This is a genomic window from Flavobacterium sp. 40-81 (assembly GCF_001898245.1).
Taxonomy (GTDB): Bacteria; Bacteroidota; Bacteroidia; order Flavobacteriales; family Flavobacteriaceae; genus Flavobacterium; species Flavobacterium inviolabile.
Map to the genome: position 1 here is coordinate 115,343 of NZ_MKTM01000009.1, position 57,038 is coordinate 172,380.

61 protein-coding genes and 1 other RNA gene (1 of these 62 cut by a window edge) are annotated in these 57,038 nt (G+C 39.4%); 27 read left to right on the forward strand and 35 right to left on the reverse strand.

Annotated features, from left to right (window positions below):
• Together BGO42_RS02640 and BGO42_RS02645 are read left to right on the forward strand one after the other, a co-directional pair.
• Nucleotides 1–817, forward strand: the end of a protein-coding gene (locus tag BGO42_RS02640; protein WP_273245798.1) for an AAA family ATPase. The gene continues 1,031 nt to the left of window position 1, outside the view; 817 of the gene's 1,848 nt are visible here — the last part of the coding sequence; the start codon falls outside the window, past its left edge; the stop codon is at nt 815–817.
• A 2-nt stretch (nt 818–819) separates the two neighbouring features.
• Nucleotides 820–1,644, forward strand: coding sequence for an HNH endonuclease (locus BGO42_RS02645; protein ID WP_273245800.1), 825 nt, complete (start codon nt 820–822; stop codon nt 1,642–1,644).
• Nucleotides 1,645–1,768: 124 nt separating this feature from the next.
• On the opposite strand, the gene BGO42_RS02650 is transcribed toward BGO42_RS02645, so the two are convergent.
• On the reverse strand, nt 1,769–2,206 hold the full coding sequence (locus BGO42_RS02650) for a DUF1801 domain-containing protein (RefSeq protein WP_273245802.1): 438 nt from the start codon (nt 2,204–2,206) through the stop codon (nt 1,769–1,771).
• 222 nt (nt 2,207–2,428) lie between these two features.
• Here BGO42_RS02650 and BGO42_RS02655 point away from each other — a divergent pair, with 222 nt between their 5' ends.
• From BGO42_RS02655 to BGO42_RS02670, 4 genes are all read left to right on the forward strand, one after another.
• A complete protein-coding gene (locus BGO42_RS02655) occupies nt 2,429–3,550 on the forward strand; it encodes a hypothetical protein (RefSeq protein ID WP_273245804.1) in 1,122 nt (373 codons plus the stop codon).
• A gap of 224 nt (nt 3,551–3,774) precedes the next feature.
• Complete coding sequence (locus tag BGO42_RS02660) at nt 3,775–4,146, forward strand: hypothetical protein (protein WP_177734440.1); 372 nt, start codon at nt 3,775–3,777, stop codon at nt 4,144–4,146.
• A gap of 188 nt (nt 4,147–4,334) precedes the next feature.
• Nucleotides 4,335–4,604 carry a DUF3817 domain-containing protein gene (locus BGO42_RS02665; protein WP_177734439.1) on the forward strand — a complete coding sequence of 90 codons (270 nt, stop codon included), beginning with the start codon at nt 4,335–4,337 and terminating at the stop codon, nt 4,602–4,604.
• A 9-nt stretch (nt 4,605–4,613) separates the two neighbouring features.
• Nucleotides 4,614–5,861: a mechanosensitive ion channel family protein gene (locus BGO42_RS02670; protein WP_177734438.1), complete on the forward strand. Its 1,248-nt coding sequence runs from the start codon at nt 4,614–4,616 to the stop codon at nt 5,859–5,861.
• A gap of 3 nt (nt 5,862–5,864) precedes the next feature.
• Here BGO42_RS02670 and BGO42_RS02675 read toward each other — a convergent pair whose 3' ends face one another.
• Nucleotides 5,865–6,236 carry an acyl-CoA thioesterase gene (locus BGO42_RS02675; protein WP_177734437.1) on the reverse strand — a complete coding sequence of 124 codons (372 nt, stop codon included), beginning with the start codon at nt 6,234–6,236 and terminating at the stop codon, nt 5,865–5,867.
• Entirely contained in the window at nt 6,233–6,652 is a 420-nt protein-coding gene (locus tag BGO42_RS02680; RefSeq protein WP_177734436.1) for an NUDIX domain-containing protein, read from the reverse strand. The genes BGO42_RS02675 and BGO42_RS02680 overlap by 4 nt, the downstream gene beginning before the upstream one ends.
• 246 nt (nt 6,653–6,898) lie before the next feature.
• On the opposite strand from BGO42_RS02680, the gene BGO42_RS02685 reads away from it, so the two are divergent.
• Complete coding sequence (locus BGO42_RS02685; RefSeq protein WP_177734435.1) at nt 6,899–8,143, forward strand: OmpA family protein; 1,245 nt, start codon at nt 6,899–6,901, stop codon at nt 8,141–8,143.
• A gap of 77 nt (nt 8,144–8,220) precedes the next feature.
• Nucleotides 8,221–8,616 carry a glyoxalase gene (locus tag BGO42_RS02690; protein WP_273245808.1) on the forward strand — a complete coding sequence of 132 codons (396 nt, stop codon included), beginning with the start codon at nt 8,221–8,223 and terminating at the stop codon, nt 8,614–8,616.
• 175 nt (nt 8,617–8,791) lie between these two features.
• Here BGO42_RS02690 and BGO42_RS02695 read toward each other — a convergent pair whose 3' ends face one another.
• From BGO42_RS02695 to BGO42_RS02770, 16 genes are all read right to left on the reverse strand, one after another.
• Complete coding sequence (locus BGO42_RS02695; protein ID WP_177734433.1) at nt 8,792–9,748, reverse strand: bestrophin family protein; 957 nt, start codon at nt 9,746–9,748, stop codon at nt 8,792–8,794.
• Between the two features lie 26 nt (nt 9,749–9,774).
• Complete coding sequence (locus tag BGO42_RS02700; RefSeq protein WP_177734432.1) at nt 9,775–10,503, reverse strand: universal stress protein; 729 nt, start codon at nt 10,501–10,503, stop codon at nt 9,775–9,777.
• A 113-nt stretch (nt 10,504–10,616) separates the two neighbouring features.
• A complete protein-coding gene (locus BGO42_RS02705; protein WP_273245811.1) occupies nt 10,617–11,975 on the reverse strand; it encodes a HAMP domain-containing sensor histidine kinase in 1,359 nt (452 codons plus the stop codon).
• A gap of 2 nt (nt 11,976–11,977) precedes the next feature.
• A complete protein-coding gene (locus BGO42_RS02710; protein ID WP_177734431.1) occupies nt 11,978–12,652 on the reverse strand; it encodes a response regulator transcription factor in 675 nt (224 codons plus the stop codon).
• A gap of 149 nt (nt 12,653–12,801) precedes the next feature.
• Nucleotides 12,802–13,563: an META domain-containing protein gene (locus BGO42_RS02715; protein ID WP_273245813.1), complete on the reverse strand. Its 762-nt coding sequence runs from the start codon at nt 13,561–13,563 to the stop codon at nt 12,802–12,804.
• 51 nt (nt 13,564–13,614) lie between these two features.
• Entirely contained in the window at nt 13,615–14,280 is a 666-nt protein-coding gene (locus tag BGO42_RS02720) for a DUF2461 domain-containing protein (protein ID WP_273245815.1), read from the reverse strand.
• 44 nt (nt 14,281–14,324) lie between these two features.
• Nucleotides 14,325–14,921 (reverse strand): bifunctional phosphoribosyl-AMP cyclohydrolase/phosphoribosyl-ATP diphosphatase HisIE, encoded by a 597-nt coding sequence (hisIE, locus tag BGO42_RS02725; RefSeq protein WP_273245816.1) that lies wholly within the window; start codon nt 14,919–14,921, stop codon nt 14,325–14,327.
• 18 nt (nt 14,922–14,939) lie between these two features.
• Nucleotides 14,940–15,695, reverse strand: a complete 756-nt coding sequence (gene hisF, locus BGO42_RS02730) for an imidazole glycerol phosphate synthase subunit HisF (RefSeq protein WP_273245818.1) — start codon at nt 15,693–15,695, stop codon at nt 14,940–14,942.
• A gap of 3 nt (nt 15,696–15,698) precedes the next feature.
• Complete coding sequence (gene hisA, locus BGO42_RS02735; RefSeq protein WP_273245820.1) at nt 15,699–16,418, reverse strand: 1-(5-phosphoribosyl)-5-[(5-phosphoribosylamino)methylideneamino]imidazole-4-carboxamide isomerase; 720 nt, start codon at nt 16,416–16,418, stop codon at nt 15,699–15,701.
• Nucleotides 16,419–16,420: 2 nt separating this feature from the next.
• Nucleotides 16,421–17,002 (reverse strand): imidazole glycerol phosphate synthase subunit HisH, encoded by a 582-nt coding sequence (gene hisH / locus BGO42_RS02740; RefSeq protein ID WP_273245822.1) that lies wholly within the window; start codon nt 17,000–17,002, stop codon nt 16,421–16,423.
• Between the two features lies 1 nt (nt 17,003).
• Nucleotides 17,004–18,140: a bifunctional histidinol-phosphatase/imidazoleglycerol-phosphate dehydratase HisB gene (gene hisB / locus BGO42_RS02745; RefSeq protein ID WP_273245824.1), complete on the reverse strand. Its 1,137-nt coding sequence runs from the start codon at nt 18,138–18,140 to the stop codon at nt 17,004–17,006.
• Nucleotides 18,137–19,186, reverse strand: coding sequence for a histidinol-phosphate transaminase (gene hisC / locus BGO42_RS02750; protein ID WP_273245826.1), 1,050 nt, complete (start codon nt 19,184–19,186; stop codon nt 18,137–18,139). The genes hisB and hisC overlap by 4 nt, the downstream gene beginning before the upstream one ends.
• Nucleotides 19,173–20,468: a histidinol dehydrogenase gene (hisD, locus tag BGO42_RS02755; RefSeq protein WP_273245828.1), complete on the reverse strand. Its 1,296-nt coding sequence runs from the start codon at nt 20,466–20,468 to the stop codon at nt 19,173–19,175. Before hisD ends, hisC begins: the two co-directional genes overlap by 14 nt.
• 17 nt (nt 20,469–20,485) lie before the next feature.
• A complete protein-coding gene (gene hisG / locus BGO42_RS02760) occupies nt 20,486–21,343 on the reverse strand; it encodes an ATP phosphoribosyltransferase (RefSeq protein ID WP_273245830.1) in 858 nt (285 codons plus the stop codon).
• Nucleotides 21,344–21,627: 284 nt separating this feature from the next.
• Nucleotides 21,628–22,089: a DUF2231 domain-containing protein gene (locus BGO42_RS02765; RefSeq protein ID WP_177734421.1), complete on the reverse strand. Its 462-nt coding sequence runs from the start codon at nt 22,087–22,089 to the stop codon at nt 21,628–21,630.
• Between the two features lie 2 nt (nt 22,090–22,091).
• Nucleotides 22,092–22,970 carry a diacylglycerol/lipid kinase family protein gene (locus BGO42_RS02770; protein WP_177734420.1) on the reverse strand — a complete coding sequence of 293 codons (879 nt, stop codon included), beginning with the start codon at nt 22,968–22,970 and terminating at the stop codon, nt 22,092–22,094.
• A 128-nt stretch (nt 22,971–23,098) separates the two neighbouring features.
• Here BGO42_RS02770 and BGO42_RS02775 point away from each other — a divergent pair, with 128 nt between their 5' ends.
• Complete coding sequence (locus tag BGO42_RS02775; RefSeq protein WP_273245833.1) at nt 23,099–25,198, forward strand: LTA synthase family protein; 2,100 nt, start codon at nt 23,099–23,101, stop codon at nt 25,196–25,198.
• A 40-nt stretch (nt 25,199–25,238) separates the two neighbouring features.
• On the opposite strand, the gene BGO42_RS02780 is transcribed toward BGO42_RS02775, so the two are convergent.
• The 3 genes from BGO42_RS02780 to BGO42_RS02790 all read right to left on the reverse strand — a co-directional run bounded on the left by BGO42_RS02780 (nt 25,239) and on the right by BGO42_RS02790 (nt 27,570).
• A complete protein-coding gene (locus tag BGO42_RS02780) occupies nt 25,239–25,766 on the reverse strand; it encodes a DinB family protein (RefSeq protein ID WP_273245835.1) in 528 nt (175 codons plus the stop codon).
• Nucleotides 25,767–25,854: 88 nt separating this feature from the next.
• On the reverse strand, nt 25,855–26,334 hold the full coding sequence (locus tag BGO42_RS02785) for an Lrp/AsnC family transcriptional regulator (RefSeq protein ID WP_136401578.1): 480 nt from the start codon (nt 26,332–26,334) through the stop codon (nt 25,855–25,857).
• Nucleotides 26,335–26,415: 81 nt separating this feature from the next.
• Nucleotides 26,416–27,570 (reverse strand): M14 family metallopeptidase, encoded by a 1,155-nt coding sequence (locus BGO42_RS02790; protein WP_273245839.1) that lies wholly within the window; start codon nt 27,568–27,570, stop codon nt 26,416–26,418.
• A 294-nt stretch (nt 27,571–27,864) separates the two neighbouring features.
• Between BGO42_RS02790 and BGO42_RS02795 the strand changes: the two genes are divergently transcribed.
• The gene (locus tag BGO42_RS02795) at nt 27,865–28,296 is read left to right on the forward strand and encodes a helix-turn-helix domain-containing protein (protein WP_177734416.1); all 432 of its coding nucleotides are present in this window, start codon (nt 27,865–27,867) and stop codon (nt 28,294–28,296) included.
• Between the two features lie 154 nt (nt 28,297–28,450).
• Here the strand turns inward: BGO42_RS02795 and BGO42_RS02800 are convergent, their stop codons facing one another.
• Nucleotides 28,451–28,822, reverse strand: a complete 372-nt coding sequence (locus BGO42_RS02800) for a hypothetical protein (protein WP_273245841.1) — start codon at nt 28,820–28,822, stop codon at nt 28,451–28,453.
• A gap of 301 nt (nt 28,823–29,123) precedes the next feature.
• Between BGO42_RS02800 and BGO42_RS02805 the strand changes: the two genes are divergently transcribed.
• Genes BGO42_RS02805 through BGO42_RS02820 form a run of 4 tightly spaced genes read left to right on the forward strand, consistent with a single transcriptional unit; the run spans nt 29,124 to nt 31,760 of the window.
• Nucleotides 29,124–30,074 (forward strand): SPFH domain-containing protein, encoded by a 951-nt coding sequence (locus tag BGO42_RS02805; protein WP_273245843.1) that lies wholly within the window; start codon nt 29,124–29,126, stop codon nt 30,072–30,074.
• A gap of 4 nt (nt 30,075–30,078) precedes the next feature.
• On the forward strand, nt 30,079–30,321 hold the full coding sequence (locus BGO42_RS02810; protein ID WP_177734414.1) for a hypothetical protein: 243 nt from the start codon (nt 30,079–30,081) through the stop codon (nt 30,319–30,321).
• Nucleotides 30,322–30,334: 13 nt separating this feature from the next.
• Nucleotides 30,335–31,204 carry a hypothetical protein gene (locus tag BGO42_RS02815; protein WP_273245845.1) on the forward strand — a complete coding sequence of 290 codons (870 nt, stop codon included), beginning with the start codon at nt 30,335–30,337 and terminating at the stop codon, nt 31,202–31,204.
• Nucleotides 31,197–31,760, forward strand: a complete 564-nt coding sequence (locus BGO42_RS02820; protein WP_273245847.1) for a DUF6620 family protein — start codon at nt 31,197–31,199, stop codon at nt 31,758–31,760. The genes BGO42_RS02815 and BGO42_RS02820 overlap by 8 nt, the downstream gene beginning before the upstream one ends.
• A gap of 180 nt (nt 31,761–31,940) precedes the next feature.
• On the opposite strand, the gene BGO42_RS02825 is transcribed toward BGO42_RS02820, so the two are convergent.
• Complete coding sequence (locus tag BGO42_RS02825) at nt 31,941–32,498, reverse strand: 1-acyl-sn-glycerol-3-phosphate acyltransferase (protein ID WP_177734411.1); 558 nt, start codon at nt 32,496–32,498, stop codon at nt 31,941–31,943.
• A 60-nt stretch (nt 32,499–32,558) separates the two neighbouring features.
• Here BGO42_RS02825 and BGO42_RS02830 point away from each other — a divergent pair, with 60 nt between their 5' ends.
• The 4 genes from BGO42_RS02830 (at nt 32,559) to BGO42_RS02845 (ending at nt 35,670) form a co-directional block, all read left to right on the forward strand.
• The gene (locus BGO42_RS02830; RefSeq protein ID WP_273245932.1) at nt 32,559–33,221 is read left to right on the forward strand and encodes a spermidine synthase; all 663 of its coding nucleotides are present in this window, start codon (nt 32,559–32,561) and stop codon (nt 33,219–33,221) included.
• A 3-nt stretch (nt 33,222–33,224) separates the two neighbouring features.
• Nucleotides 33,225–34,112, forward strand: a complete 888-nt coding sequence (locus BGO42_RS02835) for a helix-turn-helix domain-containing protein (protein WP_273245849.1) — start codon at nt 33,225–33,227, stop codon at nt 34,110–34,112.
• A 69-nt stretch (nt 34,113–34,181) separates the two neighbouring features.
• Nucleotides 34,182–34,751 carry a DUF417 family protein gene (locus BGO42_RS02840; RefSeq protein ID WP_177734409.1) on the forward strand — a complete coding sequence of 190 codons (570 nt, stop codon included), beginning with the start codon at nt 34,182–34,184 and terminating at the stop codon, nt 34,749–34,751.
• Nucleotides 34,752–34,974: 223 nt separating this feature from the next.
• The gene (locus BGO42_RS02845; protein ID WP_177734408.1) at nt 34,975–35,670 is read left to right on the forward strand and encodes a copper resistance protein NlpE; all 696 of its coding nucleotides are present in this window, start codon (nt 34,975–34,977) and stop codon (nt 35,668–35,670) included.
• Nucleotides 35,671–35,713: 43 nt separating this feature from the next.
• Here BGO42_RS02845 and kdsB read toward each other — a convergent pair whose 3' ends face one another.
• Together kdsB and BGO42_RS02855 are read right to left on the reverse strand one after the other, a co-directional pair.
• Nucleotides 35,714–36,445, reverse strand: coding sequence for a 3-deoxy-manno-octulosonate cytidylyltransferase (kdsB, locus tag BGO42_RS02850; RefSeq protein WP_273245852.1), 732 nt, complete (start codon nt 36,443–36,445; stop codon nt 35,714–35,716).
• Nucleotides 36,446–36,480: 35 nt separating this feature from the next.
• The gene (locus tag BGO42_RS02855) at nt 36,481–37,905 is read right to left on the reverse strand and encodes an ATP-dependent DNA helicase (protein WP_273245855.1); all 1,425 of its coding nucleotides are present in this window, start codon (nt 37,903–37,905) and stop codon (nt 36,481–36,483) included.
• A 144-nt stretch (nt 37,906–38,049) separates the two neighbouring features.
• Here BGO42_RS02855 and BGO42_RS02860 point away from each other — a divergent pair, with 144 nt between their 5' ends.
• Together BGO42_RS02860 and rsmD are read left to right on the forward strand one after the other, a co-directional pair.
• Nucleotides 38,050–38,859: a DUF3822 family protein gene (locus BGO42_RS02860; RefSeq protein ID WP_273245857.1), complete on the forward strand. Its 810-nt coding sequence runs from the start codon at nt 38,050–38,052 to the stop codon at nt 38,857–38,859.
• On the forward strand, nt 38,856–39,443 hold the full coding sequence (rsmD, locus tag BGO42_RS02865; RefSeq protein WP_177734404.1) for a 16S rRNA (guanine(966)-N(2))-methyltransferase RsmD: 588 nt from the start codon (nt 38,856–38,858) through the stop codon (nt 39,441–39,443). The genes BGO42_RS02860 and rsmD overlap by 4 nt, the downstream gene beginning before the upstream one ends.
• On the opposite strand, the gene BGO42_RS02870 is transcribed toward rsmD, so the two are convergent.
• Complete coding sequence (locus BGO42_RS02870; protein ID WP_273245859.1) at nt 39,444–41,525, reverse strand: outer membrane beta-barrel protein; 2,082 nt, start codon at nt 41,523–41,525, stop codon at nt 39,444–39,446.
• Nucleotides 41,526–41,656: 131 nt separating this feature from the next.
• On the opposite strand from BGO42_RS02870, the gene BGO42_RS02875 reads away from it, so the two are divergent.
• Together BGO42_RS02875 and BGO42_RS02880 are read left to right on the forward strand one after the other, a co-directional pair.
• Nucleotides 41,657–43,018: a sensor histidine kinase gene (locus BGO42_RS02875; RefSeq protein ID WP_177734402.1), complete on the forward strand. Its 1,362-nt coding sequence runs from the start codon at nt 41,657–41,659 to the stop codon at nt 43,016–43,018.
• Between the two features lie 3 nt (nt 43,019–43,021).
• Complete coding sequence (locus BGO42_RS02880) at nt 43,022–43,717, forward strand: response regulator transcription factor (RefSeq protein WP_273245933.1); 696 nt, start codon at nt 43,022–43,024, stop codon at nt 43,715–43,717.
• Between the two features lie 98 nt (nt 43,718–43,815).
• On the opposite strand, the gene rnpB is transcribed toward BGO42_RS02880, so the two are convergent.
• Nucleotides 43,816–44,131, reverse strand: an RNA gene (gene rnpB, locus BGO42_RS02885) — RNase P RNA component class A.
• A gap of 130 nt (nt 44,132–44,261) precedes the next feature.
• Between rnpB and BGO42_RS02890 the strand changes: the two genes are divergently transcribed.
• The 3 genes from BGO42_RS02890 (at nt 44,262) to BGO42_RS02900 (ending at nt 46,398) form a co-directional block, all read left to right on the forward strand.
• Complete coding sequence (locus tag BGO42_RS02890) at nt 44,262–44,552, forward strand: hypothetical protein (protein WP_414654259.1); 291 nt, start codon at nt 44,262–44,264, stop codon at nt 44,550–44,552.
• A gap of 101 nt (nt 44,553–44,653) precedes the next feature.
• Nucleotides 44,654–45,739, forward strand: a complete 1,086-nt coding sequence (gene dnaX / locus BGO42_RS02895) for a DNA polymerase III subunit gamma/tau (protein WP_177734400.1) — start codon at nt 44,654–44,656, stop codon at nt 45,737–45,739.
• A gap of 152 nt (nt 45,740–45,891) precedes the next feature.
• Complete coding sequence (locus tag BGO42_RS02900; RefSeq protein ID WP_273245863.1) at nt 45,892–46,398, forward strand: DUF8439 domain-containing protein; 507 nt, start codon at nt 45,892–45,894, stop codon at nt 46,396–46,398.
• On the opposite strand, the gene BGO42_RS02905 is transcribed toward BGO42_RS02900, so the two are convergent.
• From BGO42_RS02905 to BGO42_RS02935, 7 genes are all read right to left on the reverse strand, one after another.
• On the reverse strand, nt 46,393–46,971 hold the full coding sequence (locus BGO42_RS02905; RefSeq protein WP_273245865.1) for an NAD(P)H-dependent oxidoreductase: 579 nt from the start codon (nt 46,969–46,971) through the stop codon (nt 46,393–46,395). The genes BGO42_RS02900 and BGO42_RS02905 overlap by 6 nt on opposite strands.
• 20 nt (nt 46,972–46,991) lie before the next feature.
• Complete coding sequence (locus BGO42_RS02910) at nt 46,992–48,014, reverse strand: saccharopine dehydrogenase family protein (protein ID WP_273245867.1); 1,023 nt, start codon at nt 48,012–48,014, stop codon at nt 46,992–46,994.
• A gap of 65 nt (nt 48,015–48,079) precedes the next feature.
• Nucleotides 48,080–48,637, reverse strand: coding sequence for a Crp/Fnr family transcriptional regulator (locus BGO42_RS02915; RefSeq protein ID WP_177734395.1), 558 nt, complete (start codon nt 48,635–48,637; stop codon nt 48,080–48,082).
• Between the two features lie 32 nt (nt 48,638–48,669).
• The gene (locus BGO42_RS02920; RefSeq protein ID WP_273245869.1) at nt 48,670–49,104 is read right to left on the reverse strand and encodes a GNAT family N-acetyltransferase; all 435 of its coding nucleotides are present in this window, start codon (nt 49,102–49,104) and stop codon (nt 48,670–48,672) included.
• A gap of 5 nt (nt 49,105–49,109) precedes the next feature.
• A complete protein-coding gene (locus BGO42_RS02925; protein WP_177734393.1) occupies nt 49,110–50,000 on the reverse strand; it encodes a Ppx/GppA phosphatase family protein in 891 nt (296 codons plus the stop codon).
• Between the two features lie 27 nt (nt 50,001–50,027).
• The gene (gene ppk1 / locus BGO42_RS02930) at nt 50,028–52,139 is read right to left on the reverse strand and encodes a polyphosphate kinase 1 (RefSeq protein WP_273245872.1); all 2,112 of its coding nucleotides are present in this window, start codon (nt 52,137–52,139) and stop codon (nt 50,028–50,030) included.
• Entirely contained in the window at nt 52,136–52,624 is a 489-nt protein-coding gene (locus tag BGO42_RS02935; protein WP_177734391.1) for a SixA phosphatase family protein, read from the reverse strand. Before BGO42_RS02935 ends, ppk1 begins: the two co-directional genes overlap by 4 nt.
• A gap of 478 nt (nt 52,625–53,102) precedes the next feature.
• On the opposite strand from BGO42_RS02935, the gene BGO42_RS02940 reads away from it, so the two are divergent.
• Together BGO42_RS02940 and BGO42_RS02945 are read left to right on the forward strand one after the other, a co-directional pair.
• Nucleotides 53,103–53,591 (forward strand): hypothetical protein, encoded by a 489-nt coding sequence (locus BGO42_RS02940; RefSeq protein ID WP_177734390.1) that lies wholly within the window; start codon nt 53,103–53,105, stop codon nt 53,589–53,591.
• A gap of 25 nt (nt 53,592–53,616) precedes the next feature.
• On the forward strand, nt 53,617–57,038 hold a 3,422-nt coding region (locus tag BGO42_RS02945), incomplete at its 3' end, for an HYR-like domain-containing protein (protein WP_502686355.1).

Here is a 57,038-nt window from a genome sequence, read left to right on the forward strand (position 1 = left end):
GTATGAAAAACAAGGAAATTTCTCTACACAATATCTGCCGCCGTTTAGCCGTGTAATCGCCATTTCCTATAGCCTGTTCGACAGGTTTCCCCGGCCAAAACAAACAAAAACCTACAGTTATTATTATTGTGGTTTTCAAAGTGGCAGAGGCTTTCTTACAGATAATCAGGTAAATGCCCGGCTAAAAAAAGCATTGGGAATTCTTGAAAAATCAGAAAGAATGCATTTGTTTGGTAAATACATAGCAATTGTATTATCGGATGATATTGCTTTGGATATCCTGGATAAAGATTTTATCGAATTAAATAAAAACGAGTTCACTCTTTATAGTGAGGGTGGATATTCTAAGTATAGCTCAGGTCAGATAGTTATGATACTGATGCTCGCTGAAGTCCTGGCCTATATTACAACAGAATCATTACTGTTATTTGATGAACCGGAAACACATTTGCATCCTAATAGTATTTCTCTTTTTGTAAATGTTATTAATCGCATACTTAAAGAATACAATTCCTATGCCATTATATCCACTCACTCCCCTCAAATTATACAGGAAGTACCGGCAAAAGATATAATAGTTATTGAACGGTTGGATAACATTCCCAGCATACGGGGATTGGATATTGAAACATTTGGTGAAAATCTCAACACGATTACCGAAAGAATATTTCATACAAATAGTCATGATGAATATTACCGGGAGTTCTTAACCAAGCTTTCAAAAAGTAACAGCTACAGTAAAATTATTGAAATGTTCGAAAAAGAAAGTTTACCGCTTAGTTTAAGTGCTAAAATCTATTTACAATCCCTTTATTAATTATGAAAAATTTAATTCCGTTAACCAGGAAAATTGAGTATTGGGACAATATTGTAAATAATAAAAGAGAAATCCAACGGGTACCGCTTCAGGCAATACGCCCCAATATACTGGTTCGAATTACGGATTATACTGATCGTACGACTCCGAATAATTTAGAGACCATACCGGCATCTCCATTTACAGAGCCTCATAGTAATTATCTTCAGGGATGTTATGGAAAGTCCAATAATTTATCAGCTTTAAAAGCACGAATCAAAGACCGGCAAAATAGGCTACTGCGGGCAGAATGCCAATATTGTAATATTGGGGAACCTGAAACATTTGACCATTATTTACCCAAGAGTGATTTTCCGGAATTTTCGGCACTTTCTATTAATCTGATTCCTTGTTGTGCTAAGTGCAATACTAAAAAAGGGGAAGAATGGCTGTTTGCAGGTAACCGGAAAATCATAAACTACTACTATGACATTTTACCCGATGTTGATTATTTGAGATGTGATATCGTTTATAGCGCTAATGTGCCGCAAGCTGTTTTTTCAATTGATAGCGCCCAAATACCCGTAAATATTCGCTCGGTGATTGTCAATCATTTTGAAACACTTCTTTTATTGGACAGGTACAAGCAAAGGAGTAATAGTGAAATAATTGATGTGCTAAATGCCATAACCCCATCTTTAGAAAGATTGACACGTGTGCAAATTCAGGAAAATTTACAACAGGAGGCAATAAATATGAAGGCCAGTAAAGGACGTAATTATTGGAGGGCTATACTAAGAACTGCTCTATCTGATTCGGACCGGTTTCTAACGGAGGCCGGATTTTAGAATGATCCCATTAAAGTATTAAACCCTGTAATGTTTAAAGGATAGTCCCCTGCCCTTCGTGATTATGTTGTTTTAAATGAGTAAAGAGCAGATCAAAGCTTTAAGAGCCAGGTATTAAACACGTCTATTTCTCCCTGCACGCACATTCATGATGTTCATTAAGGTATTTAAAACTATCCTCGCATATTTTTTTTAAAGCGGGAATATTAATATCGGATAGCTTTTTGATATAGATACAGGCTTTTGAGATTTTATATTTGCCAAGATTGTCCAATAGATGCTTGTTTTCCTCCGTTGGCGAAAACACATATAACGAAAAGGCTGCCTTTCGCGGTGAAAAGCCAATAAGCGGCGCATCACCTTCATGTCCGCTGGCATATTTATAATGGTAATTACCGAATCCAATGATCGTTGGACCCCACATTTTGGGTTCAAATCCCGACCATTCCGACATTAATTCAATTAAGCGGAAGCTGTCGGCTTTCTTTTGTTCATTATCGACATAAGCGTTGATAAAATCAACCACATTAACCGCTGTATAGGTTGTTTTGTTTTTTGCCATAACGTTTAAATTTTAATAATGCCTGAAAATGTACTTATACATACAAAACTAAACAAATAGATCCAGATTATAGAAGGTATTCCCGGAACTAAATTTTATCCGGCATCCTGCTGTCTGGAAATAGCGCTCCGGTTTTACTATTGCGGAGGCAAATATTTAAAAAAGATGAAATAATTATACAATTAACCCGTTATAGTATCGAATATTAACAAAAAAAATAGGATGATTTCAACAGAAACACAAGAACACTCCAATTGGTTTTTAAAATTCTTTTTATGCCTTTTAGCTATCGTAGGAGCTGTCAATTCTGTTATTTATACAATCGCTCCCCTTTTGCCTGCAAAATGGGCAGCACGGATCATTCCTGTTGGATTATCGATGTTACTCATTGCGATTCTGTTTTCGGTTGGTTTTTCAATTTACTGGCATTATAAAGCTAAAAAAGGGAAAATTAATTCTCAGAAATACCGTATCTGGCTGACAGTGTTATTGCGCTATTGGCTGGCATTCCATATCATGATATTTGGATTTGAAAAATTGTTTGAGGTCAATTTTGCATTTGCAAGTCATCTGGAAGACGCCCTGGTTAATACCTTGACAGGAACGGAACTGACCTGGAAGTATTACGGATCCACCTATGGTCTTGCCGCAATTGTTGGTGTTTTTCAGATTGCAGGAAGTATTTTTTTATTGTTCAGACGTACGGTATTATTAGGTGTGGCAACACTGCTGCCGGTACTTTTTAATATTGTATTGATCAACATCTTTTATGGAATCGGACCGATTACAACTTTTACTTCAATGCTAATGACTTTAGGCTTATGCTATTTGCTATCGGAGCGAAAAGATGCCATAATAGCCTTGTTTACGAAATATAAAAATCCATCGCCGGCTGTAGGAAATAAAGCACTTCGGGCTGTCCTACGGGTGCTGTGTATAGTGATTCCTTTGGTATTTATCATGTATTACCGCTATGATGTTCATCTTTCCGATAAATATTTTGGAAAGTGGAAAGTGGATAGCATGATGCGCAACGGAAAGAAGATTGCTGAAAATGCATGGGAGAAAGACACTTCCGCCTGGAAAGTGGTTTACATTGAGGAACGCGGTAAAATATACTACAGCCCGAATCCGCATGTGTATGTAGACAGTACTTCGGTATTAATGCGCTATCAGTATGACGATACCAAAAACAGCTTACAGGTTATCGCTTACGAACGCAATCCTGCCCAACCGGATACTATTCCGGTGCAGATTAACAAATTCAACGGCAGTACGATGCAATGGAATATGGTACTGTATAAGGATACCATACAAATGCAGTTGAAGAAAGTAATCCGGTAATTTTTGCTTTCAGGGTTGAATTATAGTCTTTTACCGTAAAGCATATTTTCGGGAAAGTTAAATAAACGGGTATTCATCATTATGCAGGAAGATTAAGGCTGAAATCAGGGCCGGGAATATTTCTTAAATGAAAAAATCTCACTTTTTATTAGTAAAAAAACAATAAAAGATTATTTTTGCATACCTAAAAATAAAAATCCAACTAATTTCAAATTATAAGTACTGTGGAAAATCCAACTGCACAAAAACTAATCAATAAAATCCAGCTTGATTTATTCAAAAAAGGATTCAACGCCGAAACTTTAATTGAAGATTTAAAAAAATTACGGGAGTTTGCTCTTGAAGAACAAAACCCGGTTTTAGTTAAAGCGATACGTTTAGCTTACGAACATGTTGAAGAAAACGGCGCATTTTTAATTACAATCCCGGATGATGAACCTTTAGAAGATGAGTTGGAAACGGAATCGGAAAATGTGAAAGCTGAGGAAACAGATTTAGAAAGTTTGGAATATTTGATCTCCCTGTTCGCAGATTTGAAAAACAAAAACAATATTTCTGATTTAAGAGAATATAACAAAGCGTTTTTAGCATTCTAAACTAAAAACAGCCTGTAAAATACGCTAAAACTGTACTTTTTTAAGTGCAGTTTTTTTATGTATTTTAGTGAATAATTAACGAATTTTCTTCTTTTCTAACTTACTTTTGGGCTAATTTTGAGCGTTTTTTGAAGGCTTTTCAATAAAACCGGTATTTCGTTTATAATCAACCCCTTAAATAATCACAGATGTTACGTTTTTTTAAAATTATTGCTTTTCTGGAAGGGATATCCCTCCTGCTCCTGTTGTTTGTGGCCATGCCTCTAAAATATATGTATGACAAACCGGAAATGGTTCGTTTCGTTGGAATGGCACACGGATTACTGTTTATCGGTTATATTGTAATTGCCAGTATGCTGAAAATGGAAGAGAATTGGTCGTTTAAAAAATACTTCCAGGTTTGTATTGCATCGGTAATTCCTTTCGGTACTTTTTATATTGAGAAAAAAATTCTGTAATTTTAAAATATGAAAATCTTTAATTGGGCATATAAAATCCTGAAAAACCTTGATTTCAGTGATACTACGGCAAGTTATCTTAACCTGGCAGTTAATATAATTGTCCTCGTTGTTGTGGCTTATATTTTAGATTATATCTTTAAAAAAATACTGATTATCATTCTGGCGATAATCGCAGAAAAAACAAAATCGAGTTTTGACGACTTTTTGGTTGCCAATAAAACAGCCAAATATGTTGCCCATCTGGTTCCTTTGTACTTTATCAGCAAAGTTGTTCCGGTTGTCCTAAAAAACTTTGTCTACTGGGAGAGCTTTTTCGGAAAAGGCGTAAAAACCTATATGGTCTTCCTTTCGCTGTGGATCATCCGAAGTATCTTTAACTCCCTGAAAGACTACCTGAAAGAAAAACCCAAGTTTAGCGACAAACCGATAGACAGCTATACCCAGGTAATCATGATTATCCTTTGGGTTTATGCCATTACGTATTTGGTATTGATCCTTTTCGATACCAACTTCAAAACGCTGTTAGGGACTTTCGGGGCTATTTCGGCGATTATCATCTTAATTTTCAAGGACACCATATTGGGTCTGGTGGCCAGTATTCAGGTGACCGTTAACGATACGGTTCGTATTGGCGACTGGATCACGATTGATAAATTTGGAGCCGACGGTGATGTTATTGAAATCAATCTGGCTACCGTGAAAGTCAAAAATTTTGACAATACCACAACAACAGTTCCTACTTACAGCCTTATCTCCGATTCGTTCCGGAACTGGAGAGGAATGCAGAACTCAAACGGGAGAAGAATTAAACGTCATATCCTGATCAAAGAAAACAGTGTCCGCTTTATTCATGCGAATGAAATAGACCATTTTAAGAAGATTCAGCTGATTACGTCCTATATCGAACACAGGCAGTCGGATATTGAAAAATACAACACGAATAACAACATCAATAAAGAACTGGCAATTAACGGCCGCAACCTGACAAATTTAGGATTGTTCCGTAAATACCTGACCAGTTATATTGAAAGTCATGCCGGTATCAATAAGGAAATGACCCTGATGGTACGTCATTTACAGCCTACAGATAAAGGTATTCCGATAGAAATATACGCTTTCGTATCCGATAAAAGATGGATCAATTATGAGCATATCATGGCCGATATTTTTGACCACATCATTGCGGCTGTAGACTATTTTGATTTGGAGATATTTGAATTACCGTCTAATAATAAAAATTATATAGGGGAATAAACCCTATATAATTTCTACTTCGGTTTTTCCGTGGGGAGCCGGACGCCCAAAGCTGTCCAGATTTACCATAGTAATGGCATCAACCGTGATAATGGTTTCTTTGGTCATTACGTTACGCACTTCGCACTTCATTATAATGGAGCTTCTTCCGAATTTTACAAGATCGATACCGATTTCGATAATATCCCCTTGTCTTGCCGAACTCATAAAGTTGATTTCCGACATAAACTTGGTTACAATCTTGTTGTTTTTTAGCTGAATGATCGCAAAAAGTGCTGCTTCCTCATCAATCCATGATAAAAGCATTCCTCCGAATAAGGTTCCGTTAGCATTCAAGTCTTCTGGTTTTACCCATTTTCTCGTTTGATATTTCATATAGTAAACTTTTGAAGCGCCAAATTTACTATTTCTTCGTGGTCAAATGCTAATTTTGGAAGCGCTTTTATTGAAAACCATTTTGCCTCCCGGGCATCATCGGCTGCAATAGCGATCGTATCTTCCGCTACCTCACCATAATAGGCTACCGAAACCACATGATTTCGGGGATCTCTGAAAGGCTTGCCAAAAGCACCAATCTGCTCCAGCTGCGTTACCGCAATCGTCGTTTCTTCATAAAGTTCCCGTATTGCTGCTGCCATAAGATCTTCGTTTAAATCGACGAAGCCGCCGGGCAGTGCCCAGCAGTTTTGAAAGGGCTCGTTGTTCCTTTTAATTAAAAGCAGGTAGTCGTTGGCCGGTGTTTTTTTTACGATTACCGCGTCAACTGTTAAAAAAATGTTAGAATTCCTCATAAAGTTAGAATTATGTATGCTGTAAATATTCAGCTTTTTTTTGTTATAAAAATACATTTTTAAGTTCCGTATGTGAAAAAATCAGCAAAAAAAAGATACTTTTTTTGAAGAATAATGAACGCAAAAGCCCAGTTTTCAAGGCAAAGGTACTGTTTTAAACACTTTAAGCCCGGCCAATCTCCCTATCTTTGCCCTAAATAAATAAGAATATTCAGCGGTTATCGTTGAATGAAAAAGTAAAGACATATGAAAAGAATTATGCTGCCTTTATTCGTAACGGTACTTTCTTTAGGTACTGCTACAGCTCAGGAAACCCCAGGTTTTAACAAATGGTCTATCGACATTAACGGAGGAATCAGTAAACCTACTACTCCCCTTACTACCGGTTACTATACTAAAGATTACAATCTTTTTCATGCTGACCTTGGAGTACGTTATATGTTCAACAACAAATTCGGTTTAAAAGTTGATGTTGGATACGACCAGTTTGAGAACGCTTCAAAAAGTGCTTCTTTTGATGGTAAATATTACAGAACGGATATCCAGGGTGTTGTAAATTTAGGACGTGTGCTTAACTTTGAAGAATGGACGCAGCGATTAAACGTTCAGGCACATACCGGTATTGGTTATGCTTTTATGACAAATGACCGGTTTGAAGGAACGGATAACATGTTAAACCATATTATCGGTCTTACCGGACAGGTGAAATTATCGGAAAGAATCGCTTTAAATGCCGATTTTTCGATGATTAACAATGTACGTCAGTCCAATACTTTCGATGGCGGTATTGCGCCGGAAGACAGAGGTTTTAACGGAACATTATACAATGCTACTATTGGTCTTTCGATCTATTTAGGAAAGAATGCCAAACATGCCGACTGGTATTATGAAGAAAGCAAAGTAGACAAATTAGCCGAATTGGAAAAAAGAGTTGGTGATCTGGAAACCATGATGAATGACTCTGATAAAGACGGTGTGCCGGATTATTTAGATGCAGAACCAAACTCTATTCCTGGTGTTGCAGTAGATACAAAAGGAAGAACGATTGACAGAAACAACAATGGTATTCCGGACGAACTGGAAAGCTATTTAGAGAAAAACTACGGTGGATCAGGTAACAGCGGTGCCGGTTTGAGTAACGAAACGATCAAAGACATGATCAACCAGGGATATGTTAATGTTTATTTTGACTTTAACTCTACCCAACCGTCTTCAAACTCTGTTTCAGGATTGGATTTCCTGGCGAAATTCTTAAAAGCAAATCCATCTGCTAAAGCAGAAGTAATCGGATATGCAGATGAAATCGGAAATACAGATTATAACAAAGACTTATCACACAGAAGAGCACAAACGGTAAAAACAATTCTTGCCAAATCCGGAATTGAAGCTTCAAGAATGACCATTGTTGGTAACGGTGAAGACAACTCTGTTGCGAAAGACTCTAAAGTAGCCCGTCAAATGGTTAGAAGAGTAACTTTCAGAGTGAAGTAATTAACAATACGTTATTCATAACTTATTAAAAACCGCTGCAATTACGCAGCGGTTTTTTTTTAACTTTAAAATAAAAAATGGAAAATCGCGACACTTTCCTGATTGATCTTAGAGGTGAAGCCTTGGGAACAATCACAGAGCAATCTTCATCGGAAGAAATTTTTCAAAACAAAATCTTACGTCCGATTTTAAGATTACAAAATGAACTCTTTATTCAGGTTTTCCTGAATTATGCTGTAAAACAGAAAAATGTTTTCTTTTCCTTAACCCCGGATAAAAAATTAGCGTATATCGAAAATGTAATCCAGCGGGACATTAAATTCAGAAATTCCTTAAAAGGGATGATTTTAGGACTCTTTACAGTTGAAGAATATCAGGTATATATTAAGAACTCATCCAATCTGAACAAGAGAATGATGAATGTCTTAATCGAGCGGTTAAAAAGCCAGGTACAATTATTAGAATTGGATTAATAACAAAAAGGGCAGTGAATTCACTGCCCTTTTATCATTTTTTAGCTATTAATTTAGTTTGCCGGTTGCTGGCTGCTGCAATTTATTGATAACAGGCAGCATAATGCTTTAATTGTTGGGAATCAATAAAAAAAGGGATCTTTACGATCCCTTTTCATGGTATGCCTGCTATCTACTATAACACAAAATAGGCATTTTTTACCGGTTGTATGTGTGCTAAATTCACCTCTTCTTTGGTTGCTTCTCCATCAAACTCAAACTCGTTTCGATATTCATTCACCATTTGAAGCAGATTCTTTTCAATAGTATTGGAAATCAGGATCATTGGTGTATCGGTCGGTCGGTTTTCAAACGGATCCTGCAGGTGTATTGCCATCTTTTCAATCAGGAAGAAAGCCGCACCAATCGTGGTTACCAGCGGAATTCGGAACCATCCCAGAAAATCAGTAAGCCCGAAAGGCAGTAAGATCAGGAACAGAAACAGCGTAAAGCGGATGTATAAGCTGTATGTGGTTGGGAAAATGGTGTTTTTAATACGCTCACACTTCCCCATTGAATCACACAGTCGGGTTAAAGTATTGTCAATTTCAACCTGCTGGTACACATTGATTTTTCCTTCTTCATTGGCTTTTCTTAACTCCTTTACGTGCAGCATCAATATAGCATTTGGAACGTGTTTGTGCTTTTTAACAAAACGCAGCTCTTCCTCAGTCAGTAAAGACTTTATCGGCTTTATCGGATCTTTACCGCGCAACGATTCGCCCAGACTGTAACACCATGCCGCCTGCCTGTTTGCAAAACGCTCTTTATAATCATTTGCCCTTGTTGAAAAATCAGGATCTTTATAAAAACCGATCACCTGACGCATTAAGGAACGCGAATCATTAACAATCGCACCCCATACAATTCGGGCTTCCCACCATCGGTCATAAGCCTGGTTGGATTTAAACGCCAGCAATAAGGAAATAATCGTACCAATAATTGACGGTATCGCAATTGGAATTTTTGTTGGAACGGTTTGGAAATAATGGTGGAAAATTTCAAAAGAAACGCAATACAATACAATTAATGCTAATTCCATTCGTATTTTTCCCAGTATATATTTTAGGGGTACTCTTTTTTTTAGTAACATACATTTGTGTTTTTAAGATTATAAAATCAAACCCTCTCTTCATATAAGGATAGTACCGGAAGTCCTAAAACTTCATTAACATGGCTATCCGTTCTCTTTTTTAAGCGGTTTTTTTCGGGTTTTCGGGTTTCAACCAACAGGTCAATATTGTTTTTTGAGATAGTTTCAGACAGGTATGGTGTAATGTCTTCCGGTTTTTGTTCTTCAAATACCGATGCCTGGCTTACAATTTTAAAACTGAACTTCTCACTTACAATTTTTTGAAGATCCTGAATCCCGATTTTCGTTTGTGTATGTTCGAGATACAGCGCTTTATTAAAATCACGTTCCTCTTTATTGTAGCCCATGTGCAGTATCGGGCATTTGCAATTGGAAACGAGCTGCAATAAATGACGTTGTGTTCTATTCGTGTTGGATTTGTAGGATTGGGTAAGAATAACCAATCCTACCGAAAAATGTTCCAGAAGATTCTTAATCAACGGTGCGGAAATACCAAACTGATGGTGCACCTTAAGCTGGCAGTTTTTGGTCGCGGCAACAATGCTTTTGCATTCCTGTAGTAATTCGTGCTGGGCTTCCGTCATTTCCGGTACTGCGGTGCGAAGGAAAAATGACGGGGAATAAATAGAGCCCGGAACATCTGTAACGGTAGTTAAAACAATTGTACAGCTTTTGCTTTCGGCATATTTTATAGCTGTTTTGATTGCATCAATAGTATCACTTTCAAACTGGGTAGGAATAAGAATATTGTTCATCGGTATAATTTTTAATGTTTTATACCAGCAAAACAACTGCACCCAGCTTATAATTTTATTAAACTAAAATTAGAATATTCTAAGATTTTACATTAGAAATTCTAATGTTGCCTTTATCTTTTAAAAATGATACTTACAATGGTTCCTTTATCGGCTTCCGATTGTATGGATAATTCACCGTTGTGCATACGGATGATTTTCATTGCCAAAGGAAGTCCCAGCCCGTAACCCACATATCGGGAGGCTTTTTTACCCCGGAAAAATGGCTCATAAAGATACGGGATATCTTCCGGCGGGATCCCGATTCCGATATCGGTAATAACGATTTTAAGCTGTTCCGCATTGGCTGTAACATTTACAAAAACTTCCTCATTATCGGAATATTTCACGCCGTTTGTAATGATATTTCCTATTGCGAGTTCTAATAAAGGCTTGTTGCACGGCAAAACCAACAGGGAATCATCTTCCGGAATGTCGCTCAGATTAATACTCACTCTGTTACCCGGATAAATTTTATCAAGGTCACTTTTCACTTCCAGCAGCAATTCATCCACGCGGATAATGTCCTGTACCTGTTTTTTGCCGTCATAACCGGTTTGCGTAAGTTTTAACAGGCTTTCGGTCAGGTTGCTCAATCGGGAAGCCTGATGGTGGATGTTTTCCAGTGTGCCGATGTATTCTTCGGTTCCCCTTTCTTTTAGCAGGGTAATTTCCGTTTCTGCAATGATGGTCGTAATAGGTGTTTTTAATTCGTGGGAGGCATTATTGATAAAATTGGCCTGTATTTCAAACGAGGTTTCCAACCGGTCAAGCATATCGTTGAACGTCTTGGTCAGATCGGCAAGTTCATCGGAATCATTCACCTCGGGTAAGCGGTTGTGCAGATTGGAAGCACTGATCCGTTTCACCTCGCTGGTAATCCTTGAAACCGGATTGATAACGCGTAAAGCCAGAAAACGCCCGAAAAAATAAGCTAAAATGATAAACCCCAAACCGCATAACAATAAAATACGGGTAATGAATAAAGTACTGGCACTGCCGCGAAGATCTTTAGCCGACACGATAACCATATATTTTACACGGGCCTCATTAAAGATCTGTCCGTAGTAATACAAGCCGTTTTCTTCTATCCATCCGGAATTGTTTTTCATCACGGAAGAATAAAATTCGGCCGGTAACTCCAGATCCGTATTGTATTCAAAAGAATTGGAACTATTCACTTTTAGTACATATTCTTTCTCTTCTTTCAGCTCCTCCAGTCCGTTTGTCTTTAATTCCTGGTAATATTTTGCCTTTAACGGATCGTGCTGATAGTGGATTGATGCTACAATTTTAGCCCGGTCCTCCAGCCTTTTTCTAAAGTAATACTGATTATTCTGTTTGAATAAAAAGAAAACAACAGTACATAATAACAAAGTACTGAATCCGGAAAGGGCAATATAATTGATCGTAATCTTCTTTTTGATCTGCATAATTATTCTTTTATAACATACCCTAAGCCTTTAATGGTATGGATTAGCTTATTCTCATAAGGATGGTCAATTTTTTTACGCAGATAATTAATATAAACATCAACTACGTTGGTATTCATGTCAAAATTGATATTCCACACATTATCTAAAATCTTGGCTCTGGATAAGATCGTGCCGGAATTTTTTGCCAGATAGTACAATAAACTAAACTCTTTGGCAGTAAGCACTATCGAAGTTTCGTTTCTTTTAACTGTTTTAGAACGGAGATCGATCTCTAAATCGTCAATTATGATTTTTTCAACGGGTTTCTGATCCTGTCCTGCTCTGCGGGCCAAGGCATTTACCCGGGCTTCAAGTTCGGTAAACTGAAATGGTTTTGCTAAATAATCGTCGGCACCGGCATTTAAACCGTGCACGATGTTTTCACTGCTGCTCAGTGCTGTCAGTATCAATATAGGGACATAATTGGCAGCCGCTCTTAAACGGCGGCAAATCTCAATTCCGTTAATATCCGGCAGCATGATATCAAGTATGATAACATCAAAACTGGTATTACTAATCATTTCCAGGGCTGTTGTTCCGTCTAAGGCAGCACTTACATCATGATTCTTTTCAGAAAGTCCTTTTCTTAATGCAGCAAGCAGATTGGGTTCATCTTCAACAATTAATAACTTCATTTCCTTGATGGTAATTTTCACAAAAATAGGAATTAAAATTAAAAATCAGCTGTTGCGATCCAATCTGCTTGCTATTGTAAATAAAAAACTTTATTTATGTTTAAGTTTAATAAAGTGTATTTAAGTGTTTGTTTTTTAAATTGTTAAAACTAATCTACTTTTTTAAAAACCAGTTTTATACCGTCCGGATTGGAAAGGTATAATCGGTTGTTTTTTATTTCATAACCGGTTGCACTTTCTAAAGCTTTCAGGAATTTTGCTTCATTTGAAATTTTATCACACAGCATTCTCGTAGTCCCGATTCCGGTAAAACGCAGCAGGTTTCTTTCAGAAAACAATTTTCCAAACATCCTGTTGCAGCCTGCCGAACCGCTGAAACGGGCTTCTGCGGCATTTATTTCCATATTCGGACGGGTATTGAAATCGGAATCGGCTACTTTTTGCCCTTCCATTTCTTCCAGTACCCAGATATCGTGCAGGCGGTAATCCACGATATAATTACCACATCCCTGAAGATTTTTGAAATCTTTGTCTCCGGTTAATTTCAGCGCCACTTTTACGGCATAATTGTGCTCCTGATCAGACATGCCGTCAGAACATTTGCCCTGTGTAATGGTCATTTTGATCTCGCCGGCTTTCGATCTGGAATGATAACTTTTAATATTAGCATCCATTACCCGCACCGGTTCCACTCCGTCAAAGACAATGCCTTCCGTGTTTTCCGGTGTTGTGTACTTAATTTGTCGGGCACTGATTTCAATTGCCCAGAAAGGTTCTGTTCCGATACTCTTAAAGTAAACCTGTTCCGGCTGCTGCTCACGGGTATCCCTATTTGTTGTTTCCTGTTTCACTTTAGTACTGTTGCAGGCAAATAAAGTCATTGCCAGCATTAAAATAGCTAATCTTTTCATCGTATTCTTTTTTTAATGACCAATGCTTTACAGAAACCGTACCAATTTCAGTTAATACAGGGATTCTCCGTTCAGGTTTGTCGATAAAACGTCACTCATATAGTCAAAAAACGGACGCATGGCCTGAAAGGTAGCCAGTACTTCCTTTTTAAAATCGGGATGGATAACCTCCTGATCGGTAAAGCTTTTGGATACCAGGAATTGTTTTTTACGAATCAGATCGATGGCAGGATGTGCCTTGTCAAAACCTTTCGGCGCTGTTTTAAGTTCATCTCCTTTTAACTCACCAAATACCTTTTGAAACGTAGGATCGGCAATAATAGCGCGGATTTCTTCATCATCCGTTTCAAACTCCTTCCGGATCCGGTTCAGGTCTTCCGCATTGGGATCCCAGAATCCGCCGCCAATAAAGCTGGCACCCGGTTCGATGTGCAAATAATAACCGCCTCTTAATAACGGCTTGGTTCGTGAAAATCCCACACTAAAATGATTTTTATAAGGGGATTTGTCTTTTGAAAAACGGACGTCCCTATAAATTCTAAAGACCTGCATTTTATCGATACTGTCCAGTTTTTCTAAGTCGTCGTTGATTTCCTTAAAAAAGGATTTTACTTTTTTTTCATGGCTTTGAAACTCTTTTTTATGTGCTGCAAACCATTCCCTGTTATTGTTTTTTTGTAAGGCTACAAGAAACTCCAGTTCTGCTTTTGTAATCATTTTTTTATTTTAAAAGTACAAATTATTTGCTTCTGTTTTTAAAATTATTTAGCTCTTTGCTCCAAAATTGCAACAACATCCTGTAGTTGAAATCCTTTTGCCTGAAGCAGTATCAGATAGTGAAATAGCAAATCGGCGCTTTCATTTAAAAACAGCATGTTGTTGTCATCTTTTGCCTCGATGATTACTTCTACCGCTTCCTCTCCTACTTTCTGGGCAATCGTATTGATTCCCTTTTGAAACAGGGAAGCGATATAACTATTGGTTTCCGGTTGCTCTCGCCGTTCTTTTATGGTCTGTTCCAATACCGACAGAAAGCCAAACGGTGGATTATTGGCTTCACCCCAGCAGGTATCGGTACCTTTATGGCAAACCGGACCTGCGGGAAGTACTTTTAGAAGCAGTGTATCGCGATCGCAATCGGACCGGAGCGATACCAGCTGCAGGTAATTGCCGCTCGTTTCTCCTTTTGTCCACAATCGGTTTTTTGTACGGCTAAAAAAGGTCACTTTCCGGGTTTCCAGCGTTTTGGTATAGGCAGCTTCATTCATATAGCCAAGCATCAAAACAGCGGCTGTACGGACATCCTGTATGATGGCCGGAAGCAATTGGTCGGGATTTTTATTAAAATCGGGTGTCATTTTCGGTTTTGTATCGGGTTAAATTCGAACGGCAATACCGTTTCTTCTGAGTTCTTTTTTTAAATCCGGGATTGTAATTTCCTGAAAGTGGAAAATACTTGCAGCCAGGGCAGCATCGGCTTTGCCGGACCGGAATACAGTCACAAAATCTGCTGTATGACCGGCACCGCCGGAAGCAATTACCGGCACGGGCAACGATTCCGATAACCGGGCTAATGCCTCGTTTGCAAAGCCGTTTTTGGTACCGTCATGATCCATTGAGGTAAAAAGTATTTCGCCGGCACCGCGTTTTACCGCCTCTTTTGCCCAGGAAAATAAATCCAGTCCGGTTGCGGTCTTTCCTCCGTTCCGGTACACCTGCCACTTAGTATCCTGAAATGCCGCATCGATAGCCACCACCACACACTGACTCCCAAAGCGTTCTGCCAATCGGGTAATGCTATCCGGATCTTGGATCGCTGCAGAATTGATCGCAATTTTGTCGGCTCCGTTTTGGAGTAAAGCGGCTACATCTTCCACGGTCCGGATACCGCCGCCCACCGTAAACGGTATATTAATTGCCTGTGCTACCCGGCGTACTAAGGAAATCATCGTTTTTCTTTCTTCGGCTGTAGCCGAAATGTCCAGCAATACCAGTTCGTCAGCCCCGTTTTCGGCATATTTTTTTGCCAGTGCCACCGGATCGCCGGCATCTTTCAGGTTCAGGAAGTTAATGCCTTTTACCGTTCGTCCGTTTTGAATGTCCAGACAGGGTATTATTCTTTTTGTTAACATGTTTTATAAATTGAATTGTTCCAATTGCCGTAACGTGATTCTGTTCTCGTAAATCGCTTTCCCGATAATAACGCCTTCACAGCCCAATGTGTTCAGGCGGATCAGATCATCATAGCCGGAAACACCGCCGGAGGCGATCAGCCTGATGTCGGGTACTGATGCTATTATTTTTTGGTACAGCTCCACAGCAGGACCTTCCAGCATGCCATCGCGTGAAATGTCTGTACAGGTAACATAGGAAATACCGCTTTGCCGGTATTCCTGCAAAAACGGAATAACGGTTTGCGTACTCTCTTCAAGCCAGCCGGAAACGGCTATTTTTTCTTCTTTGACATCTGCACCCAGGATTATTTTTTCTGGACCATATAAGGCAATCCAGTTTTTAAAGACTTCCGGAGCTTTAATCGCGATGCTTCCTGCTGTAATTTGCTGTGCTCCGCATTCGAAAGCAATCCGCAAATCGGTATCGGACTTTATGCCGCCGCCAAAATCAATTTTGAGATTGGTCCGGGTGGCTATTTTTTCTAAAATCCTGTAGTGGATAATACCTTCGGCTTTTGCACCGTCCAGATCCACCAGGTGCAGGTATTCCATGCCGTGATCTTCAAATTTCCGGGCTACTTCCAGCGGGTCTTCATTATACACCGTGACAGTGTCATAATTGCCTTTGGTGAGCCGGACACATTTTCCGTTGATGATATCAATTGCCGGTATAATTCTCATAATTATAGTTTTAAAAAATTGGAAAGCAGTTTTTCGCCCATAAGGCCGCTTTTTTCCGGGTGAAACTGTACGCCGAAAAAATTATCTCGCTGCAACGCTGCCGAATAGCAAATACCATAATCTGCAGCAGCGATGCACTCTTTTGAAAGCGGTGCATAATAACTGTGTACCAGATACATGAATTCCTGTTCCGGTATGCCTTTAAACAGTTCCGACCGGAGGTTGTATAAGGTATTCCAGCCTACCTGAGGTACTTTTACCGTGTTTGGAAACCGGACAACTGCAGTGTCAAAAATGTCCAGACAGGCTGTATTGCCTTCTTCGGAAGTTTTGCTGAGCAGATGCATTCCCAGGCAGATGCCCAAAACAGGCTGCCGGAGTTGCGGAATGAGCAGGTCTAACTGTGTTTTTTGTAAGCGGTTCATGGCGCTGGAGGCTTCTCCAACACCCGGAAACAGAACTTTGTCGGCAGTTGCTATAACTTCCGGATCAGCACTCAGGATACCGTTGTGTCCCAGTCGTTGTAACGCAAACTGAACACTCTGGATATTCCCGGAACCGTAGTCAATAATGGCTATTTTCATTTTAAAGGAGGCCTTTTGTTGAAGGCAGTATTCGTTTTTCTAAATCTTGTTTTACGGCCATTTTTATGGCTTTGGCAAAAGCTTTAAAGATGGCTTCTATTTTATGATGCTCGTTTGTGCCTTCAGCTTTGATATTTAAATTGGCTTTTGCGCCATCGCTAAAGGATTTAAAAAAATGGAAAAACAATTCTGTCGGCATTTTCCCGATATATTCCCGCTTGAAATCCGCTTCCCATACAATCCAGTTTCGTCCGCCAAAATCGATTGCCACCTGTGCCAGGCTGTCGTCCATTGGTAAACAGAAACCGTAGCGCTCTATGCCCAGTTTGTTCCCCAAAGCCCTGGCAAAAACTTCTCCCAGCGCAATAGCCGTGTCTTCAACAGTATGGTGCTCGTCTACTTCCAAGTCACCGGTTACTTCCAGACTAAGATCAATTTGCCCGTGACGTGCCAACTGGTCCAGCATGTGGTCGAAAAAAGCGATTCCGGTGCTGATGTTGCTTTGCCCCGTTCCATCCAGATTGATGCTGACTGTAATATCGGTTTCGTTTGTTTTCCGGGTTATTGCGGCAGTACGCTGTGACCGGCTCAGGTATTCGTAAATGGCTTTCCATGATGTTGCCCGCAAGGCGATACTGTTTTCTAAAACCTCTTTCGGAACAGCAACTTCATTACTGCCCAGTGTTTCATGATCGGTTATAAAAATAGCTTTGCAGCCCAGGTTTTTAGCCAGTTCCACATCTGTCATCCGGTCGCCAATAACAAAGGAACCGGTTAAATCATAGTCCGGAGTATCTAGGTATGATGTCAGCATTCCTGTTTTCGGTTTCCGCATCGGGCTGTTTTGTTCCGGAAAACTCCTGTCAATAAAGATATTGCTAAAGACAATGCCTTCATTTGCAAAGCTTTTAAGGATAAAATCCTGAATGGAACTGAAAACGGTTTCCGGGTAAGCAGCCGTTCCCAGGCCGTCCTGATTGGTGACCATTACCATTTCAAAATCAAGTTCGGTGGCAATCTTACCGAGGTAGTGAAACACTTCCGGATAGAATACAAGTTTTTCGAAAGTGTTTACCTGATAATCATCAGGTTCGAGGATTAAAGTTCCGTCGCGGTCTATAAACAATACTTTTTTCATGATCTGTTCATTTCCTGTAAAGCGATTAACAATTGGTTGTTTTCTTCTTTTGTGCCGATGGTTATGCGAAGGCAGTTTTGGCATAACGGATAGTTATTCCGGTTGCGCACTACAATTCCTTTATCGATTAACTGACGGTATCTTTTTTCGGCATCATCAACCTGTACCAGTATAAAATTTGCTGCCGAAGGATATATCTTTTCAATAAATTCAACTTGAAGTAATACTTCAATTAAATTCTCTTTTTCTACTTTAATTAAAGTGATTTTGTCTTTTACTTTTGTATCTTTAATTAAAGTTAATGCTTTTTCCTGAGTCAGCGTATTGATATTATACGGTGGTTTTATTTTATTTAAAATTGCGGTAATTGCTTCGGAAGCATACGCCGCACCCAAACGTATTCCAGCCATTCCAAATGCTTTCGAAAAGGTTTGTATGATGATCAGGTTGGGATAATCTGCTATTTTTTGCAGCCAGCTTCCGGTTTCCGAAAAATCAATATAGGCTTCATCAAGAACAACAATTCCTTCAAATTGTTCCAAAAGGCTTGTAATGGCTTTTTCCGGGAATGTATTTCCGGTGGGATTGTTTGGCGAACAGATAAAAAGCAGTTTGGTGTTTGAGTCTACCCTGTTTAAGATTTCCGGTATGTTTAGCTGAAAATCCGGCGTTAGCAGCACAGTCCTGTTTTCTAAGGCATTCAGCCCGGCCAACACTTCATACATGCCATAAGTGGGCGGCAGCGTTATAATATTGTCCTGATCCGGCGTACAAAAGGCACGGAATATTAAATCCAGCAGTTCGTCACTTCCGTTTCCTAAAGTGATTGCAGCCGCACTGACATTCCGGAAAGCGGCAATAGCCTTTTTTAAATCCTGCTGCTGCGGATCCGGATAGCGGTTTACGCCATTGTCAAACGGATTTTCATTAGCATCCAGGTAAATCATTTCCGGAGCAGTTTTTTGAAATTCATCCCGTGCCGCCGTATAAGCTTTCATTTGCAACACATTTTTCCGGATTAGTTTTTCAATATTAAATGTTTTCATCTGTCAATTCGTTAAGGCGCAGGGTAACGGCATTTTTGTGTGCCTGTAAACCTTCTGCTTCCGCCATGATTTCAATAGTTTTTCCTATATTTTGTATGCCTTCCGGGCTTATTTTCTGGAAAGTAACCGATTTTAAAAAGCTGTCCAGATTAACACCGCTGTATGATTTTGCAAAACCATTCGTGGGCAGGGTGTGATTTGTTCCCGAGGCATAATCTCCGGCACTTTCCGGGCTGTAATTGCCTAAAAAAACGGAGCCTGCATTTTGAATCCCTTCGGTAAAAAAAGCTTCCTGACGGCTGCAGATAATTAAGTGCTCCGGTGCATATTCGTTGATTAATTCCAATGCGACTGCATTGTTTTCAACAACGATAAACCGTGAATTTTGCAATGCCCGCTCCGCGATGGCTTTTCTCGGTAACCGGGTCAGTTGTTTTTGGATTTCTTTCTTTACTGCCGCTGCTATTTCCAGTGTGGTGGTAACCAAAACAACCTGGCTGTCCGATCCGTGTTCTGCCTGGCTCAGCAAGTCGGCACTTACAAATTGAATATTGGCACTTTCATCGGCAAATACCAGCAATTCCGATGGTCCTGCCGGCATGTCGATAGCTGTTCCCAATTGTGCGGCATATTGTTTTGCTCCGGTTACAAACGAATTACCCGGTCCGAAAATCTTATATACTTTGGGAATAGCGGTTGTTCCAACCGTCATGCCGGCAATCGCCTGTATGCCGCCGGCTTTTATAACGGTGGTAATGCCGCAAATACCGGCTGTATAAAGAATGACCGGATTTATCTGTCCGTTTTTATCCGGTGGCGTACAGAGTACTATTTCCTTACAACCGGCAATCGCAGCCGGCACAGCCAGCATTAAAACGGTAGAAAACAAAGGAGCTGAACCGCCCGGAATGTATAACCCGATTTTCTGAATAGGCTTTTTGCTAATCCAACAGCGGACTCCTGCCGTTGTTTCCAGCGCTATAGTTTCCGTTTTTTGTGCCGTGTGGAAGCTTTCGATATTTCTTTTGGCTTCCTGAATTGCCGTTTTTAGCGCTTCCGGGACTAATGCTGCGGCTTTTGCTATTTCTGCTTCGGCAACCTGAATATCGGTTAAACGGACATCATCGAAGAAATGGGTGTATTTTATAACAGCTGCATCTCCTTTTGCGGTGACTTCTTTAAAAATCTGTTTTACGGTAGCTTCGATATTTTCAAAAGGCGCTACGGGACGTTTCAGGATATCGGCCCATATTTCGCGTGACGGGTACAATAGTGTGTTCATAATTAGTTTTTTAAATGTTAAACGACCATTTTTTCAATAGGACAAACCAATATTCCTTCTGCTCCTATTTCTTTTAGCTTGTCGATGACTTCCCAAAATTGGGCTTCATCGATAACCGATTGTACGCTGCTCCAGCCGTTTTGATTTAACGGCACTATCGTCGGGCTTTTGAGTACCGGAAGGATTTCGCTGATTGCCTGTATTTTTTCGTCAGGAACATTCATCAGCACATATTTCAGCTTGCCGGCTTTCAGTACGGATTGCACCCGGAACCGGAAGCGTTCGAGCAATTTTTTCTGCTGTTCCGGGATAGCCGGTGAAACGGCCAGAACGGCTTCACTTTTCAGGATTACGGCGACTTCTTTCAGGTTATTTTTAAAAAGGGTGCTGCCGGTGGAAACTATATCTACAATTGCATCAGCAAGGCCGATATTGGGCGCAATCTCTACCGAGCCGGATATTTCGTGCAGGGCAATAGGGATTTCCTGTGTTTCAAAATAGGCTTTAACCGTTTCGGGATAAGAGGTGGCAATGCGCAGATTCCGGAGGTCAGATAACGATGCATAGGTGAAATTTTTCGGCACTGCTACCGAAACCCGGCATTTTGAAAAGCCTAATTTTTCCAGTATCGGAATCTGCGGGCCTTTTTCGATTAAAAGGTTGCTTCCCACGATGGCAATATCCACGACTCCGTCCAAAAGATATTGAGGAATGTCGGCATTGCGCAGGAATAGCACTTCCAAAGGAAAATTGGTTGCTTCGGCTTTTAGCTGGTCGTTCTCGTTGCTGATGGAGATACCGCAATCACGAAGCAGTTTCAGGCTGTCTTCGTTTAATCGGCCGGATTTTTGGATGGCAATTTTTAATGTACTCATTTTTTTAGTTTGGAGAATGTGCCTGAGTACAACGAAAGGTATCGGAAATAAAAAACCCGTTTGATGTACTCAAACGGGTTTAAAAAATATATGGTTTATACACATATCATTATCACTTCGCTTGAGCGGAGGTATAATGATGATGATGTAGTTGGTTTAAAAACATTTTTCTGTTCTATTTTGTGTTGCAAAGTTAAAGTCAAAAAAAAATAGTTTCCTAATTTTTTATAACTTTTTTGAATAAAATATTTTTTGAAGTACTTTTTTAAACTGTTGTCAGCTACTTAATTTACAGGGTTTTGCGCGTTGTTTTCCCTGATTTCTGTATGGCGGATTTCCCCGCCGGTAGTGCCTACACTTTTGGATAAAACAGCTGTTGCAATCGCTAAAAATAAGGTTATATAGGTAAAAACTTTGGCTTTAGCATGGTTCTTTAAAGAGGTAATCAATGTTAAAATAGCCACAGCTCCGGTTAAATACAACAGGATTATAAATTTCTCAGCGATTTCTTCATGTTCGTGTATAATGCTGCGGCTGATGCCCAGGTTTTCTGCAATCTCCTCCGCTCCTTCTCCGGTTCTCATGGATACCAGTCCGAATATTGCTGCTATAGCCAGTAACACAAACGCTGTGTACTGAATGGATTTGTTTTTGAATACTAAACCGGCAATAAGTATACCTGCCCCGAAGATGCTTCCAATAATCGGGAAATGGTTGACGATCATGTGTAAATGCGCCTGATTCATAATTAATTTACAACTTTAAGTGATCCTTCCAATATGCTTATTTTAAAGATATTGGTTTTTGATTCATAATATTCACCATCCAGCTGCATGGCAATACTATCCTTATTTTCCATTTCAATTTTAACCTCTTTTACAAGCTGGCTGTTTGCCTTTTTGAATTTTTCTGTTTTGCTCATCAGTACTAACGAACCGAAATAAAGCTGCTCAAAAATATTCAATTTGGATACGACCAACAGGTCTAACCAGCCATCCTGAAGGCTTGCTTTTGGCGTAAGGCTCATGTTGTATCCCATTTCATTGGAGTTGGAAATAAACAAAAGCATCGGATTTACCTCAAAAACGGTATCGTTACAATGTACGATCGCTTTATTGGCCTTATAACCCATAGCCGACTGCAAAGAAGCCTTTACATAGGTAGAAAGGTTACGGGTGGGCATGTTTTCGTATTTCTTAATAATTAAGGCATCTATTCCAAGCCCCATATTACTGAAGAAATAATGATTGTTGATCGAACCTACATCTATAGCCGATTCATTTCCCTGCTTGATAATCCGTATTGCTTTTTCAAAGTCTTTAGGAATGCTCAGGTTGGAAGCCAGTCCGTTACCGGAGCCTACCGGTAAAATACCCAATGCAATTGAGGTGTTTACCAGTCCGGATGCTACTTCGTGTATTGTTCCATCACCGCCGCAGGCTACAATCATTTCCGGATTTTTAGCTACGGCATTCTTCGTCAATTCGATAGCGTGTTTTTTATATTCGGAATAATCAACAACAATCTTATATTCATTTGACGGGAAGAATGCTTCCAGATCCTCTTTTCTTATTTTGTGTTTGCCTTTTCCTGAAATCGGATTAACAATAAAGTGAATGTATTTCATTAATATTTATGGGTAAACTGAGTAAGTGTAATTATAATTTGCAAAAATATATATTTTTAAAAATAATCCTTCCAAAAATTTATTAATATTGCATTCCTTTTTTTATATTTTTGCCAAAAAACCAATTTATGTCTACAATTGTTAAAAAAATTGCCCCCTTTTATAATTTAGCAATATTTTACATCACTGTAAGTGTTATTTTAAGAATAGTATTGTTATTTCATCCGATCACCCAATCTCATTTTGGCGTTCTGGATGTGCTGAAAATATTTACATTCGGAATTGTTTCTGATTTTTTTGTATTCGTGATCGCCAGTGCCTTTCTGTGGATTTACCTGTTGTTTCTTTCGGATTCAAAATATTACAAACCATGGGGGTATCTTATTTTTGCGGGATTAGTAGCACTTTTGGGTTATGTTAGTTTCTGTAATACTATTTTAAACGAATACGGCGGTGTTTTACCGGAAATCGGGATCAGCTTCGTCGCTTTAAAAACAGTATTGTTCGGGGCTTTATTGTTTTTACCGAAATACCGTCATAAACTGCGTCTGGCATTGTTTTCCATTACGTTGTTTATTTTCGTACTGTGTATCATCCAGAATGCGGTCAGCGAATTCTTCTTCTGGAATGAATTTGGGGTAAAATATAACTTTATAGCGGTTGATTACCTGGTATATACCAATACGGTAATCGGGAATATCATGGAATCTTACCCGGTTGTTCCGTTGTTTATCGGGATTGGAATCGCTGCTTTATTGTCGACATATATCATTGTTAAAAGATCAAAAGTATATTTAAGCAACCTGCCTACTTTTACTGAAAAGTTAATGATTACCGGCGGTTATGCTGTTTTGTTTCTGATTTCTCTGGCGGCAATTCCGTTTTTGGCCAAACAGGAGAAATCACAAAACGTTTTTACCAACGAATTGCAGGCAAATGGTGTATACCGTTTTTACCTGGCTTTTATGAATAGTGAGCTGGATTACTTTAAATTTTACAATACATTGCCGGAAAATGAGGCTTTAGCGCTGCTTCAAAAACAAATTCCGGATTTAACCGGCAATACTACCACAAGACAAATTACCGGTAAAGGTGCTGAAATACATAAAAATGTTGTTTTGATTACCGTAGAAAGCTTAAGTGCCGAGTTTATGAAACTTTACGGAAATGAGCAGGGTATCACGCCTTTCCTGGATTCCTTAGCCGGGCAAAGTCTGATGTTTACCAACCTGTATGCCACCGGAAACAGAACCGTTAGAGGTTTGGAAGCGGTAACCTTATCCCTTCCGCCAACAGCCGGGGAAAGTGTTGTAAAACGAAAAGACAATAAAGATAAATTTTCAACCGGTTATGTATTTAAACAAAAAGGATATACTGTAAAATATTTATACGGAGGAGATGCTTTTTTTGATAATATGCAGGACTTTTTCGGAGGAAACGGCTATGATATTGTAGATAAAAAGGTATTTACACCGGAAGAAATAACGTTTCAGAATATTTGGGGCGTTTGTGATGAAGATTTGTTTAAAAAAGCAATCAAGGTAATGAATGAAGAGGCGAAAGAAAACAAGCCTTTCTTCAATCATATTATGACCGTAAGTAACCACAGACCTTTTACGTATCCGGAAAACAGGATTGATATTCCGGCCAATTCCAAGCAAAGAGAAGGTGGTGTGAAATATACCGATTTTGCCATGAAGCAGTTTTTTAACAATGCAAAAAAACAGCCCTGGTTTAACAATACCATTTTTGTTATTGTAGCCGACCATTGCGCTTCCAGCTCCGGAAAAACGGAACTTCCTGTAGACAAATACCGCATTCCGGCGATGATCTATGCGCCAGGTTTTGTGACACCGTCCAGACATACGGTATTAATGTCGCAAATTGATGTTATGCCAACCTTAATGGGAATGCTTAACTTTAGCTATCAAAGCAAGTTCTTTGGTCAGGATGTGTTTCAGGCCGATTATAAACCAAGAGCTTTTATGGCAACGTATCAGGATCTGGGCTTTATCAAGGACAATGTGATGACCATCATTTCTCCGGTTAAGAAAGTAAAACAATTCTCGCTGACTTTAGATCCTAAAGCGGGTGTTGGCGAAGAATTCCAGCTGTATTATGAGCAGAAACCGATTGAGAAAATCCGCCAGGATCTGGTAAATGAAAGCGTTTCATACTACCAGACCGCTTCTTACCTGTTAAAGAATCATTTGTACCAACAAAAATAAACAACAAAAAAGCCTGTATTTACAGGCTTTTTTTATAGGTTTAAGAAAGATAACGTTCTTTGTATATGCTGATGTGGTGGTTCTGATGTCCGATAATCACAAATCCGATTGCTCTTACAGACATATTGTTATTGGAAGCGATACCAGATTTTAAAAGATCTTCCGGTGTAAAGCTTTTAAACAGTGCTATGGTTGCATGCCGCACCAGGGTTAATTCGGTTAGCAAATCTTTTAAATGGCGTTTGTTTGCGGTTGGATTTACCACTTCGGCATACTCATTTTCTTCAAAACCGGGCAAAGGCGTCTGGTCGCTTCTTGAAAAGCGCAGCGCTCTGTAAGCAAAAACACGTTCGGCATCAATAATGTGCTGTATAATCTCTTTAATGGTCCACTTCCCTTCTGCATAACGATAATCGAATTTATCCATCGGGATGTCCTGTATGAATTTAATGGTGCTGTAAAGGCTGATTTCCATTTCTTCTATCAGGTTTATATTTTTATCTAAAGCATCAATATACGTTTGATAATAAGCGGCATATTCGCCTGGTTCAAGTTGTGTCGGATTCATTAGCGTTAAATTTGTTTTTGTACCGTAAATGTAAAAAGAAAAACCCTCAGGTTTTCGCCTGAGGGTTTTAAAAAATAAAATATTTTGATTACATATCTTTAAAGATAGTGTGCATTAAACGTTTCTTGTCGTTAATGCTTTCTTCTAATGAAATCATGGTTTCTGTTCTGTAAACACCATCAATATCATCAATCATAAAGATAACTTCTTTAGCGTGTTTGGTATCTTTTGCTCTGATTTTACAGAAGATATTAAACTTTCCTGTAGTTACGTGTGCTACAGTAACAAAAGGAATTTCGTTAATTCTCTCAAGTACAAATTTAGTTTGAGAAGTATTATGAAGGAAAACCCCAACGTAAGCGATGAAAGAATATCCTAATTTTTCGTAATCTAACGTTAATGAAGATCCTTGAATAATTCCTGCATCTTCCATTTTCTTAACTCTCACATGTACAGTACCTGCTGAGATCAACAATTTTTTAGCAATATCTGTAAAAGGTACTCTCGTATTATCAATCAACATATCTAAAATTTGATGATCTACTTCATCCAAACGAAACTTACTCATAAAGTTATATTTATCTATTTATATTTAAAATGCAAATCTACGACAAATTAACACTAATTATTCAGTATAATTACCGAATTATTATTTTTTTAGCAAACCATTAACAATTTTCTCGTTTTTATCTACTAAAAAATTTGCGTTGTCATTAATTGCGGGTGTGGTTCCTTTATCGTTTGTAATTGGTTTATTTTTGAAATCATATTCCTGATGTCCAAAATAACCCGATAACGCACCTGCTTCTGAAATGAATGCCTGAAAATTAATTTTTCCGTCCTCCAGGATTTCTTTGTATTGGGCGGCAAAATTAGTAATTTTTTGTTTACCAGCACAATCTGTTTTGATATTTTTGTAAATAAAATCAAAAAAAACTATCTTATTTTGAGGAATATCGAAATATTCTGTCGTTTTATTGCTAACATGTTCGTTTTTTGAAATGGTTAGCAATGCAACTAAATAGGCGATAAAAATCATTTTCCGCGTCACTTCTCTTTCATAATCCTGCTGGAAATGCCCTGCCTCAAAAAGGATCGTCGGCGTTCCCAGTGTCTGAAACATATCGCCTATACAGTTAATATTATAGGAATCATCAAAGCGTCCTACCTGATTGGGGATATGTTTCTGTAATTCGGCATTCATTGCAGCAATAACGTTAATTGCCTGCTGTCTGACCTCATTAATTTCCCGTTCTTCATTATAAGAAGGTGCTAAAAATGAGACTGTTGCCGGATTACCTTCCGGACCGGCTCCGAAAATCGTGCGCTGGTCGTGCAGGTTAAAGCAAAAATCAGGCCGAAATTCTTCATATAGCTGGCGTAACAGTTTACTTTCCGGCTGACTCAGCGCAACAGAATCCCGGTTCAGGTCTGTTTCATTGGCGTTTACACGGGTATAGGCTGCCGCGCCATCCGGATTTAAGATCGGGATAATGCAAAAGGTAAAGGCATTTTTAAAGGAAAGCGCCAGCTCCGATTCGCTGTTTAACAGGTTTAATAAATCAAATAAAGCTTTGGTGGTCGTGGACTCGTTTCCGTGCATCTGTGACCACATATACAATTTTACGGAACCGCTGCCTACCTTAATAGTATATATAGGTAATCCGTTTACGGATTTTCCGCTACTGCTAACCGTAAAATCACTGCCCAGTTTTGTGAGTAACGGTTCGATATGGGTGTTGGTGATATAACGGCCATACAGGCTTTGTTCTTTGTTTGATTCGAATATCTTATGAAATTCCATTTGTAACTATTTTCTATTTACAAAAGTAAACATCTATTAAATTACAATTGTAAACACAGAAAATATGTATTTATGTTATCCCTGTAAACACCGGGTTTACAGGAGTCAGAATGTAGTTCTAACTATTTTAGCAGTATGTTAATTAAATTCATATTTTTCTTATTATCAAATGTTTGATGTGTGATATATGAAGTTAGATATTAATCATATAAACATTGTTTACAGTTGTAAAGTTGTTTGGATAGAACTATTTGTTTACATTTGTAATATTGCAAATTGAAATATTTTTTTACAATGGTAAACACAGATGATTTTATTAAAAGACTGGAAATAATACTGGATTATTATGGTTTATCTGCTTCTTCGTTTGCCGATAAGATCGGTGTGCAGCGTTCCGGTTTGTCTCACCTGCTCTCCGGCAGAAACAAACCGAGTCTTGATTTTATCTTAAAAATTATTGAGTTTTTCCCGGAAGTGGATTTATACTGGATTCTTAACGGCAAGGGTACTTTTCCAAAATCGGATGCTATTAATACGGCAACGATACAGGAATATGCCGTAGAAGAAAATATACCGGATTTATTTTCAACGGCAACATTTTCCGGACAAGAGGTTTCCGGAAACGAAAAAACAGCCCTTCCTCCCATTTTTAATAATCCGGATGCGATAGAGCGCATCGTGATTTTTTATAAAGACGGAACTTTTAAAAATTATGAACAACAATAAAAAAACCTCAGCCGCATAATGCAACTGAGGTTCTAACCTCAAACTAACCCAAAACAAAATGTATCACAATTTATTTACGAATCTAATGAACAGCAGTAACGCCTGCTTCTAAACGTTTGGACACCGGTACATAATCACCTTCGTGATTGGTGTATTAAACAAAAGAACATTTCCTCCTCCCTAATCGTTCCGCGATAAATATCTTTTTAGTAATGTTCTCGCTGGCAATAGCTACAGGATTCCCAGGCATTGTGCCCGGTTCATAAATTCTAATCTGGTTACTCATAGCAATTGTTCCCATATTCGGTGTAGCTGTAAATGCATCCGGGAAATTGTTACTTAAAATAATACCGCCGTTGGTTTGCGATGTGGCAGCGCCTACATCTGTTAAAACCATCAGATTACCGGAAGAAGAAAAAGTTCTTTTGTATGTTTTTGTCGGTAACGGGCAGGTATTCATATCCTGATCCTGATTACAGGAACAGAAAGATACGGATGGAATACATACTGATAACCGGACTTTCATAATCGTATATTCTGATTAATACAGGTATATACGAAATAGTAAAAGGTTTGGTTTTATTTTTTTGAAAAAAAATGATATACAGTCTTTTTAAGTGAATCGGCCTGCTGTTATTGGTTTCCGGATTTGTGAGAAGTATTTTGCAACGGAATGTTTTTTTTCGTAATTTAGTCACAGTGAATTGAAGACTGCAGACGAAATCTTGTCTGTGAAGTTTCAGGTTCTCACTAATCTCCCCTTCCCCCTATTTTTCCCCCCGAAAGAAACGTGCTACGTAATACAAACATAGTAACACTAATAGCGTATGATAACATCACAATTCATTGACATTATTGAAGCTGCCACACCGGATCCGAATCTGTTGATGTGGAAGTTTGAGGACACCGACAAAGAGATTAAAAACGGGGCAAAGCTCACGGTCCGGGAATCGCAAATTGCTGTTTTCCTGAACGAAGGACAACTAGCCGATGTTTTTCAACCGGGACTACATACTTTAAGTACTGAAAATATTCCGGTATTAAGTCGCTTAAAAGGTTGGAAATATGGCTTTCAAAGTCCGTTTAAAGCCGATATTTATTTTGTAAACACCCGTCAGTTTGTGAACAACAAATGGGGTACGCCTGCTCCGATTATGATGCGGGATCCTGAATTTGGACAGGTTCGTGTCCGGGCTTTCGGAACGTTTGATATTCAGATAAAGGATTTCGAAACCTTCTTTCGTCAGTATGCAGGTTCTTACCGGACCTTTACCATTTTTGAACTGCAATACGAATTAAGAGATTTTATTGCTCCGAAATTCGGCGAGGTTTTAGCGCAGGAAAATATTGCTGTAAAAGACATCGCCGGAAATGTAACGGAATTAGGCGGAAAAATAACACCTTTTTTAAAGCCGTATTTTGCTCAATTCGGTATTGATTTAATCACGTTTACGATTACCAGCGTTACCCTGCCCGACGAAGTTTCGGCACATTATGATAAAATCACGAATATGAACATGGTAACCGATATGGATAAATTTACCCGGTTCAGTACGGCACAGGCTATCGGGCAACAAGGCACTATTGCCAATGAAGGCACGACAAGCGGAATGATTGCCGGGATGATGATGAACCAAATGCAGCAGCAAATGAATCCGCCAGCCGCACAAGAGGACATTACGGTAAAGCTGCAAAAGCTCAAAACACTTTTTGAAAGCGGATTAATTGACGAAACAGAATACAAAGCCAAAAAAACGGAGTTGATTGATAAATTATAAGGTTATGGAAGAAAAGAAAAAACCACTTTCCATTTTAGAGAAAATGAAGCAGAAAGCCAAAGAACAAAAATCGTACGGAGGCGATTTTGTGGATGAAGCTGCAAAAGTAGCGACAAGAACCTGCCCCAATTGCGGAGCCGGAAGAGCAAAAGATGACGGATTAACCCACTGTGCTTATTGTGGCTTTACGTTTCTCTCCGTAAAAATATCGGATGGAATTAATATTAAAAAAGAGGATAACTCCTAAATTATACATGATCATGCAAGCAACCCAGGAACGATTTTTTATTTTCATAAGTAAATTAGAAGGCAAGCTCAAAGAGTTTACAGAAGCCTCTATTCCGGAATTGATAACGATAAACAATTCCGATACCGGCCAGTTTAGACGGGAATATTTAAGGATGAAATCGGCCGTATTAGGTCAGATGGAAAACATTGTAAAAAAAGCCCGTGAAGTGAAGGAGGAAAAAATAACGTATTTTCCTTACGATGAAGATGATCTTGTAACCTACCTTGAATTCAGAACCGAATGTTACGACAGATTCTATCAGTTAGAGGAATTGTATCAGGACTGCCGGGAAAGAATAGACAGTACCGATCAGGAAGATTATGAAGTGAAATACCAGAAAATTTTAGACGAGTACGAAACCATCAAAGATCAATTTCGCTGTACACAATGCGGAAGTCCTGTCCCGATTGAAAAAATCTATTTTACAACCGCTTATATCACTTGTCCCGCCTGTAGTACCCGGAATACTTTTGAGCCAAGCTCGCAGGCAAAAATGCTGGAACATCTGGGAAGAAGCCTTGCCGAACAACGAACAGCGCATTTGTTGAAAGAGTATTATGAAATTCCTGAAAAGATGGAAGAACTGCATCAGCAAAAACACCAATTAACGCTGAACATTATTTTCGAAAATGATCCGAACAGTATTCAGCAAAAAACAGCACAAATGGAGGATTTAGAGAAGCAATGGCAGGAATTGAAAGACAAAGCTCCGAAATTATACCAACATTATTTACGGGCGATGTTTGATGAATGGAACAAAATAAATCCGGATATGGAGCAAGAACACGAAAAATTTTATACCCGATTATTAAACGAATACAAAACAGAAAATTATGAGTAATCCATTATTAGAACCCATTCACGGGGTTACATTGTATGATTATGCGGCTATTGCTTCAAAAATGGCATCCGGAGTTGACCAAAACGAAATCCTGAAAGTATTGGGAATTGAAAAGGCAGTTTTTGAAGAAGCCTCTGCGCTTTGGGGAGCAAGAATGCAGGAAGACAGCACCTATGAGGTAGTTACAATTTTTGGGCAATATTTTGCAGAAGCAGGCGATCATCCGAAATTAGGCAACCTGAAAGCGGTAATAAGCGAAGAAGGTTCGAAGAATCTTGAAAAGATGCAAACAGACCGTTATTTCTATGAAGAGCTCAATGGAGCCCGGCAGGCCGCTTATGCTTACGGATATGACGGTGCACAATGGATACAGGATAATTTCGGGATTTCATTGGGCGATTTTCAGTCGGTGGCTATGCAATGGATGCCAATTGCTAACGAAGAGCTCGAAACAATGCGGTATTATTTAGACTACAGGGAGCAAAAAGAAAAGGAATATTCCGAAAAATTTGCTGCTGAACAAGGAGGCAACGTAGCAGATGATGTGGAGTTTTAGGTATACCGGCTCTAACAAGCGGTTTCTGTTTAGTAAACTTTGTTATCGTAAAGCTGTTCACCAGCTATTCGGGGCTTTATAGTTTTAAAGAGATCAATTTCTTTCGAACTATAAAGCCCTCCCCATTAACAAACTTCTTAACCGGAAATAAAAAGTCCGGCAATCAATTTCTTTTTTTAATTATGCTTCCGGTACAAAGCTGTATTTTGGAATTTTCCCGATGACTCCTTTATAATGTTGCTGTAATGCTTTAAAGTCTTTTTCTTTATCACCGGTCGGATAAAACGGTGCGGCAATTTTTACTTCTTTTTTGCCATAGTCAAAAGCAACCGGGACTATCGGAATACCGGCTTTCATGGCGATATAATAGAATCCTGTTTTCCATTCCGTCACTTTTTTCCGGGTTCCTTCGGGAGCGATCGCCAGGCGGAAAACCTCTTTTCCTTCAAATACTTTGGCAATGGCATCTACTTTGTTTTCGTTTTTCTGACGGTTTAGCGGTGCGCCGCCCATCCATCTGAAATAGGCTCCAAAAGGGAATTTAAACAGTTCTTTTTTAGCGACAAAGTTCATTTCCTGATCTAATATTCCTCTGGTAAATACACCAAGGTAGAAATCGTGCCAGCTGGTATGCGGTACCACTATCATGATGCACTTTTTGATTTCCGGAGCAATCGCACCGTTTATCTTCCATCCCATCCATTTAAAGAATATTAACCTGTATAGAAATTGTTTCATTTTAAAAAAGTTTGGTGTAAAAATAGCATTATATTTACGAATAGAAAATGTGAATGGATGATACTTAAAAAGCTGCTGAGTTACTTTATACCCATAAATATACACCAAAAAAAATCGGAAATAAATAAAAATCTGGAAGTTACCTGGAATAACGGGCAACTGGTTATGGATTCCAAGAATACGAACTATTCGTATGGAAGTTTGCAGCGGATTTTAAGAAAAGGGCTGCATTATATTGGTTTTGAGCGAATCCGCAATTTTAAATCGGTTTTAGTTTTGGGTGTGGCCGGCGGCAGTGTGATCAAAACACTGGTGGATGAAATCAAATTTAAAGGAGCTGTAACCGGTGTGGAAATAGACCCGAAAACGATAGAACTGGCAAACAAGTATTTTGATCTGGATAAAATTCCCAACCTGGAACTGGTCATAGACGATGCTTTTGAATTTGTTTTAAAGACCCGCGAGAAATATGACCTGATCATTATTGATGTTTTTCAGGATACGGTAATGCCGAATTTTCTTTTTGAGGAGTTCTTTATCAACCGCATCAATTTCCTGCTGAATGTAAACGGTTTTATCCTGTTTAATACAATGGTGCTCACGGACGAACACAAACAGCGCAATACCGCCTACCGTTCGAAGTTCAATGCGCATTATTCCGTTAGGATGTACCCGAAAGTAGAAGACCATAACGAGCTGTTTACCATTAAAAAATTAGGATAAATCATGCTGGCCAATCCGATTCATCTGGAAATAAAGAAAGCTTCTAAGGAAAGTACGCCTATCCTGATTTCTGCTGTTGCTATAGCAACGGAAAGCTGGCAGCTGCATACGAATTATTTTGCCATTCTGTGGATACATCAGGGTAATGGAACAGTGGAAACCGATTTGATGAAAACAAAATATGCTGAAAATCAGATTTTTTGTTTTAATACCTATCAGGCATTTGCCTTGCACCCTAAAAGTGAAACGGAAGCTTCCCTGCTGTTGTTCCATGCCAATTTTTTCTGCATTGAAACCTACCACCATCAGGTAGGCTGTAACGGTGTGCTTTTTAATAATATTTATGCGACTTCAAAAATTCCGCTTCCGCTGAAAGAACGCGATGAATTATCGGTTTTATTTCAGAATATTCAAAATGAGATAAAAGAAGAGGAACTGGCTTCAAACGAGCTGGTTTTTTCATATCTGAAAATCTTTTTAATCAAACTGACCCGGCTCAAAAATGAAACCGATGCCTTGGAAGCTAAAGCCCTGCTCCCGCTGCCGGAGTTTCTCACGACACTTACCGCATTGATCAACGAACATTTTCAAACCGAACATCAGCCTTCTTTTTATGCCGAAAAACTGAACGTGACAGTTAAGACACTCAGTAATGCTACCAAACAGTATTACCAGAAAACGGTTTCGGCATTGCTAAATGAAAAACTGCTTTTAAAGGCAAAATGGGAATTACTGCATACCAATACCCAGATTAAAGCTATTGCTTCCGATTTGGGTTTTAAAGACGAATACTATTTCAGCCGGTTCTTTAAAAAGCATATCGGATTGTCGCCAAAGCATTTCCGGGAAGAAGAATGGAAAATCCGCAAAGGATTTTTATCCATTCCTTAATGCTATTTATCTATTCCGGTTGTTTTTGAATTAAAAGAACTTTGTACCATAACAATCAATTAAAAATTTATGGACAAATTATTTGCTTTTGCAGCCAGACTGCAGGAAACCGGAATGCATGTAACCCGTTTGGGCTTAATTATTGTTTTGGTCTGGATTGGCGGACTAAAGGCTTTTCGTTATGAAGCTAACGGCATAGTACCTTTTGCTGCAAACAGCCCGTTAATGAGTTTCTTCTACACCTATAAAGCTCCTGAATATAAAACACACATGAATAAGGAAGGCGAATACAAACCCGAAAATATAGCCTGGCACGAAGCGAATAATACTTACGGATTTTCCTATGGACTGGGTGCCTTAATTGTAGCTATCGGGATTTTAATTGCTTTCTATCCTTTTGCACCCGGAGTATCGGCTTTCGGAAGCTTTTTAGCATTTGGAATGTCTTTTGTAACGCTGTCTTTCCTGATTACCACGCCGGAAACCTGGGTTCCCGATCTGGGCGATGCACAATCCGGATTTCCATATTTAAGCGGTGCCGGCAGACTGGTGATCAAAGATGCGATAATGATGGGTGCTGCGCTGGTAACGATGAGCCAGGCAGCGCAAAAATACCTGGAAAGGAGGAAAGTGAGGTGAGATATTAGAAGTATGAGGTTAGAAGTTTGATGTGATGTGGGAAGTATGAAGGGGTTGAGATATTTTTTTAAGAAAAAACATCATAAAAAACACCACTTTGGTAAGCTTTTTGATACTGTTTTGTAAATAACAATAAAAAAATGAAATTATGATAAACAAACCTTTAGCTACATTAGCAATAGTTGCTTTATTGTCATTTACAGCATGTAAAAAAACGGATTCAATGGCAGCTGAAACACCTAAAGCCGACAGTACACAGGTAACCAGGACGGTTTCGGGTATGTATGAAGGTGTTTTACCATGTGCGGATTGTCCGGGAATTGAAACAACACTTTCCTTTGACAACGATTCAAATGTTTCCAAAACAGTACTGTATCAGGATAGCAAAGGAGCTGCCGAAACAGAAAAAGGGAAATGGAAGTTAAACGGTCCTTATGTGGAAGTTACTTTTAAAGACAATCAAACGGAGTTTTATCTGATTAAAACAGATAGTACCATTGCCATACTGGATCAGGATAAAAAAGAGATACAATCGGAATTAGCGTCCCATTACATTCTTTCGAAAGAGAAACCGATCGTGCCGAAATCGCTTAACGGAAGCTATATCCTGGGTGAAGAAGGAAAAGGTTATTACCAGACATTATCCCTAACGAATACTAAGGATAACGAATTTGATGTAGCGGTGACTTTTAAAGCGGCAACCAAAAAAGGCTGTGAGTTTAAAGGAAAAGGTATTTTGGTAAACAACCAGATTGAAGTGAATCTGAAAGACAGCAATCCGGATCTGAAAGCGGTTATGACAATATCCGTTAAAAACAATATGGCGGTAATTTCTACTTCTAAGTTTAACGAACGTTATGATCTAATGTATTTCTGCGGCGGCGGCGGTTCGCTGGCAGGAGAATATCTGAAGAAATAACAGGGAATAAAAAAAGGAGCATAACATACGCTCCTTTTTTTATTTATGACAGGATCATTTTCCGGGCTTTTTCAAGGTCTTCCGGAGTGTCAATCCCGATGCCTACATGGCTGGTTTCGACCATCCGGATGCGTTTTCCGTATTCTAAATAGCGTAATTGCTCCAGTTTTTCGGAAGCTTCAAGTGAAAGCATCGGCAATTTGTAAAAATCCAGCAGAGCTTCTTTTCTAAAAGCATAAATACCGATGTGCTGCATATAGCGTACGCCTACATTTTCTTCTCTCGGATACGGTATCACGGAACGGGAAAAATATAAGGCAAATCCTTTCTGGTCGACAATAACCTTTACATTATTCGGGTTTTCAATATCTTTTTTATCGGTAATCTCCCGCATCAAAGACGCCAGATCCACTTGTTTTCCGGTATCGTTTTTGAAAATATCCAAAACCTGTTCCAACGGTTCCGCATTGATAAACGGTTCATCGCCCTGTACATTTACCACAACATCAACATCCATATTTTCGATAGCCTCTGCAATACGGTCGCTGCCGCTTTCGTGTTCTTTGATACTTCTGATGGCTTTTCCGCAATGGGATACTATTTCCTCATAGATAAGCTCCGAATCGGTTACTACAAAAACATCATCAAACAATCGGGTCTGAACAGCACTTTCATACGTTCTTAAAATAACCGTTTTACCACCCAGATCCTGCATCAGTTTTGCAGGGAAACGTGTGGAAGCATAACGGGCAGGAATTACAGCTATTATTTTCATGTGCAATTAGTATGTTTTAAGTCTTAAAAGTAATATCAATTTTCAAAATAGTCGTCTTTAAAGCCAATAAGATATAATTTATCTTTAGCTCTGGTAATGGCAGTGTACAGCCATCGTATGTAATCTTTATTAATACCGTCCGGTAAATATGGCTGTTCGATAAACACCGTATTCCATTGTCCGCCTTGCGATTTGTGGCAGGTAATCGCATACGAGAATTTAACCTGCAGCGCATTAAAATACGGATTGCTTTTTACTTTCTGGAGTTTGCGGTACTGCGTTCTTTCCTCTTCATAATCCTTCATGACTTCCTGGTACAGCATGTTGGACTGTTCATAGGTCAATGAAGGCGATTCACTCGTTAGCGTATCTAAAATCAAGACGGTTTCAAAAGGAATCTGGCCGGGATAATCGACCATCCGGATTTTAACCTTGGCGAATTTAAAGCCATACAGTTCCTGTATCTTAAAGATTTCCAGGATTTCAATGATGTCTCCATTGGCAATAAACCCGGCTTCATCTGTTTCTTTCAGCCAGAAATAGTTATTCTTGACCACCATCATAAAATCGCCGGCAGAAAGTTCGCTTTCCTTGTCCAGGATCCGTAAGCGGATTTGCTGGTTGTACTGATTGGCTCTTTTGTTGGAACGCACAATAAAAGCCGTGTCTTCAATGCTGTAATTGCTGTAGGCCTGCTGAATGGCATCCTGAATATCATAACCGTCTTCCAGGCGTACAATGTCTTTAAAGCCCCTTAGCTGAAACTTAAAGGAATCCATAAACTGGGATTTCAGTATTTCCCGCAGTTCGGTTGCATTGTATAGAATACCGGATTTTTCTTCCTGACGCATTACTTCATCCAGCTCGATATGCTGTACTTCCATACTGTAATTCATGGACAGCGTATCCATATTCAAAGCCGGGCTGACATCCATGTGTACCGGAGGCAGCTGTGCGGTATCGCCCACCAATATCATTTTGCATTTATGGCCGGAATAGATATAGAGTATCAGATCATCTAATAACGAACCGTTTTCATACAGGCCCGAATCGGAATTGGTATCCGAAATCATGGAGGCCTCATCCACAATAAAAACGGTGTTCTTGAATTTATTGGGCTGCATCGTAAAGCTAACGCCACCACCACTACCCTTTTTAGGGAAATAAATTCGTTTGTGAATGGTAAATGCCGGTTTATGGGAATAATTTGAGATCACTTTTGCCGCACGTCCTGTGGGCGCCAGCAATACATATTTTTTGTGAACGTCTTTCAGCTGGTTCACGATGGTTGCAATAACGGTAGTTTTTCCGGTTCCGGCATATCCTTTTAGCAGAAATATCTCATCATCGTTTTCATTGGTAATAAAATCGGCTATTTTTTGAAAAAAAATGTCCTGTTTTAGCGTTGGCTGATACGGAAAATTTTGTTTTAAAGAAGAATAAAATTTGCTGGAACTCATGGATGTTTAAAATAATCACAGGCTTGTAAAACCTAAGTTTTAGCTGTGCTGTAAAAGAATATCAAAGATACATACCTTTTTTATCGTAAATCGGTTTCAGTTGCAAAAAAAATGTAAATTTGTCCATAATTACGATTCAGCATAATGTCATCAACAACTACGATAGCTTCAAAAAACTACAAAAAATTGTCCATTCAGGTTGCGCTCAATGGACTTTCTTTTTGTGTGACCGATACGCTCAACGACCGTGTTGTTGATTTACAGCATGTTGTCTTTAAAAACACCCAATCACTGGAAGATCAGTTGTGGCGCACTTTTGTGGATCATCCTGCGCTGACAAAATACTACGATGAAGTGGTTGTGCTGCACGACAATAATTTCAGCACTTTTGTGCCGAAACCGCTGTTTGATGAAAATTACCTGGGCAGTTATCTGCAATACAATACCAAAGTATTTGAAACCGATTTTTTTGCCTTCGATGAAATTGAAGCCTACGAGATGAACAATGTATATGTTCCGTTTGTGAATGTAAACAATTTCCTGATCGATCAGTTCGGTACTTTTGACTATAAAAACGTGAATACAGTATTGGTATCCCGACTGCTGGATTTGTCAAAAAACAAAGAAGAAAAACAGGTTTACATTCATATTCAGGAAACTCATTTTGAGATTGTTATCATTGCTAACATGAAGCTATTGTTGTACAATTCCTTTGAGTATAAAACACCAGAAGATTTTGTTTATTATCTGCTATTTACGCTGGAGCAATTGCAGTTAAATCCGGAAAGTATCGCTGTTTCCCTATTGGGTAAAATCAGCGAAAACCATCCTTGTTTTGAAATTGCCTATCGTTATGTTCGTAATATTACCCTGCTGGATACCATTGATCTGCAGTCAAAATATTCTCTCACAGAAAGTGAAACACTACAAAATTATATCCTACTCCATTCATGAGAATCATTTCCGGAAAGTATAAAGGAAGACGAATCAATCCTCCAAAAAATTTACCTGTTCGCCCCACTACAGACATGTCTAAAGAATCGTTATTCAACATCCTGAATAACTATTTTAATTTCAGTGAATTGCGCGTACTGGACCTGTTTGCCGGTACCGGAAACATCAGCTATGAATTTGCTTCCCGCGGATCAGGGCCTATTACCAGTGTTGACGGCGATTTTGGCTGTGTAAACTTTATAAAAAAGACCGCAAAGGAATTTGATTTCGACATTACGGCCATTAAAAGCGATGTTTTTAAATTCCTGGAAAAAAGCAAGGCTTCCTACGATATTATCTTTGCCGACCCGCCTTATGGGATGGAAAAGAAAGATTTTGAAAAAATCGTGGAGCTTGTTTTCCAGAATGAGTTACTGGAAACCGACGGTATGATGATCATTGAACATTCCAAGCACACTCCTATCAACCACATGGATAATTTTTCTTTTTTAAAGAATTACGGCGGATCGGTATTCTCCTTCTTTGAATTTGAAAATGATTCGGAAGAGGATGTCACGGACGAAGAAGACGAATTCGACAGTTAGTTAACGGATTCTGTTCGCATTCTCATCGATACTTTTCTCTTTGAATTCCGAATTACTGATCTTGCCAAAGGAATATTTTACGGCAAGGGAAAGCATTTGCAAATCCGTATAATACCTTCCTTTTGCAGTGACGTTGTTAACGGTAAAACTATCGTAAAAGGTCAGTTGCCGGAAGATATCATTACAGCTCAGCGTACAATCGAAGTGCTTCCAGAATGTTTTTGAAACGGCAGCATCAATCGTAAACAGACTTTTTCTTTCAAAAATACCTTCCTGCTGGCGGGTAATGCCCCAGGCGTTTACCATTAATTCGATCGCTTTGGGCAGTTTAAACGTGTGATTACTGTAGTAATACAGGTATGGTCTTGTTCCGTTCAGAACAGCTCCGGGGTCTTCTATTTTATTATAGGTCAAATTCAGCACATTGGTAGCTGTCCAGATTTTATAGGTAAACGGCGTGGTTAATTCGATACTGTAACCCGACTCTTTTTCGAAATTCACCGGTTTTAAAGTGAGCATGTTTTGAGTGTCATCATAGGTACTTCCCATATAAACAGGGTTGTCTTTTTGGTTGTAACTGATTTTCAGTAATTTATTCCCATACTGAAAATTAGCACTGATTTCATTTGTAATGGTAGGATCAATGTTAATGTTGTTGGCAAAAGAAAAATACGGGTTAATATAGGCTGTTACCTGGCTGGCCGACAGAAAATCCGGTCTGCTGATGCTTTTAGCATAATTTAAAGTAAGGGTTTTAGTGCTGTCTACAGGAATTTCCAGCTGTAGTTTCGGGAACAGCCGGGTGTAGTTCTTGTCTATTAATAAAGCATCTGCCATTTTATACTTTCCTTCAACAATTGTGTTTTCTACCCGTGTGCCAAGGCTGTAACTGATCTTTTTAAAGCTGCCGGAAAACTGAAAATACCCGGCACTATTCTTTTCTTTGTAATGGTATGACGATGCCTGTATTGCTTCGGGATTAAAAGTATAGCTGTTGAAATCGGTAGTTGCAGCGGCCTGTGAATGAAAGATGCCCAATTCCAGTTTCATCTGATTTTTAAATGGTTTTTCAAAATCCATACGGCCGGAAAAAAGATCGACATGAAATCGCTGATCCCTGTTTTGGGTGGGATCAAACGTGGTATTGTTATAGTTATTAAAGATCTGGCTTTGTGTTTTCTGGGTATGCCCGGAATATTGTATACCGGTAAAAAGCAAGGCTTCCATACTTTTAATTTTATGGTTGTAGTTCATAAAAGCATTGTAAAACTGCCTGTTTCCATTGTTTTGATTTAAGGTTGCAATATTGTTTTCGTCATTTTGCTGCCTGTTATACGTGTCTGTAGTTATGTCAAAAAGATCTTTATCAGTTTTTCCGTTAAAGTTAAATGAGAAGTTATCGTCATCATTGATCTTGTAGAAAATACCCGCTCCGTAAATATATTGCGGTCTTTTGGTGACTGCGGTTACCAGGTAGTTGGAAACAATATCTTTATCCGGTATGCTAAAGTCGTTACCGTTGCTTTCCCACACAGTCAGCTGGTTGTAATTAAAATTTGCCTTTAGCTCTATATTGCCTTTTTTATAACTGGTATTTCCGCCTAAATAGTTATTAAAATACCTTTTAAAAGTTGCATTTTCGGTGAGGCTGAGCATAAACCCTTCCTTTTTGGTACGTTTGCGGGTAATCAGAATGACAGCACGGCCATCGGCATCATATTTAGAGGATGGATTCTGAATGATTTCGATGGTTTTAATATCCTCAACCGTTAAGGCATTCAGGTCGTTAACCGTTACTCTCTGATTGTCAATATAGATCAGGGCATTTCCTTTTCCAACAACCGTAATGTTCTCCCGGTCCGGACTTACCTGAATACCGGGTAGTTTTGATATTAGATCAACCGGGTTGGTATTGGCCTTAAAAAGCGTATTGGCGACATCTACTTTAATGTTTCCGTTTTTAATGCTGAACGCTTTTGCTTCCTGTTTGATGACTACTTCCTCTAATACTTTCGGGTCTTCCTGGGCTGTTAACCGGAGTGTGCATAAGATGGCTAAAATGAGAATGTGATATTTTTTCATGTTGTGTATGGATTTGAATCGCAAAAATGCCGGTAAAATTTCAGTCCGGAAGTTAATCGGAGGTTAATGCAGGGTTAAAATGCTATAGTTTTCATAAAAGCCTTATTTTTGATACAGAATACATTGAACGGATGAAACTCAAAATAAACTTTTTAATCGGTTTTGCTATAGCTGTACTGGTCGTATTAACGGCAATGCAGTACTATCTGGTAAAAACTACCTATCATTATAAAGTAGCGCAATTCCAGCTGGAGGTAAAAGAAAAAATCGGAGCCATTACCGATGATTATACGGCTATTGATTCCAGTATTTTCTATGAAAAAGACATTCTTTACAAGCGATTGGCACAGGAATATTTTAAGAATCCCAAAATGAAGCTGCAATTAAAAAACAGGCTGCTGAAAAATGATTTTAAAAGTGAGCTGACAGCCCGGCTGAAAAAACAGCTGGAACGGGAGTTTCCGGAAGACTCCATTGATTTTGCCCTTGTTGCCAATAAGTTTATTATATATGAAAATGCGCAAAAAAGTGATACTGTTTTTGCCGAAAAACCGCTTATCGGGAACAAACTTTTCGGAAATTTAGCCAGTCTGGACAATGCTTTTCTGGTCCGGAACTATGTGGGTACTGCCAGTAATCTGGTTCCGGATACGAATTATAAACTGCTCACGGAAGACACCTTATATGTTTCCGTTAATAATTGGCAGCAAATCATATTAAAACGAATGGCCATGGTGCTTTTCCTTTCGGTGACGGCAATGTTTATTCTGGTTGTACTGTTTGTAATGGCTATAAAAGCCCTGATCAGGCAGAAGAAAGTAAATGATGTTAAAACCGATTTTATCAATAACATCACCCATGAATTAAAGACACCGCTGACGACTTTATCCGTGTCGACAAAAATCCTCGAACAGAAAGGGGTTAAAGAAAATGAAGCCGTTTTTAATACAGTTTTGGATACGATAAACCGTCAGAATACCCGTTTACAGCATTTAATAGACCAGGTCATGACAAATTCACTGGGCTATGAAGAAATTGCGTTACAGAAAGTTAAAACAAACAGTAATGTCTTTCTAAAGGCTATTATAGACGATTTTAAAATAGCTTATCCGGATGTGGTGATAGTGCATGAATTACCGGTTTCCGGCTATTTTTTAGAAGTCGATCCTTTCCATTTAACAACGGCTATTAACAATGTCCTGGATAATGCAGTAAAATACGGCTGTAAAAACATCAGGGTTAGTACGGTTGTTAAAGATAAACTTTTAAAAATTGAGATCCAGGATGACGGAATTGGTGTTGCCAAGGAAAAACAAACACTGCTGTTTGATAAGTTTTACAGGGTCGAACAGGGAAATATCCATACTACAAAAGGGCTTGGCTTAGGCTTGTACTATGTTGACCAGATCATTAAAGCCCATAAAGGTGCCGTTAAAATTGATAGTGAATTAGGAAAAGGGACTTTATTCCATATTAGTATTCCCGCCATTTAGATGATGAAAAAGATACTTTTAGCAGAAGATGATACCGATTTTGCATTGGTTTTAAAGCAGTATTTAGCACTTCATGATTATGATGTTACCTGGACAAAAGACGGTGAAGAAGCACTGGCTATGTTTCAGAAAGAGTCTTTTAATATTGGTATTTTTGATGTGATGATGCCTAAGATTGACGGTTTTACCCTTGCTGAAAAAATCATTCAGCTGGATGCGAATGTTCCTTTTATTTTCCTGACTGCCAAAAAAATGAAAGAGGATAAACTGAAAGGGTTGAAATTTGGTGCCGATGATTATATCGTAAAGCCTTTTGAAGCCGATGAGCTGGTTCTCCGGCTGAATAATATCCTTAAAAGATCCGGGCAGCAGGCGGTAACAGCACCTGTTAGCACAAAGATTCCCGTTGGCGCGTATGTTTTTGATACCAAACGACTGGAATTGCATTTTGAGAACAGCATACAGCGCATTACCGAAAAAGAGGCCGCCCTGCTCCTTTTCCTGATTAACAACAGTAATCAGCTGCTTAAAAGAGAAGTTGTTCTTAAAGCTGTTTGGGGAAATACCGATTTTTTCTCCGGCAGAAGTATGGATGTCTATATCAGCAAGCTGCGAAAACATCTTTCAGGCGATCAGCATATTGCTATTGAAAGTATCCGGAATATCGGGCTTGAGTTTAAGTTGGATAGGGGGATGTGAAAGGGTAAAAAGCAAAGGGCAAAAGGCAATTGACAAGGGGGGATTAAAAAATAGGCAAAGAGCAATTGGCAAAAGTGTGCCGGTTATTATAGCTTAAAAAATAATGCAGACCTGTAAGCCGGATTCTGTATCCGCCGAAGCGGACCCTTATCATTTATCTAGTCTCACCGTTACCAGTGAGATCCATCTGCCTACCCCTCAACAACGGACGAGCAGCCCTTAAATGTTGATATACATGGCATTTCACCGCATAGAGTTTACCTGGTTTCACTACAGCATTACCTGTACATACTTTCTGTTGCACTTGTCCTAATCTGTCCGAAGACAAACTGACGGGTGTTACCCGCTATGCTACTCTCTGGTGTCCGGACTTTCCTCCCTTCCTTACGGAACGACGATAAGGCGGTCTGCGGGGCAAAGATAGTGCTTTATTTTCCTTTTTCACCCCTATTCGTAACAGCACTTTAACAATGCTTTATATTTATTTGGAAATAAAATGATTATCTTTAAAAAATAACAACAAAACAACTAAAATATGGTTCGTATGTATCATTATGCCACTGTTACAAAAGCTTTGGAAGAGCTTGCCGAAAAAGGTTTTACGATTGATTTCAATATTCATGAAAACGATATTATTGCCAATCCTTCCCATTACGAGATCGTTCATATTTACCGCTACGAAGGGCAAACCAATCCGGATGATGAAGCGACCGTTTACGGGATTAAATCCGTTTCCGGAGAAAAAGGTGTTTTTGTTGCCGGACAGCTGGCTTCTTCCGAAAACGATATTGAAAAAGTTCTGATTGACCTAAGTATAAAGGGCAGAACCGAATAGCTGTTTTTACTCTTAAAACAATTGTTATTTGTTAAAAACTATCCGGTACTGTTTTTGCAATTTCTCCTTTTTACAGCTATATTTGCCTTCAATAAAATTCTATGGAACAGTTTATCGTATCAGCCCGTAAATACAGACCGCAAACATTTAAAGATGTTGTTGGTCAGCAGGCTATTACCAATACGTTATTAAACGCCATCGAAAACAATCACCTGGCTCAGGCATTGCTTTTTACCGGTCCGCGTGGTGTGGGAAAAACCACCTGTGCCCGTATTCTGGCCCGTAAAATCAATCAGGAAGGCTATGATGATCCTTATGAAGATTTTGCATTCAACGTTTTTGAGCTGGATGCGGCTTCAAACAACTCTGTTGACGATATCCGTAACCTGATCGATCAGGTTCGTATACCACCACAAACAGGAAAATACAAAGTATATATCATTGACGAGGTACACATGCTTTCTCAGGCTGCATTTAATGCTTTCCTGAAAACGCTGGAAGAACCGCCACGACATGCTATTTTTATCCTGGCAACTACCGAAAAACACAAAATCATCCCAACGATATTATCCCGTTGTCAGATTTTTGATTTTAAACGTATTACCGTTAAAGATGCCAAAGAACACCTGGCAGAAGTAGCGAAAAGCCAGAATATTTCATTTGAAGACGATGCTCTGCACATTATTGCCCAAAAGGCAGATGGCGCGATGCGTGATGCTTTGTCTATTTTTGACCGTGTTGTTTCCTATTGCGGAACAAACTTAACCCGTCAGGCTGTTACCGAAAACCTGAATGTTCTTGATTTTGAATATTATATTAAGGTAACCGATTTACTTCTGGAAAACAAAATCCCGGATTTACTATTGGCTTATAATGATATCCTGGCAAAAGGTTTTGACGGACATCATTTTGTTGCCGGTCTGGCTTCACATTTCAGGGATCTACTGGTTTGTAAAAACCCGGCTACGCTGGTATTGCTGGAAGCCGGTGAGCATGCACAGAATTTATACCGCGAACAGTCCCAAAAAACGTCGCAGGACTTTTTATTACAGGGTATTGATGTTGCCAATGATTGTGATTTAAAATACAAAAGCAGTCAGAATCAGCGTCTTTTAGTAGAACTATGCCTGATGCAGCTTGCCTCTATCAATTTTGATGGAGAAAAAAAAAAGCTAAACAATTTATAATTCCCCCTGATTTTTTCAGAAATAATCCAAAGCCGGCAACTGCTCCGGCTGAAATTACCGTTCCTGCTGCTGTTAATATAGCCACTACAGCGCCGGTTGTAAACACCGAAGCCGTTTCGCCGCCACAACCCGAACAGCAGACCGTTAAAGCTGTGGCACCGGAAATTAAACCGGTTAGCAGCCCGGATGGACAGGCAGAAAGAAAAGTGTCTGCTTTTTCATTATCCAGTATCAAAGCCAAACGGGAACAGGAAGCCATGCAAAGGGCTTCTGTTAAGCAACACGACGAATTACCCAAAGAAGCTTTTACAGAAACAGATATGTTGCTGCAATGGAATAAGTTTGCACAGCGATTAAGCGACAGCGGTCAGAAGATCATGGCAACCTATATGCAGATCAACGATCCTGTTCTGCATGGAACAACCATTCGCCTGGAACTGCCCAACGAAGGTTCCAAAGTGGATTTCGACAACAATAAAATCGAATTACTGGGTTACCTGAGAGGAAAACTACACAATCACGATATTGTTATTGACGTACATGTAAACGAAGTGGTAGAAACAAAATATGCTTTTACCACCCAGGAAAAATTCGATAAGCTTAAAGCGATCAATCCGGCATTGGAATTGTTGCGCAAGACTTTCGATCTTGATTTATAATTGTTTGCGTCCCATTTCAAAAACCTGTTGCAGCCATTTTTCGCGCTGTGCCTTTTCTGAAGTTTTGATTATTCCCACATAACTTACCCTGACCGGTTTTACACCGCAGAATTCCAATACGGTCTTTTTTAGCTGATTAACGCTTGGCCTGCCGTAAACAAGCCGGTAATACCAGCCCGGCTGATCCAGTGTGGTAATGATATGGGCTGTTTTTCCCTTTAAAAGTTTGTCCCACCATACCGAATTTTCACGGTAACGAAAAGCCAAACCCGGTAAAAAGACCCTGTCGATAAATCCTTTTGTAACAGCCGGTAATCCGCCCCACCAAACGGGATGGACCCAAACCAGGTGGTCGGCTTCTTTTATTTTTTGCCAGGCGGCTTGCAGATCCGGTTCCATTTCCATACGCTTTTGGTAGCCGAATGCTAAGTTGGGATTGAAATTCAATTCGGCTATGGTTATTGTACTTATAGCAGCATTGGATTGCTCCGCTCCTTTTTTATATGCTTCTGCCAAAGCAAAATTGAAACTCTCTTTATTGGGATGTCCGTTGATGATAACTATTTTTTTCATATTTACTACCTGATGGTTATTTATGATTGTATAATACTGAATGTCTTGTTGCTCTTTAATAAAGTGGTGAACTCTTCCGGCCCGTAAAGCTGGTGACTGAAATAAATTCCTTTTTCAAAAGGGTTATTCAGGAGCTTTTCCAGATGCAATACCGTTGCAAAAGCGGTTAGTTCTGCCTGGCCTTTATCGCTTTGCAGACTGATTGTCTGTTTACCGGATGTGGTATTGACTACAATATCAAAAGCGGTTTTATCACCTTTTCCATTGGCACTGAAAATCAGTCTTCTTCCCCGCAGGGATAACAGGTTGAATATCTGCAAATACTGAAAAGCACCTAACAGTCGGGTTACAAAGGCGGAACTGTATGTCATTTTCACGGAAACGGTGGGCACTTTTTCCATTTTATTCAGGATAAACAAATCCGGTACATCAAAATTATAAACCTGCCGCTTCCCTATTCCAAAATGAAAGGCATGGTATTCCGTGTCTAAAAAATGCTTGATCTGAACCGTTTGATTGTTTTGATAACGAACAAAAGGTTTGCAAACATTTTCAGCCATAAAATGAGCCGAACTCTCCCCTGCCAGATCGTTTACCGAATAATAAACGTAAAGGCCGGCAGAAATAACTGCTTCTTTTTCCGGAACGGCACCCTGCAACAGGGCGCTTACAATTCCGCTCATCCAGCCGGAGCTGAACACGATTCTGTTGTTTACTTTATTTTCTTTGGCCAGATCATAAGCGACTACCAGATCGGGGGTTGGTTTGGTAATATCGATATAATCAATCCGGTTGTCTATTGAAAACAGCAGGGCATTATTCCGCTTGTCGTTCACACACAATATAATACTGTCAATCTGGTGTTCCGGTATAACCGAAAACGTTCTGATGTTGTTTACATCAATCTGCAGCTGGTTTGAAAGCACGCTTTTTTTACGGCTTCCGATAAATAGTTTATACTCCGGATTTCTTTCTTTTAAAATCCTTATAATGGTTTTGCCAACCAGTCCGTTTCCTCCGATAACTAAAATATTCTTTTGCATAAATTGTTGTTTGCTGCAAAAATATTCCAGGGATCAGGCTCTCCGGCAGGACAAATGTCCAATAATTAAACCGCCTTTCTGATGCGGCTTAAATGACGGGGTGTCATTCCTAAAAACGACGCCAGGTATTGCAGCGGAATGAGCTGAATGTATTTGGGATGCTGCTGAAACAGTTCTTTATAGCGTTCTTTACCGGTATATTTCTGAAAAGAGGCTATTCTTCTTTCCAGCTGTACATATTGGGATTCGGCCAGGATCCTTCCCACTTTCTGCCAATTGATATTTTCCTGGTAGAGTTTCTCCAGGTCTTTCCGGTGGAGAATTTCCAGTTCGGAATCAAATATCGCCTGTATGTTTTCGTCTGTTGACTTTTGGGTGATAAAGCTTGAAAATGCCGACATCAGTTCTTTTTCAAACGTGATACAGTTCGTGATCTCATCGCCCTCATTGTTTACATAAAACGAACGCAAGGCACCCGATTTGATAAAGACAATCTCGTCACAAACCACATTTTCCCGGATTAAATACTCCTGTTTTTTTAAACTTCTTTCGGTTACGACATCATCTAACATGTCCAATTCCGGTTCGGAAAGGATTTGCAATGTTCTAAATAGCGTTTTCATTAGTATATGCTGAAAAAGTTATCTTCTGTTATTTAAAGTTCCATGACCAATATCGGAAACGGATTGCCGGAAGCATCAAGCGGTTCTCTCTTTACGGTTTTAAAACCCAGATGCTGGTAAAAACCTACTGCCTGTTCGTTTTGTTCATTGACATCCACTTTGGATGCTTTTTTTCCGGTAACTGCAAAATTGAGCAGGGTTTTACCGATTCCTTTCCCTCTGTAATCCGGGTGGATAAAAAGCATTTCTATTTTGTCATTATCAAGTCCTAAAAAGCCGGTAATGGCATCCCCTTCCTTAGTGCAAAAAAGGCTTACCGCTTTTAAATATTCGTTTAAAATTAACGGTTTGTAAAACTGTATGTCTTTTTCCGTTAAAAAGGTATGTGTCGCTCTGACGGAAGCTTCCCATACTTCGGTAATTTCGTTATAATCCGCTGCCGAAGGCTGTATTATCGTTGGGCTCATTTTTGTTAGATTTTGTCATAATACATGGCTTTCACGATACCGTCTGAAAGTCCGATCTTAGGAACATAAATGTTTTTGGCACCGCTCCATTTCATGGCGTTCAGGTATATTCTGGTCGCCGGTATGATCACGTCGGCACGGTCGGTATTTAAACCCAGCTCGGCGATACGCTGTTCATAGGAAAGCGAATTCAGGTATTGGTATTGTGAATTCACATAGGCATAGGAAAGCGGTTTTTCCTGTAATTTTCCGGATAATTTGAATAATTTATTGATGTTTCCGCCGGATCCGATCAATGTAACATGTTCATACGGTTCCGTCTGTACTTTGATCCATTTTTCAATTTCCTGCCACACCACATCGTTTACCATATTGTTCAGCAAACGTACGGTACCGTTTTTAAACGATTTGGAAGCGACCATCTGCCCTTCGGAAAAAAGGGAAAACTCGGTGCTGCCACCGCCAACATCTACATAAAGATAGGTCTGGTCGGTTTTGATAAAATGGCGCAGATCGGATGAAGCAATGATTTTTGCTTCTTTTTTACCATCGATAATGTTGATCTTTATATCGGCTTTTTTCTTGATGATTTCGGCTACTTCATTGCCGTTATAGGCCTCACGCATAGCCGATGTAGCACAGGCCATATAACGTTCTACTTTATAGACTTTCATCAGCAGTTTAAACGCTTTCATGGCATCCACCATGCGTTCAATATTCTCATCCGTTATTTCCCCAACGGTAAACGCATCCTGTCCTAAACGGATCGGAACACGAACCAGGGAGCTTTTATTAAACTGTGTTTCTTTTCCCTGCTGTTCTACAATATTGGTAATTAACAAACGCATGGCATTTGATCCGATATCGATAGCAGCGTATTTTTTTATTGAAATCATTCTTTTAAAAGTCTTTTAATACTATAATTACAGATTCTTTTCAACGATTACTTCCATCAGATTTCTATAATAGTTATAGGTTTCCAATTGTGCCCGGAACATTTTTTCTTTTGGCCTTTTGCGGTATTTGTTCTCCAGATTTTCAGAATGCAAACGGGCTTTTACATTTCCTTTCCAGCCAATATTAAAGGTTTCAATCAGTTCTTTTTTGATGCCTTCATCATATATCGGACAGGTTACTTCCACCCGGGCATCCAGATTACGGGTCATAAAATCAGCAGAAGAGATATACACTTCCGGATCGCCTTCATTACCAAAAATATACACACGGGAATGTTCCAGATAATTATCTACAATACTAATGGCTTCAATGTTTTCACTCATTCCCAAAACACCCGGGATCAGCGAACAGATACCGCGAACCACCAGTTGAATCTTCACACCTGCCCGGCTGGCTTCATAAAGCTTGTCGATCATTTTAAAATCGGACAGGCTGTTCATTTTCAGCTTGATATAGGCTTCTTTTCCTTCCAGGGCATTCGTGATTTCACGCTCAATGAGTTTTACAAATTTGGAACGCGTATAATGAGGGGAAACAATCAGGTGTTTGTAACGGTGTACCCGGTAATTCACGTCAAAGAAGTCGAAAATGCGGTTAATATCCCTTAAAATCGGCTGATGACTGGTTAACAGCGTGACATCCGTATATATTTTAGCGGTGGATTCGTTGAAATTTCCGGTGGAAATAAAGCCATAACGGAATATCTTACCATGTTCAATACGTTCAATCACGCATATTTTGCTGTGTACTTTCAGTCCTTTTACCCCAAAAATAAGTTCGATACCTTCCGTTTGCATCTGTTCGGCATAGGAAATATTGCTGGCTTCGTCAAAACGTGCCTGCAATTCAATTTGTACCGTTACTTTTTTACCGTTTTTGGCCGCATTGATTAACGAGCTGATTATCTGGGAGTTTTTGGCTAAACGGTATAAGGTTATTTTAATGGAGTTTACTTTCGGATCCAGCGCGGCTTCCCTTAAGAATTTAATCATATAGGAAAACGACTGATACGGCGCATTGACCAAAAAGTCCCTTTGTTTGATTCGTTCCAGTATGCTTCCTTCAAGGCTTAGTCCTACAACCGGCAACGGCGGATTTTGGCGGAATAATAGATCATAACGACCTAAATTCGGGAAGTCCATATAATCGCGTCGGTTGTGGTAACGTCCGCCGGGAATAAGACTGTCCGTAGCATCGATCTTCATTCGCGTCAGGAAAAAAGCCAAGGTATCTTTATCGATAGACTGGTCGTATACGAATCTTACCGGCTCGCCTATTCGTCTGTCTTTTACACTGGTTGATATCTTTTCGATCAAGCTTTTATTTAAGTCGGAATCGATATCCAGTTCCGCATCACGGGTGATCTTAATCATGTGTGCCGAAATACTTTCATAATCGAAAATATTGAAAATTCCGTGCAGGTTGTAACGGATCACGTCATCCAGAAGGATAATGTGCTGCTTGTCGCTGCTGGACGGCAATACCACAAAACGGTTAATGGTTTTCGGGATTTCCACTACGGCATAACGCACTTCATTCTTTTGAATGATGTCGTCAGAAACAGAATGCTCTTTTGTTTTCATAACGAGCTTAACCGCCAAATAACCGGAGGTATCTTTCAGCAATGGAAATTCATCCAGATCGTTCAGGATAATGGTAACCAGTTCCGGACTTACTTTCTGGATAAAGAATTCTTTGATAAAGTTTTGCTGTTCCTTGTTGATTTCCGTTTCGTTAATGATAAAGATATTTTCTTTTTCAAGCATTTTTTCAATAACGCTCAAAATCCGTAAGCTTTCGGATTGCTGTTCGATAACAATCTCGGTAATATCTTTAAGTAACTGTTGGGCCGAAATTCCGCCAAGAATCTTTTCACCCGATATGCCTTCCATACTTAAGCGGCGTATGGCAGCATAACGTACTCTGAAAAATTCATCTAAATTATTCGAAAATATTCCTAAGAACCGAAGTCTGTCTAATAAGGGAACACTTTCATCTGCTGCTTCTTGTAAAACTCTTGCATTAAAGGCAAGCCAACTTTTTTCTCTGTCTATATATCTGTTTTCGTGGGATGTCATACTTTTAATTGCCTTGGAAATAAGGTTTTTATTGTTTTCCCTTTATGTATCGAATCCCAACTATCCTGTTCGAATGAAATGGATACGAAGCCTGCTGTAGGAACGTTTTCGATATAAAGGTCTCCAAATTTATTAACAAAATCTGTGATTGCCTCATTATGTCCGAAAAGAATTAAGCTGTCAAATCTGTTTTCACATTTTTTTATAACGGATTCCAGATTCTTACCGTCAAAAGTGTATAAATCATCTTTCAGAATTACATTTTCGTAGGGAATGGAAATGTTCTGTGAAAAGATCATGGCGGTTTCCTTTGCTCTTTTTGCAACACTGCACCATACTAAAAAGGTCTTGGGCAAAAATTTTGTTACCTGACTAAAAATTATGTTAGCGTCATTAATCCCCCTTTTGGAGATTGGTCTGTCAATATCTCTTGATGGGGTATCCCAGCTTGATTTTGCATGACGAATGAGAATTAAATTTTTCATGATCAGACTATTTATTCTATAAAGTAAGTCAAAAAAAAGGAAAAATGCCAGTCAAAGAGTATCAAAAAAATGTTAATTCACAGATAAAAAAAGTAGTTTAATCGAAAAACCCTACGAAAATAATGTCCTCCCGTTTTATTTAAATACTTTAGTCTTGTCAAAATACAGTTTTATTAAAAAAAATAGCTATTTTTTGGTTTTAAAGTTAAAATACCACTATAATACTTTACGATCATTAATACTTTTTCACAAAACGGTATTTAGACTGCAATGGCTATTTGCGCTATTGTAAATTCCACTTTCCAAATCTTTTAACTTACCAGTTGAGTCTACAATTGTTTTTGCTTGCCAGAAACGAGCAAACTATTCCATGACTTTACATTTCGGTTTTTCTACAGGTGTTAAAACAGCATGATTTTATCGCCCCGGGACTTCCTATGCTTTTTTTTCTGAAACTAATTTAATTAAATATTTGATCATGAACCCTTTTAAATGTTATCAAGTAGTATTCTTTCTGCTTTTCCTCACGGCAGAAATTGGGCAAGCCCAGACTTTTATATCCTACGAAGCTTTAATGAATGACGGATATAGAAGTGGAAAAAATGAAACAGGTTTTAATTATGATCTGGTGAAATCATTTTTAAAAGATCTGCATCCCAAACTCTATCTTCTGAACGGTAAAACGAAAGATCTGTCCCAGGGGCATATTTCCAGCGCAGAAGTAGATGTCCGGTCGCTCCAACAGCTGTTAACGATGGACAACACAGCATTACTCGAAATGCTGACCATTAAAATCAGTGTAAATGATGCTTCTAAAATTGACCTGACGCAGCTGGGAAAATTTAAGAATCTTAAATACATCCATATCATCTGTGATTTTAAATGTAATGAAGATTACATCAAAAGACTTTTCCTGAATAATCGTACGGATTATTTAATCATTTATTCCATCTCTATTCCAAGTTAAAGGTTTTATAATAAACACTATGATTATGAAAAACTTTACTCATCAAAATAAGATCAAAACGGCAAACAGCCTGGGTTTCCTATTGCTGTTGCTGCTTATGATTTCTTCAATTGAGACGTTTTCGCAGGTAAAAGTTCCTTTTACACAAAGAGCTTCTCAATATTCTCCAACCCGAAAAATTTACAGCATTCAGGGCGATTTCACGATGATTGGAAATACCAATCTGACGCTGGTAAATTATGGAGATGAAACGGCCAACAGTAATAATGACATGCAGTATGTTGATGTGGACAGCGATTCGAATACGTTCAATTCCTCATCGGCTACTTTGACATTTTCAACAGAAAACGGCGCGATTCCAAGCTGTTCCAAAATTATCTATGCAGGTTTGTACTGGTCCGGAAGAGCTTCCAACGGCAGCAGCAGTCCGGATACTTTTTCTGTTACTAAAAATGTTCCCGGAACACCACAGGTAGTTAATAATAATCAGACAGTAGGACACAACAACAGCATTACGAACACCCAGTATTCAATGGCAGTGACCCGTCAGGGAAGCAGCAATAGCTACTATACCCGCTATGAATTTACCGGAAACGGCGATAATGTTCAGTTTGAGTTCCAGAATTCCAGTCCGTATATCCGCTACAGAGTGAATAGCGGCAGCTGGATCAATCCGACCAATCAGGTAGTAACCAATTCCGGAAATACCAGAAGTGTTTCTTTTGATCCGGTTACGATTTATACCGAATCCGGCGGTATTACTTTAACGGTAAATGCGCTGGACAGGGATTCCCGACAAAACAGATCGACCTCAGAATACCAGTCGACTTCGTTTGCCTATACCAATGTAACCGGAACCATTCCAACTACAGTATCGGTAACCAAAAATTTTGACAAAAGAGTCGTTTCCATTAAAGGTCCGGGAGCTCCCGGCTATACTCCGGTTACGGCCAACACCAACGATATTTATTATCCGCAGTCATCCGACGGTTTTATGTATTCGGCTTATGCCGAAATAACCGATTATGTGATCCAATACGGTTTGGGTAATTATACGGTAGCCGATGTGGCCATGATTGAAGGCAATGGTGGTTCTACCGGTTATTACGGCGGCTGGGGAATTGTCGTGATCTATGAAAATTCCAAAATGAAATGGAGAGATATTACCTTATTTGACGGTCATGCTTATGTACAGGGAAATACGGTAACCAATTTCGAATTGCCGGTTTCCGGTTTTAACACTGTTCAGGCCGGTCCGGTAAACTTAAAATTAGGTTTAATGGCCGGTGAAGGCGACCGTGGTATCAGCGGGGACTATTTTAGTATCCAGAAACAAAGTGACAACAGCTGGCTGGATTTAAACCACAGCGGAAACACTACCGGAAACTTTTTTAATTCCTCCATACAAACCGGCGGTAATACCCGGAATCCGAACCTGCTTAACAATACAGGGCTCGACATCAGTATGTTTAACATCCCGAACGCGGGTAATGCTGTTATTACCAATAATCAAACGGCTACAAAATTCCGTTACGGTTCCACTCAGGATACCTATGTTATTTACACCATCGCCATGGCGGTAGATGCTTATGTTCCGGATCCTGAAGGAATCGCTTCAGTACTTACGATTAATGGTGTTCCGGCAGGCCCTGGCCCGTTGAGTGTTTTACCCGGCCAGGAGATCGAATATAAAATAAAAGTGCAGAATCAGGGTACGGAAGCCATTAACAATGCCGTCGTAAAAATCCCGATTCCTTTTACAACCACTTATGTTGCCGGCAGTGCGAACGGTACGATACTGTTTAGCCCGGCGCCTACTCCAAATGCGGTATCTTTTGATCCTTCACAGGGAGCAAATGGTTCCGTAATATGGAATATCGGCACACTACCCTTACCTCCAAATCCAAATGATGTTTTAGGCGAATTGACCTTTAAATTAAAAGTTACCGAAGATTGTAGTATACTAACCAATCCGAATTGCCATCCTGCCGCCATTATTTATGGCTATATCAATGGTGTAGGAGCAATTTCCGGTGTGGTGATAAATACCAAACCTTTTATTCAGGGGTATACGTCTTCCGGTATGTGCCAGGGCGAACCCCTCACCGATCCGTTGACAGTCAATATCGACTCACAGAACTTTGTTAGTCAGCATTGCCAGAATACGCCTACTCAAATAGCCTTTACCTTTTGTAACAGTAACGGAAGTATCGCTGTTTCACAAATAAGCAGTGCTTTTCCTCCGGGAACACGGTTTTATAATCAGTATCCGGTTACGGCAAATGCTATAGAATATACCTCATCCAACCCATTTCCTGCAACTTTAGGAACCCAGACCTATTATGGTGTGCCTCCGGGAAATACGGGATGTTACTATACCTTTAAAATTACTGTAACGGCAAGCCCTATTTTAACCGGACCTGCAAATTATACTTTGGAAGGCTGTAGTACCAATGCGATAACAGGACTTGCCTATAGCGAAACACCGGTTACAATAACGTTAGCCCAATTTTTAGCAGCCGGCGGTACAACAACCAACCAGTCTATGAGCTATACAATTTCGTATGTTGATACAAAATCCGGTTCTTGTCCGTTAGTGATTACCCGAACTTTTACAATCAATAGTTCCTGTGTGACCAATCTGAATTTTGTTCAGCAGATAACCATTAAAGATACTACTCCACCCGTTGCCCCGGCTCCACCTGCTAATATTACCTTAAGCTGCGGAAGCCAGATTCCGGCAATGATCAATTTAACAGCAACAAACGGCTGTGATAATGATATTAATGTGGCTGGTGTTGATGCGACAACTTTTGGAAACTGTGCCGGAAACTACTCTGTTTTACGTACCTGGACCTTTACCGATGCGTGTGGCAACAGTACTTCCGTATCCCAAACAATTACAATCAGTGACACGGTACCGCCAACATTTACCGCTCCGGCCAATACTACTATTTATGCCAATGCAAATTGTAGTTATGATGCCTCTGTTGCCGTAACCGGCGATGTAACCAATGAAGCCGACAATTGTTCGACAGGATTACAAGCCACTTATACAGATGCTGTTGCTAATGGCAACTGTCCTGGTTCTAAAATCATAACCAGAACATGGACGTTAACCGATGCCTGCGGCAATGCGGCTACCAGTCAGAACCAGATTATCACTGTATTGGACAACACCCCGCCTACCATTACCGCACAAGCGCAAAACTTAGCGGTGAGTTGTGATGGTCAGGGCAATCAGACCCAATTACAAAACTGGCTGAACTCCAATGGTGGCGCTACCGCTAATGATAATTGCAGTACCGTTACCTGGACCAACAACTTTAGTCCGGTAACCAATAACTGTTCGCAAAGCGTTGTTGTGATTTTTACCGCTACTGATGCCTGTGGCAATAAAGCCACTACCCAGGCAACCTTTAGCGTTAGCGATACCGTTCCTCCTGT

Coding starts and splice junctions, on each gene's coding strand:
- BGO42_RS02645 (WP_273245800.1), top strand. CDS start 820: ATGAAAAATTTAATTCCGTTAACCAGGAAAATTGAGTATTGGGACAAT.
- BGO42_RS02650 (WP_273245802.1), bottom strand. CDS start 2,206: ATGGCAAAAAACAAAACAACCTATACAGCGGTTAATGTGGTTGATTTT.
- BGO42_RS02655 (WP_273245804.1), top strand. CDS start 2,429: ATGATTTCAACAGAAACACAAGAACACTCCAATTGGTTTTTAAAATTC.
- BGO42_RS02665 (WP_177734439.1), top strand. CDS start 4,335: ATGTTACGTTTTTTTAAAATTATTGCTTTTCTGGAAGGGATATCCCTC.
- BGO42_RS02670 (WP_177734438.1), top strand. CDS start 4,614: ATGAAAATCTTTAATTGGGCATATAAAATCCTGAAAAACCTTGATTTC.
- BGO42_RS02675 (WP_177734437.1), bottom strand. CDS start 6,236: ATGAAATATCAAACGAGAAAATGGGTAAAACCAGAAGACTTGAATGCT.
- BGO42_RS02680 (WP_177734436.1), bottom strand. CDS start 6,652: ATGAGGAATTCTAACATTTTTTTAACAGTTGACGCGGTAATCGTAAAA.
- BGO42_RS02685 (WP_177734435.1), top strand. CDS start 6,899: ATGAAAAGAATTATGCTGCCTTTATTCGTAACGGTACTTTCTTTAGGT.
- BGO42_RS02690 (WP_273245808.1), top strand. CDS start 8,221: ATGGAAAATCGCGACACTTTCCTGATTGATCTTAGAGGTGAAGCCTTG.
- BGO42_RS02695 (WP_177734433.1), bottom strand. CDS start 9,748: ATGTTACTAAAAAAAAGAGTACCCCTAAAATATATACTGGGAAAAATA.
- BGO42_RS02700 (WP_177734432.1), bottom strand. CDS start 10,503: ATGAACAATATTCTTATTCCTACCCAGTTTGAAAGTGATACTATTGAT.
- BGO42_RS02705 (WP_273245811.1), bottom strand. CDS start 11,975: ATGCAGATCAAAAAGAAGATTACGATCAATTATATTGCCCTTTCCGGA.
- BGO42_RS02710 (WP_177734431.1), bottom strand. CDS start 12,652: ATGAAGTTATTAATTGTTGAAGATGAACCCAATCTGCTTGCTGCATTA.
- BGO42_RS02715 (WP_273245813.1), bottom strand. CDS start 13,563: ATGAAAAGATTAGCTATTTTAATGCTGGCAATGACTTTATTTGCCTGC.
- BGO42_RS02720 (WP_273245815.1), bottom strand. CDS start 14,280: ATGATTACAAAAGCAGAACTGGAGTTTCTTGTAGCCTTACAAAAAAAC.
- hisIE (WP_273245816.1), bottom strand. CDS start 14,921: ATGACACCCGATTTTAATAAAAATCCCGACCAATTGCTTCCGGCCATC.
- hisF (WP_273245818.1), bottom strand. CDS start 15,695: ATGTTAACAAAAAGAATAATACCCTGTCTGGACATTCAAAACGGACGA.
- hisA (WP_273245820.1), bottom strand. CDS start 16,418: ATGAGAATTATACCGGCAATTGATATCATCAACGGAAAATGTGTCCGG.
- hisH (WP_273245822.1), bottom strand. CDS start 17,002: ATGAAAATAGCCATTATTGACTACGGTTCCGGGAATATCCAGAGTGTT.
- hisB (WP_273245824.1), bottom strand. CDS start 18,140: ATGAAAAAAGTATTGTTTATAGACCGCGACGGAACTTTAATCCTCGAA.
- hisC (WP_273245826.1), bottom strand. CDS start 19,186: ATGAAAACATTTAATATTGAAAAACTAATCCGGAAAAATGTGTTGCAA.
- hisD (WP_273245828.1), bottom strand. CDS start 20,468: ATGAACACACTATTGTACCCGTCACGCGAAATATGGGCCGATATCCTG.
- hisG (WP_273245830.1), bottom strand. CDS start 21,343: ATGAGTACATTAAAAATTGCCATCCAAAAATCCGGCCGATTAAACGAA.
- BGO42_RS02765 (WP_177734421.1), bottom strand. CDS start 22,089: ATGAATCAGGCGCATTTACACATGATCGTCAACCATTTCCCGATTATT.
- BGO42_RS02770 (WP_177734420.1), bottom strand. CDS start 22,970: ATGAAATACATTCACTTTATTGTTAATCCGATTTCAGGAAAAGGCAAA.
- BGO42_RS02775 (WP_273245833.1), top strand. CDS start 23,099: ATGTCTACAATTGTTAAAAAAATTGCCCCCTTTTATAATTTAGCAATA.
- BGO42_RS02780 (WP_273245835.1), bottom strand. CDS start 25,766: ATGAATCCGACACAACTTGAACCAGGCGAATATGCCGCTTATTATCAA.
- BGO42_RS02785 (WP_136401578.1), bottom strand. CDS start 26,334: ATGAGTAAGTTTCGTTTGGATGAAGTAGATCATCAAATTTTAGATATG.
- BGO42_RS02790 (WP_273245839.1), bottom strand. CDS start 27,570: ATGGAATTTCATAAGATATTCGAATCAAACAAAGAACAAAGCCTGTAT.
- BGO42_RS02795 (WP_177734416.1), top strand. CDS start 27,865: ATGGTAAACACAGATGATTTTATTAAAAGACTGGAAATAATACTGGAT.
- BGO42_RS02800 (WP_273245841.1), bottom strand. CDS start 28,822: ATGAAAGTCCGGTTATCAGTATGTATTCCATCCGTATCTTTCTGTTCC.
- BGO42_RS02805 (WP_273245843.1), top strand. CDS start 29,124: ATGATAACATCACAATTCATTGACATTATTGAAGCTGCCACACCGGAT.
- BGO42_RS02810 (WP_177734414.1), top strand. CDS start 30,079: ATGGAAGAAAAGAAAAAACCACTTTCCATTTTAGAGAAAATGAAGCAG.
- BGO42_RS02815 (WP_273245845.1), top strand. CDS start 30,335: ATGCAAGCAACCCAGGAACGATTTTTTATTTTCATAAGTAAATTAGAA.
- BGO42_RS02820 (WP_273245847.1), top strand. CDS start 31,197: ATGAGTAATCCATTATTAGAACCCATTCACGGGGTTACATTGTATGAT.
- BGO42_RS02825 (WP_177734411.1), bottom strand. CDS start 32,498: ATGAAACAATTTCTATACAGGTTAATATTCTTTAAATGGATGGGATGG.
- BGO42_RS02835 (WP_273245849.1), top strand. CDS start 33,225: ATGCTGGCCAATCCGATTCATCTGGAAATAAAGAAAGCTTCTAAGGAA.
- BGO42_RS02840 (WP_177734409.1), top strand. CDS start 34,182: ATGGACAAATTATTTGCTTTTGCAGCCAGACTGCAGGAAACCGGAATG.
- BGO42_RS02845 (WP_177734408.1), top strand. CDS start 34,975: ATGGCAGCTGAAACACCTAAAGCCGACAGTACACAGGTAACCAGGACG.
- kdsB (WP_273245852.1), bottom strand. CDS start 36,445: ATGAAAATAATAGCTGTAATTCCTGCCCGTTATGCTTCCACACGTTTC.
- BGO42_RS02855 (WP_273245855.1), bottom strand. CDS start 37,905: ATGAGTTCCAGCAAATTTTATTCTTCTTTAAAACAAAATTTTCCGTAT.
- BGO42_RS02860 (WP_273245857.1), top strand. CDS start 38,050: ATGTCATCAACAACTACGATAGCTTCAAAAAACTACAAAAAATTGTCC.
- rsmD (WP_177734404.1), top strand. CDS start 38,856: ATGAGAATCATTTCCGGAAAGTATAAAGGAAGACGAATCAATCCTCCA.
- BGO42_RS02870 (WP_273245859.1), bottom strand. CDS start 41,525: ATGAAAAAATATCACATTCTCATTTTAGCCATCTTATGCACACTCCGG.
- BGO42_RS02875 (WP_177734402.1), top strand. CDS start 41,657: ATGAAACTCAAAATAAACTTTTTAATCGGTTTTGCTATAGCTGTACTG.
- BGO42_RS02880 (WP_273245933.1), top strand. CDS start 43,022: ATGAAAAAGATACTTTTAGCAGAAGATGATACCGATTTTGCATTGGTT.
- BGO42_RS02890 (WP_414654259.1), top strand. CDS start 44,262: ATGTATCATTATGCCACTGTTACAAAAGCTTTGGAAGAGCTTGCCGAA.
- dnaX (WP_177734400.1), top strand. CDS start 44,654: ATGGAACAGTTTATCGTATCAGCCCGTAAATACAGACCGCAAACATTT.
- BGO42_RS02905 (WP_273245865.1), bottom strand. CDS start 46,971: ATGAAAAAAATAGTTATCATCAACGGACATCCCAATAAAGAGAGTTTC.
- BGO42_RS02910 (WP_273245867.1), bottom strand. CDS start 48,014: ATGCAAAAGAATATTTTAGTTATCGGAGGAAACGGACTGGTTGGCAAA.
- BGO42_RS02915 (WP_177734395.1), bottom strand. CDS start 48,637: ATGAAAACGCTATTTAGAACATTGCAAATCCTTTCCGAACCGGAATTG.
- BGO42_RS02920 (WP_273245869.1), bottom strand. CDS start 49,104: ATGAGCCCAACGATAATACAGCCTTCGGCAGCGGATTATAACGAAATT.
- BGO42_RS02925 (WP_177734393.1), bottom strand. CDS start 50,000: ATGATTTCAATAAAAAAATACGCTGCTATCGATATCGGATCAAATGCC.
- ppk1 (WP_273245872.1), bottom strand. CDS start 52,139: ATGACATCCCACGAAAACAGATATATAGACAGAGAAAAAAGTTGGCTT.
- BGO42_RS02935 (WP_177734391.1), bottom strand. CDS start 52,624: ATGAAAAATTTAATTCTCATTCGTCATGCAAAATCAAGCTGGGATACC.
- BGO42_RS02940 (WP_177734390.1), top strand. CDS start 53,103: ATGAACCCTTTTAAATGTTATCAAGTAGTATTCTTTCTGCTTTTCCTC.